Consider the following 50,467-nt stretch of genomic DNA (forward strand, 5'->3'; position numbering starts at 1 on the left):
TTGGGTGTGGCGGAGGGCTTCTTCGGTGGGTTTTGGGTGTGGCGGAGGGCTTCTTCGGTGGGTTCGGTGCCGTCGGTGTCGAGGGTGTCGGCCCAGCGGCGGGCAACGCGGGCGAGGAAGTCGGGGTCGGCGGTCGCGGCGGTGCGGGTGAGGTCGTGTTCGATCCGGTTCAGGGTCTCGGGTGTGGTGTGGTGTTTGAGGCGGTCCAGGGTGGCGGTGATGATGGTCCCGGCCCGGGAGGAGAGCACCGGCCCGGAACCGGCCGGGAACGCAGGTTCCGTTGTCTCCTCGGTGCGGGGGTCCTCGGTGCCGGGGTCTGCGGTGGCGGGGGTGAAGGCTGCGGCGAGGTGTTCGCGGGCCGGGGGGATCTGGTCTCCGGTGAGGGTGGTTTCGGGCAGGATGGCGTGGGCGAGGTGGAGGCGGCGTTTGGCTTCGCCGAGCCCGATCCGCAGCCGCAGGCGGAGGAACTCCGCGGTGGTTTTGCAGCCGTCGTCCGCCGGGGAGCATGGAACAGCCCTCGCGTCCCCAGCGGCCCGGGGAGTAACGGCGATTCCGGCAATGTCGGTGGTGGTGCCGGCAGGCCAGGCCGCGTCGGTTTCGTTCAGGGTTTCGATGCCGTTGTCCCAGCCGGTGGTCCACGTCCTGGTGCTCCGGCTGGCCGCGGCGTTGGTGATGGCCTGGGTTCGGGTGCGGTCCACGGCCCCTGCGGAGAGGATCTGGGCGTAGTCCACGGAGCGGGAGAGCTCCTCGACGTGGGCCGCGAACTCGGCGGCCTCGACGTAGCCGGCCAGGGCCAGGTGGTCTGGAGCGGCAGCGACTGAGGCGCGGACCGCCGCGATCGCCGTAGCCAGGCTCACCGGCGCGGGCACGACGGAATCGCCGCCGTTCCCCGCGAACCGCTCCGTCAAAGCCTCCATGTGACCACTCTGCCGTGGGGGTCTGACATTATTGCCGGCGTTGGACTGTCCGCGCCTGGAACCCCCGCCGATGCCAGGCTCGCAGGCCCAGGCACGGCGGAACTACGGCCGTTCCCCGTAAGCCGCCCCGTCAAAGCCTCCATAGGAATACTCTGCCGCGAGGGTAGGCCAATTTAGGAGTCGGGCGGGTTGCTCAGAATAAACTGACCGCTATTAGGGTCACTGTGGTGGTCTCCACGAGCAACGTGCCCGGACCATCGGTCACTGTGTGAATCAGCTTTCCCACATTTCGCGCAGTGGCGGTAGAACGTGCCGTCAGGGTTGGACTCCGCGAGCCAGTGATGTCCGACATGTAACTTACAGAGCAGGTTATCGAGCATGGTGCGCTCCATTTTCCGAAAGCCCGTGCGGGACTCGAACCGGGTTCGCTCCGAGGCACTTAAATTCTACCGAAGCAGGATTTTGCAATCCAGACCGTCTGGAACTATCGGGGTGCGATACGCGGCAAACGTCGGATACCCGCCCGCCCAAACACCTGCTCAGGCGGGAATGGTCGCGATCATGGACGACATCAGCGCGGACATTTTGATGTTTGTCACCACGATGTTGAGGACGACAATGCCGATTAGTACCCAAATGGGCACAAGCCCCCGGCCTCGGGCTACCTTGGCCATGATCACTGATCGCCCGATGACGTAAACGGCGCCGCCAAGAAAGCTCCAAGCCCAATGGAACGGCCGGACGACGCCGTCACGCTTAAGCCGTTGGGAGTCGAAGTAGGCAAGTAGTACGGAAACCGCGTAGGTGAGGAAGCCCGAGAATAGCAGCAGGAAGTAGGCGGGAGTGAAGAGCGACCACGGGTCCAAAGTCTGCCGCCGGCCCACGGAAATGAATCTGAATTCCGGGTTCCAGAGCAGGACAAGAACCGTGGATAGCAGCGGAAGCAGGGTGATGACCCAAATCAGCGGGTTGTAGACAGTGGCGTCGCGCCTCAGGAGGGGACGCTCATACGCGACGGGTACGTTCGCATAATGACCCGCCGGGTAGCCGCCCGCGGCGTAGGGACTGGCTCCCGGGTAAGGGCTGGTGGCGGCAGGCCAGCCATAGGGGCCTTGCTGGGAGGGGGTGCTGAACTGGTCGGTCCAGACGGAGCCGTCCCACCAGCGGAGCCGTCCTGTGCCGGCAGGATCGGGGTACCACCCCGAGGGTGCGGCTGGGATGTTGCCTGAAGTGCTCATGTGTACCCCCGAATATCCGGCCGGCCACTTAGGACCCGTTGGTTGCCATCACCTGAGACGCCACCGGCCGCCGCGTCCCCCAAGGATCGCGACGGCCAGCAAGGTCAATCAGTTCTAGCACAGTTCCAGCAGGGCTTGGTGTCACGCAGCAACGCTGGCCGTCACGCCCCCGTGAGGAACCGGGGCGATCACTCTCGCCTGGGATCCACGTTTGTGGCTGCCCCGGCGGGCGTAGCCCCACCCTCGTCGGACCAGTCTTGGCCGTGGTTATCGTTGAGCGCAGGATCGGATTCAACATCCGGGGTCCCGAGGTTCACCGTTTCCGGGTGGGTGCTGTCGGCGGGGACGTGGTTCCCGGCGGTGCCCGACGCACTTGGCAAGGCGCCGGCGTCGGAAGTTTTTGCTTTACCATTGCTGGACGCGTCGTGGTGGGCGGCCGACCCGATCACGGTCCCTGCCCTGCGCGCGGCCTCGCCAAGCTGATCCGCGACCCCGGGAGCCTTTTCCTTGATGGCTTGTGTGGCAGCACTGACCTTGTCCTGGACGGGCTTACTGTCCCAGATGCCCGTTGCCCTGGACTTCAGCTTGTCGTACGCTGCCCGGCCGGACCGAGACCCTAAAACGTAGCCTGCAGCGATGCCAATACCCAAAAGAAGTTTCGATTTCATCATGAACTCCTGCCCGTTGAGAAGGTGTAAGTCTCCGGCGCGATTGGCCGGAAGGATAGAAAACCGGCCCAGGGAAGTGTCCCGGGGCCGGTTTTCAGGCCGCTGATGAAGTTAGCTGCGGACGCTGCGCTTCGTGACCATGCCGTAGATTAGCAGCACGATGATGGAGCCCACGATCGCCAGCAGCCAGGTCTGGATCGAGAAGAAATCCTGCAACGGCGCGTTGAACAGCAGGCCACCAAGCCAGCCGCCGAGGAACGCTCCGACGACACCGAGGAGCAACGTGATGAAAATTCCGCCACCCTGCCGGCCGGGAAGGATCGCCTTGGCGATAGCACCGGCAATAAGGCCAAGAATCAGAAATCCAAAGAAGCCCATTTTTGTCGTTCCTTCTTCCTAAGTCAGGGAGGTGCCCGGATCCCGGGTACGCTTCATCCCTCTGCCTCAATACTAATCATGCTTAGTTTCTTTTCGCCACTCCTGATCACCAGAAAAGGCCGATCAAGGGGCGACTTAGTGCCCTGTCCTGTCGGAATCGTTTCCGGCTCCGGGGCCCTCGTCCAGAACCGCAAGTTCCGCTAGATCCTGCGGTTCCAGGGCGAAATCGAAGACTTCCAGGTTCTGCCGCATCCGCTCCGGATTTCCCGATTTTGGAATGACCACAAGTCCCTGCTCAATATGCCAGCGCAACACCACCTGGGCAGGTGTTTTGCCGTACTTTTCACCCAGTTGCGCCAGGATGGGGGCCTGTAACAGGCTCGCTCCGGACCCTCCCAGTGGGCTGTAGGACTCCGTCACGATTCCGTGCTTAGCGTTAAAATCACGATCAGTCGCGCGGGTGATGGCCGGGCTCAGCTGGATCTGGTTAACGGCCGGTACCACGTCAGTCGCGGCCAGCAGCCGCTCCAGATGTGCCGGCTTGAAGTTGGAGACGCCGATCGACCGAACTTTCCCCTCGGCCTGCAGCCGTTCGAACGACTTCCACGTGGAGACAAACTCGTCGCGCGCAGGGAGCGGCCAGTGGATCAGCAGGAGGTCCACATAGTCCAACCCCATGCGGGTCAGTGACCCTTCCAGCCCCGCCACGGCCCGGTCCTCGCCCTGGAACTGGCCATCCAGTTTGGTGGTAACAAACAGTTCACCGCGGTCCACGCCACTGCTGCGGATGCCGTTCCCCACACCCTCCTCGTTGCCATATTTCACGGCGGTGTCGATGTGCCGGTACCCGGCTTCCAGGGCGCGTACGACGGCGGTCGCCACCTGGTCGTCGTCCAGCGGCCAGGTGCCGAGCCCCAGTTGTGGGATGGTGTGGCCGTCGTTGAGCGTGATGAGCGGTGAGAGTGTCATTTCACCAGTCTGCCCCGAATCAGGCAGCGGCGTATTCCGGCTCCTCCGGACAAAGTATCGGGCCGCATGGGAAGTTTCACGAGAGACTCCCGGCGTCACCGTGGCACAGCACGGGCTCCGGGAGGACAATTCAAGTGTTGGCGGTCCGCTGAAATCATCAGGAAATCAGGTCAAAAATGGGTGAATCAAACGCTAATGAAAACGTGGTCAGCCGGTTGATCGCGTGCATCAACGAGCGCCATATAGAGGTCATGGACGAGCTGTTCCACGACGACGCGGTGATGCACTGGCCGCAGTCCGGGGAAGTTGTGCGCGGCGCAGAAAATCGGCGGGGAATCTACAACGCCTTCCCTCAGTTGCCCACCATCACACCGCGCAGGATGGTGAGCGGCGGAAACCTTGTGGTGGCCGAAGCCCTGCTGGACTACAACGGCCCGAAATACGAAACGGTGTTCATCTTCGAGTTCCGGGACGGCAGGATCGCCAAGGAAACGGCCTATTGGAGCGAGGCCTTCGACGCGCCTGAATGGCGGGCGCAGTGGGTTGAAAGAGGATCCGTGGGTTGAAAAAGAACCGGCGGGTTGAAGGCGGATTAAGAGGCCCTAGCCCGCGCTCCGGGCCCACCGAATCAGCCGATCGCTCAGCGCCATGAACTTGTGGTCGACCACCTGCAGTTCAGGGTGGCTGTCGAACCAGTTGACGATCTCCCGGGTTCCGTCCGCGAAGGGAATGGTGGCCGTGAAACCAGGCACCAGGGCTTTGATCTTACTGTTGTCGAACACTACTGAATGGGCCCTGTCGCCGAGCAGGCTGGGCCCGAGGTGTGGACTGTAGCCGGTGCTCTGGGTGGCTATGGTTTCCGAGGCGATATGGACCAGTTCGGGCTCGGGAACCCCGGCCGCCCGCGCAAACAGGCCGTAGATCTGGTTCCAGGGCAGGTATTCGTCGGAGGTGATGGTGTAGCTTTCGCCCACTGCCTGCGGCCTGCCCAGCAGCCCAACGAACGCCTTGGCGAAGTCGCGCGCGTGCGTCATCGTCCAGAGCGAGGTGCCGTCGCCGTGCACCATGACCGGCTGGCCGGTGCGCATGCGGTGGATGTCTGTCCAGCCGCCCACCAGGCCGACTCTCGTGTGGTCGTAGGTGTGGGACGGGCGCACCACAGTGACCGGAAAGTCATCCGACCGATAGGCCGCGAACAGCACGTCCTCGCAGGCGATCTTGTCCCGCGAATACTGCCAGAACGGGTTTTTCAACGGCGTGGATTCCAGGATCGGCAACCGGGTCGGAGGCTTTTGGTATGCCGACGCCGTACTGATGAAGACGTACTGGCCGGTACGGCCCCGGAACTGTTCCATGTTGGCCCGCGCCTGATCCGGGGTGAAGGTAATGAAGTCCGCGACGGCGTCGAACTCCCTGCCCGCCAATACGTCCCGCACGGCCGCCGCGTCACGGATGTCCGCGTACAGTACCTCGGCGCCGTCCGGCACGGCCCTGGCGGATTGCCCCCTGTTGAGGATGGTTACCCGGTGGCCGAGGACGACGGCGCGTTGTGCCGCTGCCGCGCTGATCACGCCGGTGCCGCCCAGGAAGAGGAGGTTCCGTGGTGCCACAGTGTCGGCTTCGGGACCCAAGAGGTTCACCAGGCGTAGTCTTCCGGTGCCGGCCGGTGCCCAGGGAAGATCTCATCGAGTTTCCTGAGCGCTGCCTCATCGAGCGTGACATCCAAAGCCCGGATGGCGGCGTCGAGCTGTTCCTGCGTGCGCGGTCCCACAATCGGTGCGGTGACTGCCGGCTGGTGCAGCAGCCAGGCAAGTCCGATGTCGCCAGGTTCGTGGCCCAGTTCGTCCGCGAGGTCCTCGAACTGCTGAATCTGTTCGCGGTGGCTCTTGAGCGTCTCCACCGCCCGTCCCTCTGCTCGCCGGACGCCCGCGCGCTCCTTCTTCAGCACCCCGCCGAGGAGCCCGCCTTGGAGCGGGGACCAGGGGATCAGCCCCAGCCCGTACTGCTGGGCGGCGGGAATGACCTCAAGTTCAACGTCGCGGCGGAGCAGGTTGTAGATGGACTGCTCGCTGACCAGCCCGTTGTAGTTCCGGCGGCGGGCGGCTTCCTGCGCTTGGGCGATGTGCCAGCCGGCGAAGTTGCTGCTGCCTGAGTAGAGAATTTTGCCCTGCTGGACGGCAACCTCGATGGCCTGCCAAATTTCGTCCCACGGGGTATCCCGGTCGATGTGGTGGAACTGGTAGACGTCGATGTAGTCCGTCTGCAGGCGCTTGAGGCTGGCATCCAGGGCGCGGCGGATGTTGAGCGCCGAAAGCCTGGACTCGTTGGGGCGATTCGTCATGGTGCCGTACAGCTTGGTAGCCAGGACGGTTTTTTCCCGACGCTCGCCACCTCCGGCGAACCAGCGCCCGATGATCTCCTCCGTCCAGCCGCGTTGCCCGGCCCCGCCGTAAACGTTGGCCGTATCAAAGAAGTTAATGCCGGCGTCGAGTGCGGAATCCATGATCTTGTGTGCGTCGGGTTCGTCGGTATGCGGGCCGAAATTCATGGTGCCCAGGCAGAGCCGGGACACTTTGAGGCCTGATCGTCCAAGATGCGTGTACTTCACGGGGAATCCTCACTGCTCGGAACTGGTTTGGACAGGTTCGGCCACCGGGGCCTGCCGGGGGTTGCCGGCAGGCCCGATCAGCGATTCTAGAACTGCGTGAAAGCGGCGACGGCGGGATCCGCACCGATGCGCGCGCCCCGCTCAAGGGCGGTGATCGAGGCGAGTTCGTCGTCGGTCAGCCCAAGGGACGTGGCAGCGAAGTTCTCGCGCATGCGTGCCGAGTCAGCTGACTTGGGGATAACGATGGTGCCGGCGGCGAGGTGCCAGGCCAGAACCACCTGGGCGGTGGTGGCGTGGTGGGCCTGCGCGACGGCGGTGACAGCGTTTCCGTTCAGGTCGCCACCCTGACCCAGGGGGCTGTAGGCCTCCACTGCGATGCCGAGCGCCCGGCTCTTTGCGGCAAGCTCCGCCTGCTGGTAGCTGGGGTGAAGCTCGATCTGGTTCACAGCCGGAACAACCTCGCTGGATTCGAGCAGCGTGTCCAGATGATCGGAGAGGAAGTTGGACACCCCGATCGCGCGGAGCTGCTCGCCTGCGTACAGGTGTTCCATTTCCTTCCATGCCTGGACAAATAGCCCCTGCGACGGAACAGGCCAGTGGATGAGGTAGAGGTCCAGGAATTCAAGGCCCAGCGCCTTGAGGCTGTCCTGGAACGCCTCCCGGGCCCGGCCCTGGTCACCATTGCGGAGCTTGGTAGTGATGAAGAGTTCTTCGCGCGCAATTCCGGACGCTGCGATGGCCGCACCCACGCCGGCCTCGTTGCGGTACGCGGCCGCCGTATCGATGTGGCGGTAGCCGGCTGCGAGGGCGTCCTCGACGATCCGCTGCGTGTCTTCCGGCGGCACCTGGAAAACGCCGAAGCCGAGCTGGGGGATGGTGACGCCGTTGTTCAGCGAGATGTCAGTCATAGGTGCTCCTTTGTTGGTGCAAGGGATGGTTCCGGGGGCCAAGCCGCACCGGAAACCGTTTTCGGAAATGCTCCAGGTATGAGCCTATGCATTTTTCCGGTTCGCGTCAGCCACCTGGCTGCCGGCAGCCAGCGCCACCCGCCAACTGCGCCGCCCGGCCGGTCAAACACCGTTGGCCGCGCCTGGGGCGCGGCCAACGGTTATGCCATCGGTAGTGAACAGGCTGGATCAGCCTTCGTGGCGGAAACCCAGTTTGACCCGCACCTGCCAGTCGGCGACGTTGCCATCCTTGAGATGGCCGCGAATTTCCTTCACCTCAAACCAGTCAAGATTGCGGAGCGTTTTGCTGGCTTCGGCGATGCCGTTGCGGACTGCTGCGTCAACGCCTTCTTCGGAGGTGCCGACAATTTCAGTAATGCTGTACGTGTGATTGGACAACTTCGCTCCTCGTGATCGCCTTCGATTCCCGGTTGCGGGCCGTCCTTGAACCCTAGTGGCGATTTCCGGGCGTGGCCAGAGCCAGGAACTCCGGGGCGGGGGGAGCTAGGGTGCCTCGAGAACCAGGTTCTTGAGATCGTCCAAAGTTTGCTGCATGTGTGAATCCATGGCTTCACGGGCCCTGGCGGGATCGCGTGATTCCAAGGCCTCGGCAATGTGCTGGTGGTGGCCGATGGCGTGTTCCTGGATAGTGCGCACCGCTGACGTTTCCGCACGGCGTTTTTCCAGCACGCGCTGCAGGGGCTCGAAGAGGACGGCGACAAAAACGTTCTCCGAAGCGCGCAGGATCAGGTCGTGGAAGGCGAGGTCGGCCGCGACAAACGCAGCTACGTCGTTGACTTCATGAGCCACCCGCATGGCCGCGACATTGCCGAACAACACCTCAATGTCCCTGCTGCTGATCCGGGAGGCGGCCAGTTCACAGGCCCCGGTTTCCAGCATCCTTCGGAGCTCAATGAGTTGCACAGAGGCCACAGCCTCGTTCTGCCCCTCCGAGGCGGCGCGCAGCACAGCTTCCAGCGAGGCCCAGCGGTTCAGCGGGTTCACAAAGGTGCCGCGTCCGCGTTCGACGCTGAGGATCCGCTGCGCCTCAAGGGTCTTCATGGCTTCGCGAACGGTCATGCGGCTGACCTCGTGCTTGGCGCTGAGCTCAAGTTCGCCGGGCACGCTGGACCCGGGCGGGAAATCTCCGGCAATGATCCGGTCCAGTAGTTCGTCAGCCACAACGCCCACCAGTGATTTCCGTGCCATTTGTCCCCCTTGCCGCCGTCGCCAGATGTCTGACAAGTCTACTTGCGCGTTTGTATGTCCTATGCCACACTATTTCAAATGTTAGATGTCAGACATCTTACAGTTACTTATTGAGACGACAGATACCCACACAACGGAGTGCACAGTGACGCTTGAAGCAGACCTCCTGGCCGCCTTCCCGGCCGAAGTCCGGATTCCCGCCAGCCTTGTTGCCGACGCCGTGGCCGCCTCCAATGCGGAGACCGCCCGCATGCTGGTAGTGCTCGACGACGACCCCACCGGTACGCAGTCCGTTGCGGATCTGCCGGTGCTCACCCGCTGGGACGTCGAGGATTTCATTTGGGCTTTTGGCCAGGCCAAGCCCGCCGTCTACGTGCTGACGAACACCCGCAGCCTGGACCCCGCAGAAGCTGCCGTCCGGAACGAGGAAGTGGTCCGCAACGCCCTGGCCGCCGCCGGGTCAGCAGACGCCGGGTCCGCAAACGCAGGGTCTGGTTCCGGCCTGCGGCTCGGCTTCGTGAGCCGAAGCGACTCCACCCTCCGCGGCCACTACCCGCTTGAGCCCGACGTCATCGCAGCCACTGTGGCCGAAGTCAGCGGCGAAGCGACCGACGGCGTGGTCCTGGTTCCGGCGTTCCCCGACGCCGGCCGCGTGACCATCGGCGGCGTGCACTACACCCGCGGCACGGGCAGCGACGCCGGCAAGCTCACCCCTGCGGCTGAAACCGAATTCGCCAAGGACGCCAGCTTTGGCTACGCCAACTCCGAGCTGGCCAAGTACGTTGAAGAAAAGTCGAAGGGCCGTTTCGCCGCGGAGTCGGTGATCGTCCTGGACCTGAACATCATCCGCGCCGGTGCCGCCAGCAAAGGCACCGCAGAAAACCCCGACGGCGACGCCTCCATCAGCGCGGCCATCAGCGCCGACGCCATCGCCGATGCCATCGCCCCCGCCACCAACTCCACGCCGATCGTGGCGGACATCGTCACCGAAAATGACCTCCGCGTCCTGTCCCTGGGCCTGGAAGAGGCCGAACGGCGCGGCAAAAGGCTGCTTTACCGTGTGGGCCCGCCGTTTGGACGCGCCCGGATCGGCCAGGACATCCGCACCGAACTCAGTGGGGCCGAGGCCTACGCCGGCAACACCCCCTCGGAAGCGGGCGGCCTGATCGTCGTCGGCTCCCACGTGGGCGTCACCACCCGCCAGCTCAAGGCCCTCACCGAGCAACACAGCGCCGCACGGATTGTCGAAATCGACGTCGAGAAGCTCCTTGCCGCCGAAACCGAAACGGCCGCTGATGCCTATGTGGACCAGACCGTGGAAACGGTTGTGGAGGCCCTTCGCGGCGGCGACGTCATCGTCCACACCAGCCGCCTGCTCATCAAGACTGACGACCCCGCCGAAAGCCTGCGGATCGCACGCACTGTGTCCGCCGCCGTCGTCGCTGTCGTCAACCGGACCCTGAAGACCTTCCCGCCGCGGTTCGTCATCGCCAAGGGCGGCATCACGTCCTCCGACGTCGCCGCCCACGGACTGGAAATCCGCCACGCCATTGTCCGCGGCCCTATGCTGCCGGGCATCGTCTCGCTCTGGGAGCCGGTGGACGGCCCCGCCAAGGGCATTCCGTACATCGTGTTCGCAGGCAACGTGGGCGACGACCAGTCCCTCGCCGACGTCACGCGCAAGCTCAGCAACACTTTCTAGCCAGAATTCAAAGGAGAACACCATGACCAGCAATTACACCGTCACCGTCCTGGGGCTCGGCGCCATGGGGCTGCCCATGGCCACCCGGCTCGCCAGCGAACTCACCGTCCACGGCTTCGACATCGCCGAGCCGCGCCTGAAGCTCGCCGAAGAAGCCGGCATCGCCACCTTCGCCACCGCCCGCGAAGCCGCCAAGGGCGCCGACGCCCTGCTCCTCGCGGTCCGCAACGGCGAACAGCTCAACGATGTCCTCTTCGGTGAGAACGGCGTGGCCTCCGTACTGGAGCCTGGCGCCGTCGTGATCCTCGGCAGCACCGTGGGCACCGAAGCCATCCCCGCCACCGTGGCCAAGCTGGCCGAATACGGCGTCGAACTCGTGGACGCACCGCTCTCCGGCGGCCCCAAGCGTGCCGGCGAAGGCGACCTGCTGATCGTGGTCGGCGCGTCCCCCGAAGCCCGGGAAAAGGCCCGGCCGGCCCTGGAACTCCTCGCCTCCACCCTGACCGTGGTGGGCGATAAGCCCGGCGACGGCCAGGCCCTCAAGACCGTCAACCAGCTCCTCTGCGGCGTCCACATCGCCGCGGCCGCCGAGGCCATGGCCCTCGCCGACGCCCTCGGTCTGGACCAGGCCAAAACCCTCGCCGCCCTTGAAGCCGGCGCCGCCGGTTCGTTTATGCTCTCCAACCGCGGTCCCCGCATCCTCGAGGCCTACACCGAGGAAGGTGCAGAGGTCCTGTCCCGCCTGGACATCTTCGTCAAGGACATGGGCATCGTGGGCAAGGCCACCCGGGCCGCCGGCCTGGCAGCGCCTGTTGCCGCCGCGGCCGAGCAGCTCTACCTCCTGGGCCAGGCCCAGGGCCTCGCCGCGGCAGACGACTCAGCCGTCATCAAGGTGGTCGCCCCCACCAAGCGCACCCCCGCCTAACAACTGCCCAGCGCCATCTTGCCAGTGCTCTGGAAGACTGGCTTGTCAAAGGAGACACCCGAAATGAACCCCCTGATTAACTCGCTGATGGTGGGGGCGGCCGACGCCCCAGCCATCAAACCCGCAGTGGAGCTGGGTACTCCACTGCTCCTCACCATCGCCGCCGTGGGCGTTGCCCTCCTGCTGGTGATGATCATCCGCTTCAAGATCCAGGCCTTCGTGGCGCTGCTGACAGTCAGCATCCTGGTCGCTGTGGCAGCGACTATCCCGCTACAGGACGTCTTTACCGTGGTCTCCAGCGGGGTGGGAAGCACCATGGGCAAAGTGGCCATCCTCATTGCCCTCGGCGCTGTGCTGGGCCGGATGATTGAAGTCTCCGGTGGCGTCCAGTCCCTGGCTGACCACTTCACCAGCAAGCTGGGGGCCAAGCGCGTTGCGGTGGCACTCACCGCCGTCGGGTTCCTGGTGGCCATCCCGGTCTTCTTCGAGGTGGGCATTATCGTGCTGGTGCCCATCGTCTACGCCTTTGCCAAGATCGCCAAGGTCCATCCGGTCAAGTTCGGCCTGCCCATGGCCGGCATCATGCTCTCCATCCACGTCGCAGTCCCGCCGCACCCCGGAATCGTTGCCGGCGCAGGCGTTCTCGGCGCCGACATCGGACTGATCGCCCTGATCTCGCTGGTGATCTGCGTGCCGCTGGGCTTCCTGTCCTACTGGGTCGCCTCCATCATGAACCGCAAGGACTACGAACTGCTGCCTGCCGTGAAGGCCCAGGTGGAGGAATTCGGCACCAAGTCGCTGGTCAAGGTGGGCCACGACGGCCCCGGCGCCTCCGCCGTTGCCCCGCCCCGGCCGGGCCTGATCATCTTCCTCATCGCCGCCCCCATCGCGCAGATCCTGCTCGGAACCATGGGAACCCTCATCATCCCCAGGGACAACCCCTGGTACGGCGTGGCCTCCTTCGTCGGCAACCCCTTCCTCGCACTCCTGGTCGCCGTAGCACTGTCCTTCTTCCTGCTGGCGGTCCGCCGCAACTGGTCCTTGAAGGAAACCGGTGAAATCTTCGAGGGCGCACTTCCGCCCATCGCCTCCATCCTCATGGTCGTAGCCGCGGGCGGAGTCTTCGGCAACGTGCTGCAGGTCTCCGGTATCGGCGGCGCGCTGTCCAAGACCCTGGACACGCTCGGCGTGCCCCTGCTGCTGCTTGGTTTCATCATCTCGCTGGCACTGCGCGCCGCGCAGGGTTCGGCCACGGTTGCGATCGTCACCACGACGGGCCTGCTCAGCGCTGCGGTCAGCAGCGGAGGTTACACCCCGGCGCAGATCGCGGTCATCGTCATTGCCATCGGCTTCGGTGCCCTGGGCCTCTCCCACGTGACGGATGCCGGGTTCTGGGTGGTGGTCCGCTACTACGGCCTCACCGTCTCGGACGGCCTCAAGACCTGGACCGTCCTCACGACTATTCTTGGTTTGGCCGGCTTCGCCTTGACGTTCGTGGCCTGGATCCTGGTGGGAGGCCTGGGCGTCTGATGCGCACCCGACTCGACCACCTGGTCGCCACAGCCCTGCAGCAGGGCTCGGCCGTTCCCGCGTTCACCTGTTACGACTTCACCACAGCCCTTGCCGTGGTGGGTGCCGCCGAGGAGGCGGGCCGGGGCGTCATCCTCTTAGTTGCCCCCAAGACGGCCGCCACACCCAACGGCCTGCGGCTGATCGCCGCGCTCCGAGGCCTGGCGGACGCGGCGTCCGTTCCGGTGGCCGTCCAGCTGGACCACGCCTCGGACCTGAACGTGATGGCCGACGCCGTCGCCGCGGGGGCGGATTCGGTCCTCGCGGACGGTTCGTCCCTGCCGTTTGAGGACAACATTGCACTGGTCCGCGAGGCGCGCGCTTTGCTGGGCGCCGACGTCGTGCTTGAAGCAGAACTCGGCGGGCTGGCCGGCGACGAGGACCGCGCCTTCGGTGCGGACGCCGCGGGTGTGGCAGTTGCCGGCCTGACCGACTCCGCCCAGGTGGAGGACTTTGTGGCCCGGACCGGCGCCCAGCTGCTGGCCGTCGCCGTGGGGAACGTGCACGGCAAGTACAAGGGCGAGCCGCAGCTGCGCTGGGACGTCCTGCAGGACATCGCCGTGCGGACCCACATCCCGCTGGTGCTCCACGGCGCGTCCGGGATTCCCGCGGACGAGCTGGTGAAGGCTGCCGCCATGAACGTGGGCAAGGTCAACTTCAATACCGAACTGCGCACGGGCGTGCTCTCCACGCTCCAGGAACAGCTGCCCGTGCACCGGGCCGACGGCGAAAACCTCCAGGGCCTGCTGGGCCACTGGAACACCTCGGCCCGGGTATTTGCGGGGGCGGCATTGGGGATGCTCACCCGCTGAATTTTTTAGTGCGGGCCCAGCGGTTCGGCGCGGGGGAGGGAAGCTAGGATCAGCACATGATCCTGGCCTCCCTCCTTTTTGCTTTCCTTGCTGCGGCACTCCACGTCTATATCTTCACGATGGAATCAATCACCTGGACCAGCCCCGCAACCTGGAAACGTTTTGGCCTCACCTCCCAGGCCGACGCCGAAACCACCAAACCCCTCGCCTACAACCAGGGCTTCTACAACCTGTTCCTGGCCATCGGCGCCTTCATCGGAGTCGGCTGCGTTGCACTCGGGGCCAGCGGATCCCCGCAGCAGGTGGTGGGCTGGACCCTCATCTTCAGCTGCTGCGGTTCCATGCTCCTCGCCGCCGCCATACTTGCCCTCACAGGGCGGAAGTACCTCCGCGCCGCGGCGACGCAGGGCGCGACGCCGTTGCTCGCCGTCGTGCTCGGGTTGCTGGCAGTGATTCTAGGCTGAGGCGGTCCGCCGTTGGTTACCTGTTCTATCTGCCCTTCCGTCTGGCTGTGACCGCGCCCGGCGCGCACAATATAGAAAAGGGCAACGGCATTCAGCGCTTGTAGAGGATTGCACGTGAGCGATGTCAGGGAACCGGGGCCATCCCCGCAGCTGCACGGGCCGGCGCACGAGCGCGACCTGGGCATCGACCTCGCCCGGTTTGTCTGCCTCGCCCTGGTGGTTGTGGGCCATTGCATGATGGTCAGCCCTGTCCTGCATACGGACGGCACTGTGACCTCAGAAAACACGCTGGGGGACCAGCCTTGGTTCGTGCCGGTCATCTGGTTTTTTATGGTGATGCCGTTGTTTTTCGTCACCGGGGGTATCACCGGCCTGCAGTCCTGGCAGCGGCTCAAGGCCAACGGCGGCAGCGGTTTCGAGTTCGCCCAGGCGCGACTGCTGAGGCTGGTGCGGCCGGCTGCTACGCTCTTGGCGGTCATGTCTGTGGGGTTGTGGGCCGCGCTCTTGCTGGGTGTCGATCCGCAGGTGGTCCAGCTGCTAGTTACCGGCGCCGGGATGCCGCTGTGGTTCCTCGCGGCCTACCTCGCGGCCCAGCTGAACATCCCGTTGCTGGCCCGCTTCCACGCGCGTGCTCCGTGGCTGACCGTGGCCGTCCTGGCTGCCCTGGTTGTTGCTGTGGACTGCTTCCGCGGCGCTTTGCCCCTGTTCGCCTACGCTAACCTGGTTTTCCTTTGGTGCGCCGTGCAGCAGTTAGGCTTCCTGATGGCCGACGGTCAGCTGGCCCGGCTAACGCGTTCCCAGCTGGTGGCACTCATCGTGGCGGCGAACCTGCTGCTCGGAGTGGTCACCGGACTGGGCCTCTACACGGGCAACATGCTGGTCAACCTCAATCCGCCGAATCTCTGCCTGTTCCTGCTGGGCGTGTCCCAGGCCGCCGCACTGCAGCTCTTCCGGCCGGTGCTCGAGTGGGTTTCCGGGGTGCGTTGGGTCCGGGCGGTAGTCATGCTGGCCGGACGCCGCGCCATGACGGTGTACTTGTGGCATCTGCCGCTTCTCGCGGGCATGTCAGGGCTGCTGCTCCTCACCGACTTCCCCAAACCAGCGGCAGGCACCGCCGAATGGTGGTGGGCGAGGCCGCTGGTCCTCCTCGGCGTGATCACCCTGCTGCTTCCCGTGCTAGCCGTGTTCGGACGCCTTGAGGAACGTCCGACGGCGTTTGCCCACACCCGCAGCAGGCCCGCGCCCGCGGTGGTGACGGCCGCCGTCGTCGTCTTCATCCCGGTGGCGGACGCCGCGTTCAACGGACTGACGCTGGGACTGCTTGGAGGCGGCGCGGCTTGCTTTGCTCTGGCCGTCCTGCTGCTGGGCAGGATGGCGGAACGGGTCACCGGCGACGAGGCTGGAGAGCGTGCCGTCCGCGCTCACGGCGGGTAGTCGCGGCCATTGCCAGCAGGGCCAACTAGTGCCAATGTCGAACCATGACTGAGAACATGATTTCCACAGAAGATGAGTTCAGCCCCGCCGTTTCACTGGTCCGGGATGATGAGCATCACCGTTACGAGCTGAGGGTGGGCGGGAAGATCGCCGTCCAGTCCTTCTTCCAGGACCGGCCCGGACACGTGGATTTCAGCCACACCGAGACGGCCGAGGACTTCAAGGGCCAAGGCTTGGGCAAGGTCCTCGCCCACTTCGCCCTGGACGACGTTGTGGCGTCGGGGAAGCGGATCATCCCGCATTGCCCTTTCATCGCCGGTTACCTCCGCCAGCACGAGGGCTACGAGCAGCACATCGACTGGCCGGAAAACTAGCTCCCGCCGGGCGGCTCGGTCCGGCCCGGTGCGCCGCCGGCGAAGGCAGCTAGTCTGGGCGGATGACAACACCAGCCACAACGACAGCCCTCGTCACCGGGGCCAGCGCCGGACTCGGTGCCGAGTTCGCCCGGCAACTCGCCGCCCAGGGACACCACCTGGTGCTGGTGGCAAGGAACCGGGCCCGCCTGGAACAGGCGGCGGCGGACTTGGAACAGCGCTACGGAACCACGGCGGAGGTGCTGCCCGCAGACCTGACGGACGACGCCGGGGTGGCCGCCGTCGTCGGACGCCTCACGGACGCCACGCGGCCGGTGGGGATCCTAGTGAACAATGCGGGCAGTGGCCTGCTGCGCGACTTTGAACAGAACAGCATCGCGGACGAGAAGCAGCACCTGAAGCTGCATTGCGGGGCTGCGCTGGAACTGACCCACGCGGTGCTGCCCGCGATGCTTGAGCGGGGCAGCGGCAGGATCATCAACGTGTCGAGTGTTGCGGCCTTCCTGCCGCGGGGGACATATGCGGCGGCGAAGGCCTGGCTGCTCACCTTCAGCCGCTGGGCCAATCTGGCGTACTCAGCGCGCGGCGTAGCTGTGACAGCGGTATGCCCGGGCCTGACGCATACCGAGTTCCATGAGCGGATGGGTATGGACAAGGCCGTGGCACCGTCCTGGGCGTGGCTGACGGCGGAGCGTGTGGTGCGCGAAGGCCTGGCCGACAACCTCCGCGGAAAGGCTGTGTCCATCCCGTCGAAGCGCTACAAAGCCGTGGCGGTTGCGGCGCGGGTGCTGCCGGACCGGCTACTCACCGGTCCGGCGCGCAGGCCGAAGTAGCGGGAACCGAACCGCCCGTTGCTCCACCGCTCGCTGCCGGACGGCCACCGCCACCAGGATGCCCACCACCGCACCCACAAAGGTTTCCACGCCGCGTTCCAGGATCAGCACGGTCGGGTCGGTGGGCGCCGCGAGCTGGGTCATCAGCAGGATGACGGGTGTGAAGGACACCATGGCAAGCCCATAATGGCGGGTCATGAACAGCTCCGTGGTGAACTGGAAAATGATGACCAGGACGCCCAAGACCACCACCTGATGGGCGGCGAACAGGGGTGCGAGGGCCCACGGTTCGGGCACCAGAACGACGGCGGTGACCGCCAGCCCGAGGAAGGTCCCCACAATGCGGTGGATCCCTCGCCGCACCCGGCTGGGGAAGTCCGCTCCCGCCAGGGGCACGGCAGCAGCAGCCATGGCCCAGTGCGGATGGCCGCTGCCGCTGAGCACCCCGATGGAGCCGGCCAGGCCAACCGCTAACGTGTATCGGGCCGCGTGAACCGCGGCAGCCCGGCCGGCTGCGCCCCGCAGGACCACCACATCGCGGGCGGCTCCGCGCTGCCACGAACGGCCTCGGATCCAGCCGCCGAAGCCCACCGCCATGGAGAAAGCTGCGGCGCCTGCAGCGATGGCAAGGGCAACATACCAGGGGACGGCCAGGGGGACGGAGGCGCAGGCACCCAGGGCAAGGATGCCGAAGAACGGGCCGTTTGGTTTGAGTTTCACCCTGTCCGAATAGACCGAGCCGACGCCTGCCAGCACCGCCTCGACGGCCACCAGCCACCAGGAATGGAGGTGGTTGAAGGAGAGGAAGACGCCCACTGCCACCCCGCCGACCAGTACCAGGGCTGCCTGGGACTGGTGGCGGAGCCTCAACTGGTGCGGCTCGGACCGGCCATACATCCCGGTCAGTGCGCCGAACACCGCGTAGATGATCAGGTCGGCGCGGCCCAGGATCAAGAGGATGAGTGAGGGAATGGCCACGCTGGTGGCCACGCGAAGCGCTGCCAGGTGGTCGTTGTTCGCAGGTTCAAGCCGGTGCAGGGCGTGTACCTGCCGCATGACGGACTTCACGCGGGAACACCACCTGTCATTGGTCTGTGCCCCGGAGCCGGAGCCTCCACACGATTATCTCCCGGCGTCACCAACTCCCGGGAACGGCTAAGGCCCGCCCTGCGTGCTTCCCCCAAGGAAAGCACGCAGCACGGGCCTTTGAGCGCGGGCTACAAGCCGGCCGGAACAGGCCGGTCCGTTGTTCCAGGTGTTGCTTAGACTCCGGCCGGAAGCTTGGCGGCGGAATCTTTGCCGGCCGAAGCATCGGTGATGTCCTGGGTTTCGAACGGCATATCGTCCAGGTCAATCAGTGGGTTTTCGTCCTGGGTGGCCACGAGTTCACGCGCCTCCGCCTGCGTATCCACACTGGGCATGGATCCCGGGAGGGGGCGCTGGGCGGATTCCTTCAGGAAGTAGATGGCCACGGCCCCGACAGCCGACGTAGCCATGAGGTAGTAGGCCGGCATCATGTCGTTGCCGGTCGCGTTGATCAGCGCAGCCACGATGAACGGCGTGGTACCGCCGAAGATGGCAACCGCGAAGTTGTAGGCAATACCCATGGCGCCGTACCTGTTGGCTGTCGGGAACTGCGCGGGCAAAGCCGAAGCAAGGTTTGCCACATAGAAAGTTACCGGGAAGGCGATCAGGGTAAGGCCCGCCAGCGTGGACCAGACTTCACCGATGCCGATCAGAAGGAAGGCCGGGGTTGCCAGCACCACGGTGCTGATCGCGCCGATCCACAGCACGGGACGGCGGCCGATCCGATCAGACAGCTTCCCGGTCAGGGGAATGCAGAGGCTCATGATGACCAGCACCGGGATGGTCAGCAACGTCCCGTGGACAGGATCATAGCCCTTGGACTCAGTAAGATACGTCGGCATGTACGACGTCAAGGCGTAGCCGGCCGTATTGGCAGCGGCAACAAGGACCATGGCGACGATAAGTGAGCGCCAATAGGCCTTCACGATTCCCGCCGGGCTCTTGGCACTGTCCACGTCAGCTGCGGCGTTGGCCTGCCCAATGGTTTCCTGGGCATCGAGAGTGGCCTGGAACTGAGGGGATTCCTCGATCTTGTTCCGGAAGTAGATGGCGATGAGGCCCAGCGGACCTGCAACCAGGAAAGGAATGCGCCAGCCCCACTCCTCCATGACTGTCTGTCCAAGAGTCAACTGCAGGACAGAAACCAGCGCCGCACCCAAGGCAAAGCCAAGGTAGCTGCCCATATCCAGGAAGCTTGCAAAGAATCCACGGCGCTTGTCCGGCGCGTATTCGCTGACGAAGGTTGTAGCGCCGGCGTATTCCCCACCGGTGGAGAAGCCCTGAACGAGCTTTAGGAGTACCAGCAGCGCCGCGGCCCAGATGCCGATCTGCGCGTATCCCGGAAGCAGACCGACGGCGAACGTGCTCGCCGCCATAATCATCAGCGTTGCGGCGAGTACTTTCTGCCGCCCGATCTTGTCGCCGAGCCAGCCAAACACGACGCCGCCGAGTGGACGGGCGATGAAGGTGGCGGCGAACGTTCCCAGCAGGAACAGCGTCTGGACGGATTTGTCGGCCTCAGGAAGGAAAACGGGCCCCATGGTGGTAATCAGGTAGCCGAACACGCCGACGTCGAACCACTCCATGGTGTTACCCACGATGGTTCCGCCGAGTGCTTTTTTCAGCATGGGCTGGTTGACGACATTCACGTCGGACTCTTTGAGTCGGCGGCGTGCAAGGATCTTCGGTTTGCGTGGCCCGGAAGGACTCGCAGGTTGTGCGTTTGTTACTACTGCATTGTTGGTTCCGCCGGCGTTGTTTACGCCTGCTGAAGAGTCGGTCGTGCTTCGGTCTGTGGGCATTTGGGCAACTCCCGTGGAGGTCATTTGCTTGCGACTTGTAGCTGCCCCGCTCTGGGCAGGCCTTCAATTTTACGCGAATCTTGAGGCAATTGAGAGTTTCATGCCGTAGGATCGCTTGTTTCGGGGCGTTTGAGTCGGTGTTAGCAGATTTCTTTTCACCTGTTTGGCCGCGCCATCGTTGGGATCCCGGGCCGTGGGAATCATCGTTACCCAATCTTTTTCTTCCGCGGCCACTTTCCGTGGCGTTGAGAGCCTGATTCGGCGCGAAAGGTGACGACTGCCACGGCGGGCGGCGCCCTGTCCGGAGCTCGTCACCGGGCCAATACCGGGGGTTCACAACCACGGCTCGGACTGCCTATTGTTGTGCCATGGGAACACTGATTTTTGAGTAGGCGGACGCGTGCGGCCTGGTGCGCCCGGCCCCGTCCCCGCTGATCTCGTCAGAGACAAGCTGCTCCTCCTCAGAAAGGTTCCAATCAATGACTGAAAAAAATTCCTCCGACCAATCCCAAACCCCCGAGCAGTCCGAAGCCTCGCCTGAGAACTCCGATGCCAAGGGAATCCGGGCCGGGCTGACCGAGGCGCAACGGGCAATGCTCGCCAGCAAGTCCCGGGGCGGCGATTCCGGAATGCAGAGCGTCGGCAAGAACCACAAGCCCACGCACGCCAGCGGCAAGCAGGGTCCGGTCGAGAAGAAGGTCCGCTGGTAGCACTTCATGTCACTAGTCCTTCATCTGTGGAAAGGAAGAAAAATGGCTAAGCAAAATGCTGGACCAAGGATCGAACCTGAGGTGGCGGATCACCTCGCGGCAGCCATGGATGAGCAGGCCCTGCCTGGGCCCGCTATCATCGCTGTGACCACGGCGATGGCCGGCGAACAACACTGGCCCGACGGCAACGGCAAGAGCCGGCACCCCAAGGAACACGGTTCAGGCCACGGCCAGGTGGGCAACGAAGCTGCAGTCACCGCTGTGCACCGGACCGGCCGTCCGCAGATGCCGCACTCATCCTGAGGCGTGCCTGGCCTGGTGTCGCGCGTCTGATCTGGCGCTCGCAAGTCCACCAGCCGGCACGCCAACGGCCTGGGACACCCGAATACGGGAGTCCCAGGCCGTAGCCGTGTCCTCAAGGGATGTGAGTGTCACCGGACCATGTGTCACCGGGGTAGGCAGTCGCGCCTACGCCTCCGGCACCACGTCCCCGGGATTCTTGTCCAGCCGCCACCCGCGCCACACCGGATGCCTGAGCTTTCCGCTGCCCGTCCACTCGCCGAACGTCACTTCGCCGACCAGGCGCGGCGTCACCCAGCGGGCGTCCGAGGCATCCTCGCGGGGGACGTCGTCGAACGGTGACGTCTTGCGGGCCAGATTGTCTACTTTCTGCCGGAGTTCCTCCAGTTCGCGCGTGCTGAACCCGCTGCCTACCCGGCCCACGTAGCGCAGCTTGCCGCCGTCGGGGATGCCGACCAGCAGCGACCCCACCGAACTCTGCCGTCCGCCTTTGCCCGGCCGCCAGCCGCCCACCACCACTTCCTGGGTCTGCTCCAGCTTGATCTTGATCCAGGTCCGGGTCCGCTGCCCGCTGACGTACCTGCTATCGGTCCGCTTCGCCATGACGCCCTCAAGCCCCAGTTCCTGCGCACTTTCCAGAAGGTGCTCGATCTTTTCGTCCAGGACCGGAGACAGCTCCACAGGGCAGCCCGAAGGCCGGTGGAACTGCTCAAGACGCTGCCGCCGCATGTCGAACGGCAGGCGGCGAAGGTCCTCGCTGCCGAGGGCCAGCAGGTCAAAGAGCATAAGCCGGACCGGGATGGCTGCGCGTGCCTTGGCGACGTCGCCGGTCCGGGTCAGCTTCATGCGTCCCTGAAGTACGCCGAAGTCAGGCTTGCCGGAAGGCCCGACGGCGAAGATCTCACCATCCGCGACGAACGCTCCCTTCGGCCAGCAGGCCCGTTCCGTCAGTTCCGGGTAGGTTGCGGTGACATCGTTCCCGTTGCGGCTGATGATTCGGACCTTCTCGTCGTCAGCCACCATCAGGGCGCGGACGCCATCCCATTTCAGCTCGAACCGCCAGTCGCTGCCCTGCAGATCGGCGGCGGTCCCGGCCGTGGCCATCATGGGGCTGAAATCTGCGGCGCGGAGGGGAGCGGCCGGTTTTGTGCCTGCAGGATTCGTGCCCTCCGGTTGTTGCTGCTCCTTCCCTACCGGGCCGTCCTTGGCCGCGCCGTCGTCTGCCGCCTCAGCCGGATCAGGCGGGTCCTCGGCGGGAGCCTTCCGGGGATGAAACGTGTGGTGATCCTTGTCCATCAGGTGGATCAGCCATTGCCCTTCGGAGTCCTTGCCGCGGCCACGGCCGGTTTGGATCAGGGCGAACTTCTTCGTCCCGCCCAGGCCTCCGCCCTCCGACCCCGTCAGGGTCGCGATAACTTCCCTGCCGTTGATCCACTTTTCCAGCTCGTAGGTGCCGTGGTCCCAAATGGTCACTTCGCCGGCGCCGTACTGGCCCTTGGGGATGGTGCCCTCAAAGGAGGCATAGTCCAGGGGATGATCCTCGGTCTGGACCGCCAGATGGTTCTTGCCGCCGGAGTCCGGGACGCCTTTCGGCAGGGCCCACGAGACCAGCACGCCCCCGTGCTCCAGCCGAAAGTCGAAGTGGAGCCGGCTGGCGTGGTGCTCCTGGATCACAAAGGTGTCCCCATTTCCAGAGACTCCCGAGAACGGTTCGGGCGTTGCACCAGGATCACGCATCGAGCGGTACCGCGCCAAGCGCGGATGCGAGCCGCCGTCGTCGGGCGTTACCTGCCCAGGGTCCCCGGGGTGCCCCCCACCGTGCTCGACGGCGGCGAACGGGTCTTTGCCTTCCTTCACCCGGCGCATCACGGCTTGGTAGTCGAGCTGCTGGAGGCCGGGGGAGCTGATCTCCCGCCAGGTCCGCGGCGCCGCGACCATGGGAGTCGGCCTGCCACGCAGTGAGTAAGGAACGATGGTGGTTTTGGCTGCGCTGTTCTGGCTCCAGTCCACCAGGACCTTCCCCTCGCGCAGGGACTTCTTCATGTCGCTGACGGCGAGGTCCGGATGGTCAGACTCCAGGGCGCGGGCCAGTTCGTGGGCAAATGCGGAAATCTGGTCCGAGGTCTGGGTTCCGTCCAGGCCGGCATAGAGATGAATGCCTTTGCTGCCGCTGGTCACCGGGACGGGGTCCAGGCCCACATCCTGCAGGATGGTGCGCGCCAGGAGGGCCACTTCCACGCACTCGGCCAGGCCTGCGCCGTCGCCGGGGTCCAGGTCCAGCACCAGCCGGTCCGGATTCAGCTGGTTGCCGTGGGAATCCACCTGCCATTGCGGCACATGGATTTCCAGCGAGTTGATCTGGCCAAACCACGTCAGCGTGGCGGGATCGTTGACCAGCGGGTAGTAGATGGTCCGTTCCTTATGGGTGATGGCGGCGCGCGGGAGCCAGCCCGGCGCTGAGTCCTCCAGGTTCTTCTGGAAGAACACCTCGCCCGGCTTCGCCGCGGTGCCCACGCCGTTGACCCAGCGTTTGCGGGTCGCGGGCCGGTTCGCTGCAGCGGGGATCAGGACATGGGCCACTGCGGCGTAGTAGGCCAAGACGTCGGCCTTGGTAGTGCCGGTCTCCGGGTAGATGATTTTGTCCAGGTTGGTGAGGGTCAGCTCCCGCCCTGCAACCCGGACACGTTCCTTAGCGGCGGCCATGGGTCTTCACCTCCGGCCTGCGGTGATGTTCACTTGAGGGATGAGAGCCATCTGGAAAGGTGCCATCGCGTTCGGCCTGGTCAACGTGCCCGTGAAGGTCTACAGCGCCACTGAGGACCACGACATCAGCCTTCACCAGGTCCACAACGCCGACGGCGGCCGGATCCGCTATCAGCGCCGGTGCGAGGTCTGCAGCAAGGTCATCGACTACTCGGACATTGAGAAGGCGTATGAGGACGACGGCCGCACCGTGGTCCTGTCCAAGGAGGAGCTCAAATCCATCCCGGCGGAGAACAGCCACGAGATCGAGGTGGTCCAGTTTGTCCCCTCGGAACAGCTGGAACCCATGATGTTCGAGAAGAGCTATTACCTGGAGCCGGATTCCAAATCGCCCAAGGCCTACGTCCTGCTGCGCCGGGCGCTGGAGGACACAGACCGGGTGGCCATCGTCCAGTTTGCACTGCGCGAGAAGACCCGCCTGGGGGCACTGCGTATTAAGGACGACGTGCTGGTGCTCCAGTCCCTGCTGTGGCCCGACGAGGTCCGTGAAGCCAGCTTCCCTGCCTTGGACGAGTCCGTCCGGATCTCCGCCCAGGAACGTGAGATGTCCGCCGCGCTGGTGGAGTCTATGGCCGCTGACTTCGAACCGGAGCACTTCACCGACGACTACCAGGTGCAGCTCCGGAAGCTCATCGACGCCAAGCTGGAGCAGGGCGATTCGCTCAACACCGACGAGACGTTCGGCGCAGAAGCGGGCGAAGGTGGCAAGGGGGAAGTCATCGACCTGATGGAGGCGCTGAAGCGAAGCCTGGACCGGAAGCGCGGCCGTGGAGCCGCGGCAGATGAGGATGAGTCCGAAAGCCACGAAGCGGACGACGGCGGCACCAAGGAAGGTGCCGGCAGCTCGCGGGGGAAGGCTCCCGCGAAACCTGCAGCTAAGTCCGCCTCCACGCGGACCGCCGCCAAATCCACCGCCACGTCCACAACAGCCAAGTCCACAACACCGAAATCCACTGCTGCGAAGCCTGCGGCGAAGGCGACCACGTCCCGGGCGAGAAAGGGTGCCTGAGGCGATGCCTGAGCCGGCGGTCGGTGTAGCCCCGGGTGGCGGGCGTTCTACAGTTAAGCTGATGGCCGCCGCCTAGGAGTTCCGCAGGGCGGAGATGAGTTCGCTCTTCTTTTTGGCCGAGTATCCCGTGAGGCGAAGTTCCTTGGCCTTGGCCCTGAGTTGCGGCACGGTCCAGTCCTCGTAGTCGCCCGACTTGCCGCCTTTGCGGCCCACGGCTGAGCGGCCCTTGTTCGCCGCAGCGTTGGAGATGCGCGCCGCCTTTTGCTTGGACGCGCCGTCCTCGCGCAGTTCCTCGTAAAGTTCCGGATCTTTCAGGCTGGGGTTCTTCTTGGCTGGCATGTCATCCTCCTTCGAGGGGTGCGGGTTGCAGCAGGCTTCCACGCTAATTCCGGGGCTGTGCAAAAACAAGGAAGCGCTAAGTTTGCTTGCTTTCACGATTTGCTGCCGCCACAATGAGTCGCATCGCAGCCCTGTGCCAACAGCGTGCTGTCACTCAAAACCTGTCAACGATGATGGAGGAGGGACGCCGAAATGAACGACAAAACGGACGTGGCCGAGGAAGACCGGGCGCTGAAGCAAAAGCACCGGGCCATGTGGGCATCGGGGGACTACCCGGCGCTGGCCAGCGAACTGGTCCAGGACCTTGGGGCAATCCTCGTGGACGCTTGCAAGGTTAGACCCAAGCAGCGGGTCCTGGACGTGGCCGCAGGGGCAGGGAACGCAGCCATCCCGGCGGCCATGATGGGTGCCGCGGTGATTGCCAGCGACCTCACCCCGGAGATGTTCGACGCCGGGCGGCACCAGGCCGCCGATCGTGGCGTTGAGCTGGAATGGGTGGAAGCAGATGCCGAGGCCCTGCCTTTTGAGGACGACGGATTTGATGTGGTGACGTCCTGCCTCGGCGTGATGTTTGCCCCGCACCATCAAGCGGGGGCAGACCAAATCGTGCGTGTCTGCAAACCTGGCGGAACCATCGGCCTGCTCAGCTGGACACCCGAGGGGTTCATCGGAAAGATGTTCGCCGCCATGAAGCCGTTCGCTCCGCCGCCTCCGCCCGGCGCTCAGCCGCCGCCGCTGTGGGGCAGCGAAGACCACGTGCGCGAACTCTTCGGCGATCGGATCACGGACGTCCACGCGGAAAAGCGCAGGCTGGTCGTCCACAGCTTCCACCAGCCGGCGGACTTCCTGCGCTACTTCAAGTCGCACTACGGCCCCACGATCTCGGTTTACAAGTTCCTCGGCGAGGACCAGGAGAAAGCCAAAGCCCTGGACACAGCACTCACTGAGCTTGCCGACTCATTCGGTGACGCTCATGGCGATGCGGCGTGGCAGATGGAGTGGGAATATCTGATCTTTACCGCCAAGAAGGCCCGGGCATGACAGCGAACCACGTGGCAACATCCGCCGCCACCATTGACGCTCCTGCCGGCCGCGTCTGGGACGTCATCACCGACCCAGCCGCCGTAAAAGAGTTCATGTTCGGGGCCGACCTGGTGACCGACTGGACCGTTGGCGGGCCCATCCTTTGGCGTGGCGAGTGGGAGGGCAAGCTCTACGAGGACAAAGGGACCATCCTGGAAGTGGAACCCGGCAAGAGGCTGGTTCACACGCATTTCAGCCCTCTGGGTGGCGAGGAGGACCAACCCGAGAACTACCACACCCTGACCTGGACCCTCGAAGACCGGGATGGCGTAACCAGGCTCACCCTCGCGCAGGACAACAACGCCAGCCAAGACGCGGCCGAGCACTCCAAAGGCATGTGGGACATGCTCGTGGCGGACGTCAAAAAGATCGCCGAGCGCGCCTGACCCGCCCAACTAGGTAGCAGCAGATGTCGTAATGAGCCTCCATAACGACATGTGCTGCTACCTAGTTGGGCGGGGGACGCTTAGAGCCAGCGGCCGCCGTCGTACTGTCCCCAACGCGGGAGAGAAGTACGACGGCGGCCGCTGGCACGCGCTGTTATCGAACCAGGTGCCGCTACTCGGCGTCGTGATCCGTTTCCAGGATCTGGACCAGACGCTCCAGGGCGTCGTCCGCGCCGGTACCTTCGGCGCGCAGCACCACAACGTCGCCGTGGGATGCGCCCAGGCTCATGAGGGACAGGATGCTGGCAGCATCCATCGCCTCGTCAACGGGCTCGCCTTCACGGGCGATGGTGATGTCCAGGTCGAACTCGCCGGCGGCTTCGGCAAAGATGGCGGCGGGGCGGGCGTGCAGGCCAACGCGGCTGGCGACGGTTGCGGTGCGTTCTGACATTGTTGCTCCTTTATCTTTCGGCGCTTAGTGCTTGAAACGCCGTGCATGGTTGGTTTGGTGAGGCTGGTCAGACCGTTGCGGGAACTGACTCCACGGTAGCAGCGGGCTCCGGCTGACGGACGGCCCAACGCTTGAGGGCGATGACGGCCAGCGCAGTTATGACGGTTCCAACGAGGATCGCGACGACGAACATCAGGAAGTTGTCGATGGCGAAGAAGACGAAGAGGCCGCCGTGCGGTGCTTTCGAACCTACACCGGCAGCCATCGAGATGGCCCCGGTGACCGCGCCGCCCAGCATGCTGGCCGGAATGACACGGAGCGGGTCGGCAGCGGCGAACGGGATGGCCCCTTCGGAGATGAAGGATGCGCCCAGCAGCCACGCCGCCTTGCCGTTTTCACGCTCGGCCAGGCTGAAGCGCTTCTTGTCGAGGACCGTGGATGCCAGGGCCATGGCCAGGGGCGGCACCATGCCGGAGGCCATAACGGCTGCCATGATCTGCCAAGGTGCCTGGTTGTCCAGCGACGCGGCACCCAGACCTGCGACGGCGAAAGCGTAGGCGACCTTGTTGACCGGACCGCCGAGGTCGAAGCACATCATGAGGCCAAGGATGACGCCGAGCGCGATTGCGCTGGCGCCGGTCAGGCCGGAGAGGAAGGAGTTCAGTCCAACCGTGATGGCGACGATCGGAGCGCCCAGGATCAAGAACATCAGGCCCGACGCCACGATGGAAGCCACCAGCGGGATGATCACCACGGGCATCAGGCCGCGAAGCCAACGCGCCACCTGAAGCTGGCCGATGACGTGCGCGATGTAACCGGCGAGGAGACCACCGACGATGCCGCCCAGGAAGCCCGCGCCCATAAAGCCGGCGACGGCGCCCGCAACGAAGCCCGGTGCGATGCCCGGACGGTCAGCTATGGCGTAGGCAATGTAGCCGGCAAGCGCCGGGACCAGGAAGCCCAGCGACAACCCGCCGATTTTGAAGAGGACCGCGCCAATGTAGGCGCCCAAGGGGCCCCAGGCGTTGTCCGGAAACTCGGTGGGGAGGTTGAAAAGGCTGTTCTGCACAACGATGTTGTCCGCGTACTTGGTGATGAGGTAGCCGCCCATCAGGAAGCCCAATGCAATCAGGAGGCCGCCGCCGGCAACGAACGGAATCATGTAGCTGACGCCGGTGAGGAGTGCCCGCTTCAGCTTCTGGCCGATGTGCTCGCCCTTTTCAGCTGCAGCCTGCTCGGCCTGCTCTTCGGCGCCGAAGTGCGGTACGCGCCGGGCGTGCGGATCTGTGGCCGCGGCGAGTGCTTCCTGGACCATCTTGGCCGGCTCGTCGATGCCGCGCTTGACCGGGGCGTTAATGACGGGCTTGCCGGCGAACCGTTCCTTGCCACGGACGTCCACATCCACCGCGAAGATCACGGCTTCGGCGGCGGCAATGACAGCGGGGTCCAGCGGCTTGGCGCCGGACGAACCCTGGGTCTCCACCTGAAGGTCCACGCCCATTTCCTGGGCGGCGGCCACCAGCGAGTCGGCGGCCATGTAGGTGTGGGCGATACCGGTGGGGCACGCCGTGACAGCTACCAAGCGCCTCGGACCGGATGTAGTGGCGGTGGTGGAGCCTGCTGAAGCGGCAGCAGCACCTGCGGCGGCGCCGGAAGCGCCCCCGGCAGCACCGGCCATGGCATCGACAGGAACAGGCGCAGCGTGGGCGGCCGGCTTGTCGGCCAGTGCGCCGTCCACGAGTGCCACGATGTCCTCACGGCTGGATGCCGCACGCAGCGCTGCCGTGAAGTCCTTTTTGATCAGCGACCGGGCCAGCTTGGACAGGAGTTTGAGGTGTTCCTGGTCCGCACCATCCGGGGCGGCGATGAAGAAGATCAGGTCGGCGGGGCCGTCCTTGGCGCCGAAGTCCACCTTGGGGTTCAGGCGGGCCATGGCCAGCGTGGGTTCGATGACCGCGGCAGACCGGCAGTGCGGGATAGCGATGCCGCCAGGGATACCGGTGGCGGTCTTCTGCTCACGGGCGAAGGCGTCGGCGAAGAGGCCTTCAACTTCTGAGGCGCGGCCGGTGGCAGCAACTTTGCTGGCCAGGTGCCGGATCACATCCTCGGGCGAGGTGCCCAGGTTCTGGTCGAGCTCGACCAGTTCGGTGGTGATGAGCTGAGTCACTGTCAATCCTTTCGAAGGGCCGTGATGGTTACGGCATCCGGGGTGGTTTGGTGGACTGCCGGGACAGTGGAACCCGGCAGGGAGGCGGCGGCGGCACCATGGGCCACCGCCTGACGGAGGCAATCGGCCGGGGCGGCGCCCCGGCCGTGGGCGAGCAGATAGCCAGCCAGCGATGAATCGCCCGCGCCGACCGTACTGACCGCGGCGACCGGCGGATGCGTGGCGAGCCACGCGCCGTCGGCCGTTACCAGGACAGCTCCCTTGGATCCGAGAGTTGCCAGTACAGCACCCACACCGGAACGCACGACGGCGGCGGCGGCCGCTGCGGCGGCCTCCGGATCCGCTTCAAGTTCCTCTGCGGTTAACGCCGTGGCGTGGCCGGCTGCTGCAGCCAGTTCCGCCAGTTCCTCGGCGTTGGGTTTCAAGAGGTCCGGTTTCCCGGACACGGTGGCTGCCGACGCATCAGCGACGGCAGCGGCGAGCGGAGCGCCGGAAGAGTCGACGGCGATCAGCGGGGCGGCGCCGTCGGCAGTGGAACGCAACCGGTGCGTCACGGTGGCGTAGAAGTCGGCCGGGAAGCCGGGCGGCAGGGAACCGGCCAGGACCACCCAGCTGGCACCGCGGGCTTGTTCCAGGAGCAGGCTGATCAGTGCTTCCTGCTCGTCCGCGCTCAGCACCGGCCCGGGTTCGTTGATCTTGGTGGTCACGCCGCCAGGTTCGGTGAGCGCAACGTTGGTGCGCAGCGGCTCGTCGATGGCGAGGGCAGCGAACGGTACCTTGTCGTGGCGAAGCCCCGCAAGGACGGGATCGCTGTCCGCCCCCGGAAGAACAGCCACTGTCTCAACGCCCGAGGCGCACAGCGCCCGGGACACGTTAACGCCTTTGCCGCCGGATTCCTGGCTGACCGAAACCGCGCGCTGGACTTCGCCGCGTTCCAACGGGCCGGGGAGGGCCACCGTACGGTCCAGGCTGGGGTTGGCCGTGAAGGTGACGATCATGCGATCACCACGTCAACGCCGGCGTCGGTCAGGGCGGCTGTGAGTTCCGGGCCGGGCTCGCTGTCTGTAATCAAAGTGTCCAGATCTTTCAGGGAGGCGAACTGGACCAGGGTTTCCGCGTCCAGTTTGGAGGAGTCGGCCAGCACCACGATGCGGCGCGCCGAGTGTACGAAGGCTGCCTTGACGGCGGCTTCTTCAGGATCGGGGGTGCTGAGGCCAAAGCTTGCGTGGATGCCGTTGGTGCCGATGAATGCGATGTCCGGGCGCAGCCGCTGGGCGGAGTCCACGGTGGCCTGCCCCACGGCTGCCTGGGTGAGGCCGCGCACCCGGCCGCCCAGCAGTTGCAGTGCGATTCCGGGTGCGCTGGCCAACCTGGCGGCGATCGGGACTGCGTGGGTAATGACGACGAGTTCGGGCGTTGACGCGGAGTTGGCATGCGGCGCGCCGGCAGCCGGACTGGTAGCCGCGCCGGAAGCCGTTGCGCCGGAAAGAACGACGGCGGGGCGCCGAGAGAGCAGGTCGGCGAGCGCCTCGGTGGTGGAACCGGCGTCGAGCAGGATGCTTCCCGACTTTCCCTGAGGGATCAGGGCCAGTGCCGCCTGGGCGATGCGCAGCTTCTGGTCCGGGCGCTGGATGGTCCGTTCATTGATGCTTTCCTCGGAGGTACTGAAACGGTCCGCGGCCACGGCGCCGCCATGGACACGGCGGACGGTGCCGGCTGTTTCGAGGGTGGCGAGGTCGCGGCGGATGGTTTCGGTGGTGATGCGGAAGCGCTCGGCCAGCATGGTCACGCTGACCCGGCCGGTGCCGGTAACAAGCTCGGCAATCTTCTGCTGGCGCTCCTCGGCGAACACGTACCCTCCGTTGCGTAAAGTGCTGAAATTCCTGTGATTGGCATCACGTGATGTTGAATTACTTGACTTTATCTTTGTCTGTGTTGGTTTGTCAACGAAAGCCAAGAAAACACAGAAAAGCGGAAAGCGCGAGAGCCGGACCGGACCCTTGCGGGGTCGGGCCCGGCTCGCGGGGCTCCTGGCCGGTCATTGCTGTCCGGGCGGCTGGATTTGGGTTCGGGCTTCCGTCCGGGACTTACAGTCCGCCGTCGCGGCTTTCGTTGCGAGTGATGCGCTCGCCGGTGTTGGGATCAACCACTGAGCGGGTTTCGCTGACGCGGCGGCTACGTCCCGGCGAGGCCAGGACGAGCGAGGCGATCAGTCCGATGACACCCACGGCCATCAGGATGTACCCAATCAAAACCTGGTCCACGAAGGGGATCAGGCCTGGAGCGACGGCCCACGCCAGGATGGCGCCGAGGGCAATAAGGAAGATGGCGGAACCGATTCTCATGGCTTGCTCCTTGTTGTTGGAGTACTCGTGGTGCCGAACTGACGTGGTGAACTGATAAGCATGCTGTGCACTCACGCTACAGCCCGGCCCTGCACGATTCAATGACCGCCAGCCTGCGCCGCGGCACTGCGGTGGTGGTGTCATGGCTGTTCAGCGGCCTGCGTGCAGCTATTCGGCGTGACGGATGGCTAGGCTGGTCCGATGGAGACAGTTGTTTGGTCCAAGCCGGAAGCTGAACGGGACGGCACGCCGCTGCTGGTCCTGATGCACGGCTACGGTACGGATGAGTCCCGGATGGTGCGGCTGTTCGAATACCTGCCGTCCGAATTCACGTGTGCGGCACTTCGGGCCCCCATGGTGATCGGCGACCACTACGGCTGGTTCCTGCTGGATTACTTCCTGTCGAACGATTTCGCCGACGTCATCAGCGCCACCAACGCCGTCCACGCCTGGATCAGCTCGGTCAAGGGCCGCCACAGCAGCGTGACCCTGATGGGCTACTCGCAGGGCATGGCCATGGCCAGTACCCTCCTGCGCCTGCACCCCGCCGACTACAAGGCGACAGTGGGGCTTTCCGGGTTTGTGCTGGACAACGAACTCCTTGCACTCACCGACTCCTTTGAGTCCCCGCCACCCTTTTTCTGGGGACGGGACAAGGCCGACCTGGTGATCAACGAGGAAGCCACGGAATACGCAGCCGGGTGGCTGGACAAGAACACTCAGTTGACCGCACGGACGTATCCCGGCATGGGCCATGCGATGAGCAAGACCGAGATGGTGGACGTCAGCGCCTTCCTCCGCCACTACGTGCTGAGCCTAGTAAAATAGTTGCGGGACAAATTTGTAAGCGCTTACACTCGACGTTGGCCCGAGTGCTTGCGGCCGCAGACCCAGCAGGAATAGGACGCCGGACCGATGCACAAGTGCCAGGCCCCTGCACGGGTTGTACCGCCCCTCCCGTTCTCTCAGTTTGGCAGGCCGCACCAAGGCACTCATCATGGAAGAAGACGATTAGCAGCAGCCCACCGGCCCGCCGAGGTTCCAGCCCTGGCCCTTAGCCGCCCCTGCTGATCCAGCGGACGCCGTTGCCCGCGGTTTCCACGCCCTGCACCCGCACTCCGCTGCCTGGTGAGATCCCGAATCTTGAGCCTCGACATTGAGGTCCCGCTCGCTTAAATCCGCCCATTTTCGTTACGCACTAAGGCTCCCCGCCGTCTGGAAGGACACCGCATGACTGACGTTCTGACAACCCAAAGCCCCGGCTGGACCACAGCCTCAGCCATCCTGTTCGACCTTGACGGAGTGTTGACACCCACCGCCACCGTCCACGAACAGGCGTGGAAGGAACTCTTCGAAGGCTACCTCGCGTCCAGGCCCGACGTGGCCGGGTACCGCGAGGAAGACTACTTCGACCATATCGACGGCAAACCCCGGTTCGACGGCGTCCGGGACTTCCTGGCGTCCCGCGGCATTGTGCTCCCGGAAGGCGAGGAAAACTCTTCACCTGAGGACCCCGCCCGCGCCACGGTGCAGGGACTCGGCAACCGCAAGAACCAGGTATTCAATGACATCGTCAGCGCCGGTGTCGAGCCTTTTGCGGGTTCGGTGCGTTTCCTGGAAGCCGCAGTGGCCCGCGGACTGAAGGTCGCCGTCGTCTCCTCATCCCGGAACGCCCCTGCCGTCCTGAAGGCCGCGGGCCTGAACGGGCATTTCGAGATAGTGGTTGACGGGGTGGTGGCCGCGGCCGAGGGCCTTCCGGGCAAGCCGAGCCCGGCCACTTACACCTACGCAGCGCAGCTGCTCGGCCTGCCCAGCGAAGAATGCGTGGTGGTGGAGGACGCGGTCTCCGGCGTCCAGGCCGGACACGCCGGCACCTTCCATTCCGTAATCGGCGTGGACAGGGGTGCCGGCCGGCAGACCCTGCTCGACGCCGGAGCCACCCGGGTGGTCAACGACCTCCAGGAACTCCTCTAGCCAGGCTCCCCGGCCGGCAGAAAAGCCAGCGCGCACTACCAGACCAGCACCACGCCAAAAGGATCGCAACACCATGGCTCTCATCACCGCTGACCGTGAACGGTTCCCTGACACTCCCTGGCAGCTCGTGGAAACACGCCACGAACCAGGCAACACGGGCACCTTGGAAACGCTCTTTGCCATTGGCAACGGGCACCTTGGCATCCGCGGTGCCCACTGGGCGGCGGCGGATGCCGAACTCCCGGGCAGCTTCATCAACGGCCTGCATGAGATCTGGGACATCAAGCATGCGGAGAACGCGTTCGGCTTCGCCCGGACCGGGCAGCGGATCATCTACATCCCGGATGCGAACAACTTCACGGTGATCATCGACGGCGAAACCCTGTCGCTCGCGGAATCGGACGTGCTGGATTACCGCCGGGCAGTTGACTTCGCCACCGGCATCTACGAGTGCCGGGTGACCTGGCGCTGCCGCTCCGGTGCCACCGTGACCACCACGGAGCGCCGCGCGGTTGGCTTCGTCTCGCGCGGCAGCCTGGGCATTTCGCTGGAGGTCGCCTCGGACCGTGAAGTTTCCGCTGACGTCACGTCGTTCGTCATCAACCGCCAGGACCAGCCTGTGGAGGACCACTCGGCGCATGACCCGCGCCGGGCCGGCCGGCACGCGGGCCGGGTCCTGCTCCCGGTCCGGATTGACGGCGGCGACGGCTCGCTCCGCCTGTCCTGGAAGGCGGCTGAGTCCGGGCAGCGCGTGGGAATGGCCGTGGATCACTGGACCTCCACCGGCCAACAGTGCTTTGAGACGGTCGCCGGCGAGGATGACAGCAGCGTCCGCTATGTCCTGGCTGTCCAGGCCGACCAGCCATTCCAGCTCGAGAAGAGCGTCAGCTACGCCGCCGGCCCCGGCGTCCAGGACTCTGAGCGGGACGCCGCGGAAACCGCCGAAGCCGGGCTCCGGGCTGTGGCGGACATCTTCGGCGAGAGCCGGGAACACTACCGCGAATACTGGGCCACGTCCGACATCGTGGTGGGCGGCCAGCCCCAACTCCAGCAGGCCATCCGCTGGAACCTGTTCCAGCTGGCACAGGCTACGGCGCGGGCCGACGTCGCGGGCATCCCTGCGAAGGGCGTGACCGGCTCGGGCTACGAGGGGCATTACTTCTGGGACCAGGAGGTCTACCTCCTGCCCTACCTCACCTACAGCAACCCCGACGCCGCCCGCCAGGTCCTGGAATTCCGGCACCAGATGCTTCCGGTCGCCAAAATCCGGGCCAAGGAGCTCAGCGTGGACGGCGCCCTGTTCCCGTGGCGGACCATTAACGGACTCGAAGCCAGCGCCTATTACGCTGCCGGCACGGCGCAATTCCACATCGCAGCCGCCATTGCTTTTGCCACCAGCCGCTATATGTGGGCCAGCGGCGACGAGGCGTTCCGCGAAGGCATGGGTGCCGACCTGCTGATCGAAACGGCCCGCATGTGGGTCTCGCTGGGCTTCTTCGGCAAGGACGGGCTCTTCCACATCCACGGCGTCACGGGCCCGGACGAATACACGGCAGTTGTCAACGACAACCTGTACACCAACGTCATGGCCCGCTTTAACCTCAGCGCCGCCGCTGCCGTGGAACACCCGGCCATCGACGAGGCGGAACGCCAGCTATGGGTGCAGGCCGCCAACCGGATGCAACTGCCGTTCGATGAAGACCTGCAGGTTTACTCGCAGGATAACGACTTCATGACGCTGGAGCCCTGGGACTGGACCACGCCCCGGTCAAAATACCCGCTGCTGCTGCACTTCCACCCGCTGGTGATCTACCGGCACCAGGTGCTGAAGCAGGCAGACACTGTGCTGGCAATGTTCCTGCAGTGGCAGGACTTCACCGCCGTGGAAAAGCGCCGCGCCTTCGACTTCTACGACCCCATCACCACCGGAGATTCCACTCTCTCCGCGTGTGTGCAGGGGATCATGGCCGCCGAAGTGGGGCATCCTGAAGCGGCGCTGGAGCACTTCACCAACGCGGCTTTCATCGACCTGGATGACACCCACGGCAACACCATCGACGGTGTGCACATTGCGTCCACCGGAGGCGTGTGGAGTTCGCTGGTGTGCGGCTTCGCCGGGCTTCGGGATCAGGGCCACATGCCGTTCTTTGATCCGCGCCTGCCGGCTGAATGGGATGCGCTGACGTTCCACCTGAAGATCCGCGGGCGCCTGCTGCTGGTGGAGCTCGACGCCGGCGCGCTCACCCTCACCGTCCAAACCGGCGGGCAGTTGGACGTGGATGTCCGCGGCCGGGTTCTCCGCGTCGGTCCCGAACCGCTCCGCGTGGCACTTGCACCCTCTGAGTGCCCCGAACCCACTGTCTTCCCCAGCGGACCGCCGACGGCGAGCATTCCCGTTATCCACGCGCTCGGCTGAGGCGTCTCGCGGCAACGCTTCTCCGCCCGAACCTCCGGCATGAACGGCACATAGTGCGAAGCACCCTTAGTGTTAAGGCAGTGCCGCAGCCAACCCGCCGGCGGACAGACGTACGACAGAAGCAGAGGTGACCATGGCCAAGCGCAGCAATCCCGCGGTACGAATCGCTCAGGAAACCGCCCACAACGCGGTGTTCGACGCCGACGGCAAGCCGAAACCCGGCGTCCACAACATGCTCTTGAAGGCGGTCGAAATCCAACGGCCCTTGGTGCTCGCCTACGTCCGGCGGCTCCAGCGCAAACATTCCCGTGCCAGCGCGGCAAGGCTCGCGGAAATCCTGGAGCGGGACTACCTGCGGGCTGTAACCGGCGGCGGTGCGATCGTCGGGGCAACGGCCGTGGTGCCCGGCGTCGGTACGGTGGCCTCTTTGGGGCTCTCGGCCGCGGCCACCGTGGGTTTCCTCGAGGCCACGGCGCTCTATGCCACTTCGCTGGCGGAACTCCACGGAATCCGCCTGACCAACCCCGAGAAGGCCAGCACCATGGTGATGGCCATCATGCTGGGCGAAGAGGGGACTGCCCTGCTCGGAACGCTCAGCGGACAGGCGATGGGCAAGGGAACCAGCGCAACCAAGGCATGGGGAAACGCGCTGTCCAAGTCAATGCCCACGGGTTTCGGTGCCATTCGGAATAAGATCCAGAAGGCCTTCCTCAAGAACCTGCTCAAGCGTCAGGGGACGGCATTCATTGGCCGGGCGCTGCCGTTCGGCATCGGCGCGGTGGTGGGCGGTGCAGGAAACCTCATCATGGGCCGGGCCGTCGTGTCGAACGCGAAGGAAGCTTTCGGCCCGATGCCGGATACGATTCCGGGGGAGCTCAAAGCCTCAACCGCGGCCGCGGACAACAACATCTTGGAGGGCAACAACCTTGGATCTCAACGCTGACCTCGGCGAATCGTTCGGCTCGTGGAACATGGGCGACGACGCCGCGATGTTCCCCCTGGTGACCAGTGCCAACGTAGCCTGCGGCTTCCACGCCGGGGATCCCGTCACCATGCTCGACAGCTGCCGCGCCGCCTTTGAGCTCGATGTGACCGTGGGCGCGCACGTAGGCTACCGGGACCTCGCCGGCTTCGGGCGCCGGTCCCTGGACATGTCCTTCGATGAGCTGTTCGGTGATGTGCTGTACCAGCTGGGCGCGCTCGACGGCGTGGCACACGCGGTAGGCGCCTCAGTGGACTACGTCAAGCCGCACGGCGCCCTCTACAACCGCCTGGTGCACGACGAAGAGCAGGCTTCCGCTGTGGTCGCAGCCATCCAGGCCTACGATCCCGGCCTGCCGATTCTCGGCCTGCCGGGTTCACAGCTCCTGATCCAGGCCAAAGAAGCCGGACATCCCGTTTTTGTGGAGGCGTTTGTGGACCGCGCCTACCAAGGGGACGGCACGCTGGTGCCGCGCTCTCACGAGGGTGCAGTCCTGCACGACGTCGGCTCGATCGTGGAGCGCGCTGTGCGCCTCGCGACTCAGGGGGAGGTGGTGGCCGTGGACGGAACCGTGGTCCAGGTCAGGCCTGATTCCCTGTGCATCCACGGCGATACCCCCGGAGCCGTCGAGATGGCCGCCGCGGTCCGGGCCGGGCTTGAAGCTGCCGGCGTGGAGCTGGAGTCCTTCGCCTAATCCCGCGTTGCTTTAAGAAGGGGAGCGTCAGCCGAAGATCAGGTGCGCCGCGCTGAAGATGGCAAGCCCGGCAAGGGAACCCACCACGGTGCCGTTGATCCGGATGAACTGCAGGTCCTTGCCCACCTGGAGTTCGATCTTCTGAGAGGTTTCCTCGGCGTCCCACCGCGCCACGGTATCGGTGATGACGCCGGCGATGTCCGAGCGGTACGTCCGCACCAGGTAGCCGGCGGCGTCGCCGATCCAAGCGTTTACCTTGCCGGCCAGTTCGGGATCAACCACCAGGCGGGTGCCGAAGTCGTGCACCGCGGCCTTGAACTTGATGGTCAGTTCGCTGTGCGGATCGTCGACGGCGCTGAGCAGTGCAGCCTTGATGGTGCCCCACGTGCGGGACGCCAGCTCCCGCACCTCGGGGTCGCCCAGCACCTGGGCCTTGACGCCTTCGGCGCGGGCGATCATGACGGGATCGTGCTGCAGGTCCTGCGCCAGGGACGTGAGATAGGTGTCGATGGACTGCCGGACCTGGTGCTGCGGATCGGCCTGCACGGCCTTGGTGAACTTGAGGATCTCCAGGTACACCTTGTCTCCCACGAGCCCGTCGACGAACTGCGGGACCCACTGCGGGGACCGGTCCGAGACCAGCCGGCTGACGGTTTCATGGTTGTCCCGGACCCAGTCCACGGTCCGGTCCACCAGCAGGTCCACCAGGGTGTGATGGTGGCCGTCGGCGAAGATCCGCGCAGCCAGACGTCCCACGGGAGGCCCCCACGGCGGAGCCAGCAGGTGCTTGCGGACCATTGACTCGATCACTGCCTGGACGTCGTCGTCGTTCAATACCTTGAACGCGCCGCGGATGATGGCGGCACCCTCCTTGGCCACGCGCTCGGCGCCGCCGGGACCGGACAGCCACGCACCGGCCTTTCCCGCGACGTTCACCGACGCGAGCTTCTCTTGGACCACCTGCTCGGACAGGAAGTTGGTCTCCACAAACTCGCCCAGCGACGCCCCGATCTGGTCCTTGCGGCGCGGGATAATGGCGGTGTGCGGGATCTTGATGCCCATGGGGTATTTGAACAGCGCGGTCACGGCGAACCAGTCGGCCAGTGCGCCCACCATGCCGCCCTCCGCCGCGGCCCGGACGTACTGCAGCCACGGATACTCCTTCTGCAGGGCGAACGCGAAGACAAAAATGATGGCCATCGCAATGAGGAGACCCAGAGCCAAAAGCTTCATCTTCCGCAGCGCTGCCGCCTTTTCGGCGTCACCGGCGCTCAACTGCTGACTGACGACGGCGGCCCCGTTCTTCGCCCCCAGCGGATCCGTGCCTGGGGGGTGGGGTGGGGACTGCCGGGTAATTGGCTCAGAGTTCACCTGCATGTGCCCAGCCTAGTCCCGCGGGCCCGGGCCCGGTCCGCTAGCGTGTCCTCATGATATTTGACGAGTCTGTGCCGGACCGCCCGCTGGTTTATGCCCACCGGGGCGCCAGCGCCGCGTTTGCCGAACACACCCGCGCCGCTTACCTCCAGGCCATTGCCGACGGCGCCGACGGAGTGGAGTGCGACGTCCACCTCACCCGCGACCAGCACGCCGTACTGCTGCATGACGCCAATCTGGACCGGACATCTGACGGGACCGGCCCCGTGGCGGACCGCACGCTGGCAGAGTTGCGGCAGCTGGACTTTTCGTCGTGGAAGGGTGTCCGGATCCCGGAAAAATACGGTGCCCGCTCAGAGCAGTTCCTGACCCTGCCGGAACTCCTGGACATCCTCCGCGGCGCCGGCCGGCCCATTGGACTGGCCATAGAACTCAAGCACCCCAGCCCGTACCAGCTGAAATTGGAAGACCGCGTGCTCGAGGTGCTCCAGGGTGAAGGGTGGGACGCCGCGACCTCCACCTTGGACAACATCAGTGTCTCGTTTATGAGCTTCAGCCCGGACTCTGTGAAACACCTGCTCAAGAAGGTCCCGGCCGAGCACATCTGCCAGCTGGTTGATGACATCGACGTCGACGAAGTCCGGGACGAACTGAGCCTGGGGACCCTGGCGGGCACCGCCGTCGCCAACGTGATGAAGGCGGCGCAGTTGGAAGGCGAGCGGATCCTGGACGAGTGCGAGGTAGGGCTCGCGGGTCCGGGAATCATGTACATCCGCGAACACGCCCGGACCGTCCAGCGCTGGCTGGAATCCGGCCGCCGCTTCCGCGTCTGGACTGTGGACACCGAACGCGATGTGGCACTCTGCCAAGGGCTGGGCATTCACGAGATCACCACCAACAAACCGGCCAGGGTGCTGGCGCAGCTCCAGCCGAGCGGCCAACAGGCTACGCTGCCCTCCTGACGCCTGACGCCGCCGACCCTGGTTTAGCCGCGGAGGTGCCGCTGTGATTGAGTGGAGCCATGCCATTTCGCTGGTCCGGCCGGGCCGTTCAAACTCTCTCAGCAGCAGCCATGAGCGCGCTGCTGCTGACCAGCGCCATGAAGCATTTTCGCGAGCCGCGCTTTTTCGCGTACGTGGTCCCGGACTACCTCTGCCGCGACGCTCCGGACGCTGACCGCAAGGCGCCGGAAGCTGGCCGGGAGGCTGGCCCGGACGCGGGCGTGGCGGCGGGCCGGGAATACGTGGGTGCCGTGAACATCACGCACGACGCCGGCGGGCGGCCTTTGGCGGTGATGACCCGGGAGGAATGGATTGCGGTGAGCGGTCTGCTCGAGGCGGGTGCCGCCGTCGTACTCCTGATACCGGCCACCCGGCGGGTGGCGGCCACTGCCCTGACCGGGATGTTCACTGTGTTCCTCGCCGGACACGTGGACGCGCTCCGGCGCGCCTACGGCCCCATGGGCTCGCCGGCGCAGCGCACGGCGCATACTGTCAGGCTTCCCCTTCAGCTCCCGCTCATCCTGTGGGCCTGGAGCCTGCGGGATGCCCCGGCGCGGCCGCAGCAGTGAAGATGCTCGCATCACCTGCCGTCCGGGTGGGCATCTCCATCAGCATCGCCACCGGCCTCTACGGTATTTCCTTCGGCGCACTGTCCGTCACGTCGGGCCTCGATTTCTGGCAGACCATGGCGCTCAGCCTTCTGCTGTTCAGCGGGGGTTCCCAGTTCGCGTTTATTGGCGTGGTGGCCGGCGGCGGGTCCGGCATAGCGGCGATGAGTGCAGCTACCCTCCTCGGCATGCGAAACGGGATCTACGGGATGCAACTGAATGCGCTCCTGCAGCCGAGGGGATGGCGGCGATATGTAGCCGCGCAGGTCACCATCGACGAGTCGACGGCCACCAGCACAGGGCAGACCGATCCCGCTGAGCAGAGGCGCGGGTTCTGGACCGCGGGTCTTGGCATCTACGTGCTGTGGAACCTTTTTACTGCCGTCGGGGCCCTCGCCGGCAGCGGCCTGGGCGACCCGAAGCAGTGGGGCCTTGACGGTGCAGCAGTTGCCGCGTTCCTCGCCCTGTTGTGGCCCCGGCTCAAGGGATTCGAACCGGCCGCGATCGCCGTCGCATGTGCGTTGGCCACGGTCCTCGCCGTGCCCTTTGTTCCTGCCGGCCTGCCCATCCTGATCGCAGCGCTGGTGGCTGCGGTGATCGGCTGGTTCAGCCACGGCCGCAGGGATGAAGGCCTCGAACCGGATGTGGATCCCTACCAGGAGCACCACGGCCACGGCGGGACCCGGGAGGCAGGCTCATGAATCTCTGGTTCTGGTTGCTCTTGGCTTGCGTCCTGGCCTACGGGTGGAAGGTGATGGGCTACCTGGTCCCTGCGAAGCTCCTGGAGGACCCGCGGATGTCCCGGGTGGCAGGGACCATGACCATCGGCCTGCTGGCGTCCCTCACGATCGTCAATACAGTGGCCTCCGGACAGTCGCTGGCTGCCGACGCACGGTTGGGGGCCCTTGCCGCCGCCGCCGTTGCACTGGCGTTCCGGGCACCGTTCCTGCTGGTGGTGATCGTCGGCGCTGGCGCCGCCGCCCTCCTCCGGTTAATTGGCTGGAACTGAGCGCAAAACCTAGTGATGCGGGGCACAACCGCTGTAGCATGATTTTGGCTATGCAGTTGGCCATGGATTCCTCGTGAGAGCGCCCACCATGGAAATAAACCTGCACGTAGCCCGCACCAGACCCGGCAAGCCCCGTCACCCCACGGCCGCTGGATGGCGCGCCGGCCTGCCGGTCAAGCGCTTCTTCACCCGGTTCAGGTCCATCGCCGACTTGCCGCCTGCGGACCTTGACATCCTCTCTGAACGCATCAGACTGGCCTTGGATGTCACTCAGGAGCCCGGCATGGCCGCCCTGCACGCTGCGGTCCGGGCCGAGCTTAACCATCGGGAATCGTCGACGAACGGCTGATGCCCGACGAAGTTCGGCTGTGACTTGGCAGTCGCGGCCGGAGAGGAGCCAGACTAATGAACGAACAGGCGGAGCACCAGGGACCGGATCCCGAAGGCGGGGACGGTCACAGAGGTTCAGAAACGAAGTCCCGGTCCATCTACGTCAATAGCGCGTCCGAATCCACCAGGGAGTTGCGCGATACCTCCCGGCGCCGCCGGGACGCCGAGGAGAAGCTGCAGCAGCACCTACGGGAAGCCAGGGAGCACACCCCTCATGACCACGCCCGTAACGTGCCTCATGAAGTGTCTCAGGCGGGCGAGGACCCCAAGGCGGACGAGGTTGACGAGGCCGGTAGGGCGCGTCCCGACATGGCACTGGAAGGGTAGCGCCAAAAAAGACCCGGAGGACGACGCCGGGCCGAACGTGATTCGTCACGTTCGGTAAGGCGGCGGGCCTTCCGGGTCCAAGTCAGGCGGGGTCCAGCTTAGGCGTGGATCAAGTCAAAGCCGCTTACGCAGACTGCTCATCCTCGGGAGATGCTGTGCGGCGGGAGATTTCTTCGACGGCCAGCTCGTACCACACCTGTGCGCCGAGGTCAGGGGCCGGTGTGTCGAGGTTCTGGTACAGGGCATCCAGCAGATTCGCGAGATCTTCAGCGGCCAACGCGGGGAGGACTTCCTCCGGACCGCGCGGATCGTTGATGATCTGGGAAAGCTTCGAGTGGTTCATCTAAAGCTCGCGATGACCGGTCGGGTGCCAAGAACGTGGTGCATTTTTTGTCTCCTCTGATGGATCAGAGGCTGGCTGCGTAACCCATCTAGAGTCTAGGCCAACGGCTCTGGACTCACAATGGCGAAAGCCAGAGGCAGGACGCGAGCCGGGGGCGGGAGCGGAGACGGCGGCCTCTCAGCCGAACTGCGGCCCTTGGAGCTGCGAAGCGGGCAGCGGGACGAAGGCAGGCAGGGAGCGCCCGGTCCGTTCAGTGCGGATGGCGTCCTCGATAAGCGCCACCGGGCGGCGCCAAGCATCGGAACCGGGCTCCATGGTATCCACCACGCCGATCAGCATGGCGAGCAAACGGAACATGTCCGTCAGGGAAATGTCCGGACGGAGGGTGCCTTGTCCCTGGCCGCGGACCAGGAGGACGCCGATGGATTCCATCAGGGATCCAGTGATTCCCGTGAGAAGTTCGCGGCGCCCCGCCACGGCGCCCAGCAGGTTTGCGTCGGCGCTGGCGGCGGCCATGATCGCTTCGATGACGCGGAGCAGCCCGGCCGCTGCGTCCATGCCCGCGACGGCCTCCACAATGACGGGGTCCACGGTCTCCCGGAGTTGCCGGTTGAGGGCGGCCAGGACCAGCTCCTCTTTATCGGCGAAGTTCCTGAACAGCGTGGCAGGCCCCACCCCCGCCGTCGCAGCAATAGTCTGGAGCGGCACGTCCGGGCCGTGCTCACGGAAGCACTGGCGCGCGGCCAGGATGATCTTGTCCACGTTCCGCGCAGCGTCTGCACGTAGTGGCTTGCGGACGACGGCGATGCTCATTCGATCAGGTTAGCAACGTGGCAGGCCGCGAACATGGTTACCGGAGGGTAGCCGGTTATGTGACGTCCACCGGGCCTTGCCGCCGATTTCCCGTGTCCGGCCGCATGGCAGACTTGGCCTATGTTGCTTGCATTTTCAGTTGCCCCGGCCGGTACGCCCGCCGGGGGAGCCCGCCCCAACGACGCATCAGTCCACGACGCCGTCGCGGCCGCTGTGAAAATCGTCAGGGAGTCGGGCTTGCCGCATCAGACCGACTCGATGTTCACCACCATCGAGGGCAACTGGGACGAAGTGTTCGATGTCGTCAAGCGCGCCACCGAGGCCGTGGGGCAGTTCGGCAGCCGGGTCTCGCTCGTCATCAAGGCCGACATCCGTCCGGGTTACACGGGTGAGCTTAAGGCCAAGGTGGAACGCCTCGAGAAGGCCCTTTCGGACGGTTCCTCAACCGCTTCCTAGACCGCTGTTTGACCGCATGCCAGACTGTGGCCATGTTTGAGCACAAGACCCAGCCGGGCTGGGCGGCGGTGGAGGATTTCCTCACGGCAACTGTGGTGCATCCCGACAATGCGTTGCGGCGGGCCGTAAGCTCCGCCGTCGACGCCGGAATGCCGCCCATCGAGGTGACCCCCAACGCCGGAAAGTTCCTCCAGCTCCTGATCCAGATTTCCGGCGCCAGGCGGGTGCTGGAGATCGGGACGCTCGCCGGTTTCAGCAGCATCTGGATGGCCCGGGGACTTCCCGACGGCGGCAGGCTGGTGACGTGCGAATACCTCACCAAACACGCTGACATCGCCAGGGCCAACGTGGAGGCGGCCGGGCTGGGTAGCAAAGTTGAAATCCGGGTCGGTGCTGCCCTTGACACGTTGGCAGCACTGCAGGCCGAAGGCCAGGAGCCCTTCGATTTTGTGTTCATCGACGCGGACAAGGAACACGACAGCGACTACCTCGATTGGGCTGTGCGCCTTGGCCGGCCCGGAACCGTTGTTGTGCTCGATAACGCGGTGTGGGAGGGGGCCATCCTGGATCCGTCCATCGACGACGTCAACGCGCCGGGGATCATCAGCGCACTGGATCTGCTGGGGAAACACGCGCAGCTTGATGCCACCGTGATCCAAACCGTGGGTTCCAAAGGCTGGGATGGGTTCGCTTTGGCAAGAGTCCGCTGAGAACCCATTCCTAAGTATGCTTAGAATTACTCGCCGGCCGAAGTCCGGTCCGGAATGGACGTCCGACCTGGAGGAATTCGATGAAAGCGTCACCTACCCTCGCCAGCAATCTCCAGATGGTCCTGACGGACCTGGTGGAGCTCCACGTGCAGGGCAAGCAGGCCCACTGGAACATCGTCGGCACCAACTTCCGCGACCTCCACCTGCAACTCGACGAGATCATCGCCAGTGCCCGCCTCTTCGCTGACCAGACGGCGGAGCGGATGCGGGCTTTGCATTCCCTTCCTGACGGCCGAAGCCAGACGATAGCTGCTAACACCCGACTCGACCAGCTGCCGGGCGGCCTGCTTTCAACGAAGGACGCAGTTAAGCTCGTGACCGCCAGGTTGGAACGGACTGCGAAGACCATGCGGGACGTCCATGATGAGGTGGACGACGAAGACCCCACCAGCGCGGACCTGCTCCACGCGGCCATCGAACGGCTGGAACAGCTGGCCTGGATGGTCAACGCCGAAACCATGACACCTTCGGCGGCCGTCACCGAACCGGCGGAGAAATAGTCCTGGGCGGCCAGGCCCGGGCAGTGACTGAGCAGCGCACCTATCCCAGACCCGTCCGACTGGTTTCAGCTGAAACCGACCCCGCCCGGTATGGCGCCCTGCTCCACGCCGTATCTTCCGCGGCCGGGGATGTGCCGGCGCTGCTGGCCCTGGCCGGAGACGCCGGAAACAGCTGGCCGAAACCGGGGAACGGCCAGACGGGCCTTCTGTGGGAGTTGCTGGCTTCGGTGGCCAGCGTGGATGTGGCCGCGGGGCGGATTTTCGAGCCCCATCTGGATGCGCAAGCCATCCTCGCGCAGGCCGGCCATCCGCCAAACGGGCGCGGCGGCCGGTGGGGAGTTTTCGCCGCCGAAGGGCCCGGGATGCGCCTGGAAGCAAAGGCCGACGGCGGCGGCATCCTGCTAAGCGGCGCCAAACCGTGGTGCTCACTGGCGCCGCTTCTGGACCGTGCCATCGTCACCGCTTACACCGAAACCGGGAGACGGGCCGCCTTTGCCGTGGATCTCCGGCACTCCGGGGTGACGTGCGAGGTGCCCGTGTGGGTGGCACGCGGCCTGCGGGAGATCCCGAGTGGCACGGTCCACTTCAGCGGGGTGCCGGCAGCTCCCGTAGGTGGGGATGACTGGTACTTCAACCGCCCCGGTTTTGCGTGGGGCGGCATGGGAGTGGCCGCCTGCTGGCTGGGCGGTGCGGTGGCCGTGGCCAGGGACTACCGGGAATCCTTGCGTGCCGCTGCCGGAAAGGGACGGGAACCTGACCAGATCGCGCTGGCTGCGATGGGGGAGACGGACCGCATCCTTACCTCCACCCTCCAGTTCCTGGGGCGCGTGGCTGAACTGATCGACAGGGGTGCCCTGTCCAACGACGGCGATGCCCCGCCGGCCTCCGGCGCCGCGGTCAACGGCGCTGACCCGGACGACACCCCGGAGGCCCGCCGCGGTGCGTGGAGCGAAGCGTTGCGCGTGCGCGGGACGGTAGCCGCCGCCGTCGAGCGTGTAATCTCTTTGGTCAGCAGGAACCGGGGGCCGGGGCCGCTGGCGTTCGACGAAACCTATGCCAAACGCATGGCTGACCTGGCGCTGTACGTGCGCCAGCACCATGCCATGCGGGACGACGCACAGTTGGGCAAACTGACTCTCACTGGAGAGCCCCCGTGGTGACCTTCTCGCACACGGACCCGGGCACGGAGGAAAAGGACTGGGCTGCAAGCGGGCTGGCGGCTTTGGCTGAGCTTCCACTTGGGCCGCAGGAGTTCGGTGCCATGCGGTTTGTTGTGCTGGCGGCCCACCCGGATGACGAAAGCCTCGGCGCAGGCGGCCTGCTGTCGCTGCTGCACACCTGGGGCGCCGACGTCGACGTGCTGCTTTGCACAGCAGGCGAGGGCTCGCATCCTGACTCCACCACTATGACGCCCGAACAGCTGGCAGCCGTGCGGATTAAGGAATTCGGCGCAGCGATGGAGGTGCTGGGGCTGGCCGGGTGCTGGCGTTTCCTGGGGTTGCCCGATGGCGGCCTGAACGAGCGGGAACCCGAGATCTCCGCGCAGCTCAGGGAAACCATCAACCGGTACGCCGGGCACCCCGGGCATCAAGGGCAGCCGCAGCAACTGGCGATCGTGGCTCCGTATCGCGCGGACGGCCACGCCGACCACAACGCTGCCGGCAACGCGGCCGCGCAGGTCGCCCTCGAGGATGGGCACGCCCTGCTGGAATATCCCATCTGGTACTGGCTGTGGGCCTCTCCGGAAGACCMGGCCTGGCGCTCTTGGGTGCGGGTTCACCTCGACACTGAACAACAGGCAAGCAAGACAGCTGCCATGGGCGCCCACACCAGCCAGACGCGTCCATTGTCTGCTTTGGCAGGCGACGAGGCTCTCCTCGGAGAGGGGTTCCTGAAACATTTCCAGCGCCCTTTTGAAACGTTTGCCTGGAACCGTGCAGTCCCGGCACGCACGGGCGGCAGGGAGTCTGCGCCGTCCTGTGCGCCGCACACGAGCGTGGACGCGCAACGGATTTTCGATGAGGTGCACTCGGAATCCGGGGACCCGTGGCACTACGCCACCCGTTGGTACGAGCGCCGGAAGCGCAGCCTGACGCTCGCCGCCCTGCCCCGGGAAAGCTACGAGTCGGGCCTGGAGATTGGGTGCTCGATCGGCACCCTAACCGCCGAGCTGGCCGGCAGATGCACCAGCCTTCTGGCCGTTGACGCCAGCAGCACCGCCCTGAAGCTTGCCGCCGAGCGCCTCGCGCCCTTTCCCGGCGTCACCACCCGGCAGCTGACCTTGCCGGCTGAGTGGCCCGATGGCCGCTACGACCTGATAGTGGTCTCCGAGGTGGGGTACTACCTTGCGCCGCCGGAGCTGGATCAGCTGCTGGAGCGGATTCAGTCGTCACTGACCCCGGGCGGCACGCTACTGCTGTGCCATTGGCGGCACCCGATTTCGGGCTGGGAGCTCGACGGCGACTCGGTCCACGCGGCGGCCCGGAACCGGCTGCGCTGGCGCACCGCAGGGCTGTACCAGGAACGCGATTTTGTGCTGGAAACGCTGTTGTCTCCTGCCGATCCCGAAAATGCGGGGGCCTGAGGTGGAACGCATCAGGCAGGTAGCCGTGGTGATTCCGGTCCACAACGAGGAACAGCTCCTGCCAGGGGGCCTCGCTGCCGTGCGTACTGCGGCCGACGCTCTGCAGGCGCATCGGCCGGGCACCGCCGTGTCCATCCTGGTGGCGCTGGATAGCTGTACCGATGGTTCCGCGGCAGTTGCAGCGCAGCTGGCCGCGGTAGACCGACGCATCAGTACGTTGCAGGTATCGTTCCGCAGCGTCGGCGGAAGCCGACGCGCAGGCAACCGCGCCGCCCTGCTTGCAAGCAACAAATGGGGCCTGCCGTTCGCTTCACCGGGACTCTGGCTGGCCAACACAGACGCCGATTCCTGCGTTCCCGTGAACTGGCTGCTGCGCCAGGTGGAACTGGCCGGCCTCGGGGCGGATGCTGTCCTGGGGACAGTGGAGCCTGACCCGGAAGGCATGGAAAGCGAGCTCCTGAGGCGCTGGCACGCCCGGCACCAGCTGGGGGAAAACCATGCACACGTGCATGGCGCCAACCTGGGGGTGCGGGCTTCCGCCTACGTGCTGGCAGGCGGGTTTCCCGGTCTCCGCTCGCACGAGGACCGGGCCTTGGTGGATCGGCTTCGCAAGAACGGTGCGGTGGTGTGGTCCACGGACACCATCCGGGTCCGGACTTCAGGACGGACCGAGGGCCGGGCGCCGCAGGGATTCGGCGCCTATCTGCTGTCACTCGGGCGGGAAACCGCGGCGGCGCTGAACGGCTGATCAGTTGGAAAAGGTTCATGAGGGTTCTGGGCGCAATGCACCGAAAAATTCGGGGGGCCGACGACGACTGGGGGGACTGGCCTCGGTCTCAGAAGAGGCCACCTCGCCGCCGACCCCGCTTGACCCCGGACGGCTGACAGCCCGGGAAACTCCACAGGATCTACAACACAAGTTTCTCCCATCTTGAGGGTCCTGCCTAGTCCCGGCTTTTCACGGCACGATCCGCGTCCTGTCCAGTCTCGGCACTGTATTTCTGGCGCAGTTCGCGGCCGTGCCGGATGTCCTCTTCCTCCTGCTTCTGCAGCTTCTCGCTCTTCTTGGTACCCCGCGGCGGCAGCTGGATGGTCTCCTCAGCCTCAATACCGGCCTGGAGCTGCCGTCCCCGCTCCATCTCGGCGTCGAATTCGGCTCCAAAAAGCAGGGACATGTTGAGGATCCACAGCCAGAGCAGCGCGACGATCACACCGCCGATTGCGCCGTAGGTCTTGTTGTAGCTGTTGGAGTACGCCACGTAGAAGCCGAAGGCCAGCGAGGCCAGCAGGAACACCACCAGGGCGATGGCCGAGCCCATGCTCATCCAACGGAATTTCGGCTGCTTCACGTTCGGCGTGGCGTAGTAGAGGATGGCGATCGCCACGATGATCAGCACCAGCATCACTGGCCACTTGGCGATGTTCCAGACGGTCAGGAAGGCGCCGCCGAGCCCGATCAGGTTTCCGACGGATTCTGCCACAGGGCCGCTCAGCACGAGCATCGCCGCGATGACAACGACGATCAGCAAATTGACGACGGTGACGCCGAGCATGGTGCCCCGCAGCTTCACGAACGGCCGACCCTCATCGATCTCGTAGACCCTGTTCATCGCGCGGCCAAAGGCCCCGACGTAGCCGGAGGCGGACCAGAGGGCGGTGAGGAGGCCAAAGACTAGTGTGAGCCCGGCGGCCGAGGAGCTGGCGAGGTCCTGGACCACCGGGCGGATCGTGTCGACGGTCTGGCCGGGGGCGAAACCCTGGACGATGTCGAGCAGGGCTGAGGTGGTTTTTTGCGGGTCCCCGAAGATCCCGAGGAGGGACACCAGCGCCAACAGTGCCGGGAAGATCGAAAGCACTGAATAGTAGGTCAGTGACGCGGCTAGGTCGGGGCACTGGTCCTTCGAGAACTCCCTGAGGGTCTTCTTGGCGATGTACTTCCAGGAGGGCTTTGTAACATCCGTAGGGCTGTCTGGTTTGCGGGAATCATCGGGTGCTGGAGCCTGGCCAGCTTTGGCAGTGCTGGTTTCGGAGGCGTCGTGAGTGGCCATGGGGTGTCCTCTCGATAGGGGTCGACAAGGAACGGGCCGGTCCCGCCGGGGAGGCGGAACCGGCCTGTCTTTGTCGCTGATTGAAGCGGGAAACCGGCGGGAGCCGGTTGTCCGGATCAGGTGTTTTGGATGTTGTCCTTGGCGTCGGTGGCGCGGTCTTTGACGTCGGCTGCTGCTACCTGACCTTCGGCTTTGACGTTTTGGGCGGCGTCGGTGGCGGCTGCTTGGACGTTGTCCATGGCTTCGCGGGCTGGTTCCTTAAGGCCTTGGGCCATGTCCTTGGCGGCCTCGGTCAGCTCGGTGGTCATGGGCTCGGCCGCGGTCTTGAGGGCGTCGGCTGCTTCGCGTTCCTTTTCGCTGGCGGGGATCAGGGCGGAGAGCAGCATTCCGGCGCCGAACGCGATCAGGCCTGCGGCCAGGGGGCTGCCCTGGGTTTTGGTTTTGACCTGGTGCGGGGCGTCGCCGATCGCGGCGCCGGCGTCGTGCAGGGCGTTCCCGGCGTTGCCGTTGTGGTCGGTGCGGGTGTGCACGCCGGTGGTGAGGTCATCTGTTGTGCCCATGACTTTCTCCTTTACTCCGAACACCGCATCCCGGACTTTGTCGGTTTGGCGGTGGACGATGTTGGACGGGGTGACTTTGTCTGCCACGGCGTCAACGTTGGTGCCCAGGCGGGCGCGGGTTGCTTCAATG

At 65.3% G+C, this 50,467-nt stretch carries 55 protein-coding genes; 31 read left to right on the plus strand and 24 right to left on the minus strand.

Features of this window, described 5'->3' with window-relative positions:
* From AC1DIM_RS16830 to AC1DIM_RS16850, 5 genes are all read right to left on the minus strand, one after another.
* Positions 1-917, minus strand: a 917-nt coding sequence (locus AC1DIM_RS16830; RefSeq protein ID WP_477711644.1) for a DUF222 domain-containing protein, incomplete at its 3' end; no start/stop codon positions are given.
* Between the two features lie 539 nt (positions 918-1,456).
* Positions 1,457-2,155, minus strand: coding sequence for a DUF2510 domain-containing protein (locus tag AC1DIM_RS16835; RefSeq protein ID WP_477711645.1), 699 nt, complete (start codon positions 2,153-2,155; stop codon positions 1,457-1,459).
* A 188-nt stretch (positions 2,156-2,343) separates the two neighbouring features.
* Positions 2,344-2,823: a hypothetical protein gene (locus tag AC1DIM_RS16840; RefSeq protein WP_477711646.1), complete on the minus strand. Its 480-nt coding sequence runs from the start codon at positions 2,821-2,823 to the stop codon at positions 2,344-2,346.
* 111 nt (positions 2,824-2,934) lie between these two features.
* Positions 2,935-3,201 (minus strand): GlsB/YeaQ/YmgE family stress response membrane protein, encoded by a 267-nt coding sequence (locus AC1DIM_RS16845; RefSeq protein ID WP_477711647.1) that lies wholly within the window; start codon positions 3,199-3,201, stop codon positions 2,935-2,937.
* 135 nt (positions 3,202-3,336) lie between these two features.
* Positions 3,337-4,170 carry an aldo/keto reductase gene (locus tag AC1DIM_RS16850; protein WP_477711648.1) on the minus strand — a complete coding sequence of 278 codons (834 nt, stop codon included), beginning with the start codon at positions 4,168-4,170 and terminating at the stop codon, positions 3,337-3,339.
* A gap of 176 nt (positions 4,171-4,346) precedes the next feature.
* Here AC1DIM_RS16850 and AC1DIM_RS16855 point away from each other — a divergent pair, with 176 nt between their 5' ends.
* The gene (locus AC1DIM_RS16855; protein ID WP_477711649.1) at positions 4,347-4,736 is read left to right on the plus strand and encodes a nuclear transport factor 2 family protein; all 390 of its coding nucleotides are present in this window, start codon (positions 4,347-4,349) and stop codon (positions 4,734-4,736) included.
* A gap of 36 nt (positions 4,737-4,772) precedes the next feature.
* On the opposite strand, the gene AC1DIM_RS16860 is transcribed toward AC1DIM_RS16855, so the two are convergent.
* The 5 genes from AC1DIM_RS16860 to AC1DIM_RS16880 all read right to left on the minus strand — a co-directional run bounded on the left by AC1DIM_RS16860 (position 4,773) and on the right by AC1DIM_RS16880 (position 8,934).
* Positions 4,773-5,810 carry an NAD-dependent epimerase/dehydratase family protein gene (locus AC1DIM_RS16860; protein WP_477711650.1) on the minus strand — a complete coding sequence of 346 codons (1,038 nt, stop codon included), beginning with the start codon at positions 5,808-5,810 and terminating at the stop codon, positions 4,773-4,775.
* A complete protein-coding gene (locus tag AC1DIM_RS16865) occupies positions 5,807-6,778 on the minus strand; it encodes an aldo/keto reductase (RefSeq protein ID WP_477711651.1) in 972 nt (323 codons plus the stop codon). Before AC1DIM_RS16865 ends, AC1DIM_RS16860 begins: the two co-directional genes overlap by 4 nt.
* 86 nt (positions 6,779-6,864) lie before the next feature.
* Positions 6,865-7,686 (minus strand): aldo/keto reductase, encoded by an 822-nt coding sequence (locus tag AC1DIM_RS16870; RefSeq protein WP_477711652.1) that lies wholly within the window; start codon positions 7,684-7,686, stop codon positions 6,865-6,867.
* A 228-nt stretch (positions 7,687-7,914) separates the two neighbouring features.
* Complete coding sequence (locus tag AC1DIM_RS16875) at positions 7,915-8,124, minus strand: dodecin (protein ID WP_477711653.1); 210 nt, start codon at positions 8,122-8,124, stop codon at positions 7,915-7,917.
* Positions 8,125-8,229: 105 nt separating this feature from the next.
* Positions 8,230-8,934, minus strand: coding sequence for a FadR/GntR family transcriptional regulator (locus AC1DIM_RS16880; RefSeq protein WP_477711654.1), 705 nt, complete (start codon positions 8,932-8,934; stop codon positions 8,230-8,232).
* 145 nt (positions 8,935-9,079) lie between these two features.
* On the opposite strand from AC1DIM_RS16880, the gene AC1DIM_RS16885 reads away from it, so the two are divergent.
* From AC1DIM_RS16885 to AC1DIM_RS16920, 8 genes are all read left to right on the plus strand, one after another.
* A complete protein-coding gene (locus tag AC1DIM_RS16885) occupies positions 9,080-10,636 on the plus strand; it encodes a four-carbon acid sugar kinase family protein (protein ID WP_477711655.1) in 1,557 nt (518 codons plus the stop codon).
* A gap of 22 nt (positions 10,637-10,658) precedes the next feature.
* Positions 10,659-11,561, plus strand: a complete 903-nt coding sequence (locus AC1DIM_RS16890; RefSeq protein WP_477711656.1) for an NAD(P)-dependent oxidoreductase — start codon at positions 10,659-10,661, stop codon at positions 11,559-11,561.
* A 63-nt stretch (positions 11,562-11,624) separates the two neighbouring features.
* Positions 11,625-13,091 (plus strand): GntP family transporter, encoded by a 1,467-nt coding sequence (locus AC1DIM_RS16895; RefSeq protein WP_477711657.1) that lies wholly within the window; start codon positions 11,625-11,627, stop codon positions 13,089-13,091.
* Positions 13,091-13,942, plus strand: coding sequence for a class II fructose-bisphosphate aldolase (locus AC1DIM_RS16900; protein WP_477711658.1), 852 nt, complete (start codon positions 13,091-13,093; stop codon positions 13,940-13,942). The genes AC1DIM_RS16895 and AC1DIM_RS16900 overlap by 1 nt, the downstream gene beginning before the upstream one ends.
* A 56-nt stretch (positions 13,943-13,998) precedes the next feature.
* On the plus strand, positions 13,999-14,406 hold the full coding sequence (locus AC1DIM_RS16905) for a DUF1304 domain-containing protein (protein WP_477711659.1): 408 nt from the start codon (positions 13,999-14,001) through the stop codon (positions 14,404-14,406).
* A 114-nt stretch (positions 14,407-14,520) separates the two neighbouring features.
* Positions 14,521-15,840 (plus strand): acyltransferase family protein, encoded by a 1,320-nt coding sequence (locus tag AC1DIM_RS16910; RefSeq protein WP_477711660.1) that lies wholly within the window; start codon positions 14,521-14,523, stop codon positions 15,838-15,840.
* Positions 15,841-15,884: 44 nt separating this feature from the next.
* The gene (locus tag AC1DIM_RS16915) at positions 15,885-16,214 is read left to right on the plus strand and encodes a GNAT family N-acetyltransferase (protein ID WP_477711661.1); all 330 of its coding nucleotides are present in this window, start codon (positions 15,885-15,887) and stop codon (positions 16,212-16,214) included.
* A 62-nt stretch (positions 16,215-16,276) separates the two neighbouring features.
* On the plus strand, positions 16,277-17,047 hold the full coding sequence (locus AC1DIM_RS16920; protein ID WP_477711662.1) for an SDR family NAD(P)-dependent oxidoreductase: 771 nt from the start codon (positions 16,277-16,279) through the stop codon (positions 17,045-17,047).
* Here the strand turns inward: AC1DIM_RS16920 and AC1DIM_RS16925 are convergent.
* A complete protein-coding gene (locus AC1DIM_RS16925; RefSeq protein WP_477711663.1) occupies positions 17,015-18,115 on the minus strand; it encodes an FUSC family protein in 1,101 nt (366 codons plus the stop codon). The genes AC1DIM_RS16920 and AC1DIM_RS16925 overlap by 33 nt on opposite strands.
* Before the next feature lie 194 nt (positions 18,116-18,309).
* Positions 18,310-19,935, minus strand: coding sequence for an MFS transporter (locus tag AC1DIM_RS16930; protein ID WP_477711664.1), 1,626 nt, complete (start codon positions 19,933-19,935; stop codon positions 18,310-18,312).
* Between the two features lie 479 nt (positions 19,936-20,414).
* Between AC1DIM_RS16930 and AC1DIM_RS16935 the strand changes: the two genes are divergently transcribed.
* Entirely contained in the window at positions 20,415-20,645 is a 231-nt protein-coding gene (locus AC1DIM_RS16935; protein ID WP_477711665.1) for a hypothetical protein, read from the plus strand.
* A 42-nt stretch (positions 20,646-20,687) separates the two neighbouring features.
* Complete coding sequence (locus AC1DIM_RS16940; RefSeq protein ID WP_477711666.1) at positions 20,688-20,948, plus strand: hypothetical protein; 261 nt, start codon at positions 20,688-20,690, stop codon at positions 20,946-20,948.
* Positions 20,949-21,113: 165 nt separating this feature from the next.
* Here the strand turns inward: AC1DIM_RS16940 and AC1DIM_RS16945 are convergent, their stop codons facing one another.
* On the minus strand, positions 21,114-23,648 hold the full coding sequence (locus tag AC1DIM_RS16945; RefSeq protein ID WP_477711667.1) for an ATP-dependent DNA ligase: 2,535 nt from the start codon (positions 23,646-23,648) through the stop codon (positions 21,114-21,116).
* Positions 23,649-23,688: 40 nt separating this feature from the next.
* Between AC1DIM_RS16945 and ku the strand changes: the two genes are divergently transcribed.
* Positions 23,689-24,717 carry a non-homologous end joining protein Ku gene (ku, locus tag AC1DIM_RS16950; protein WP_477711668.1) on the plus strand — a complete coding sequence of 343 codons (1,029 nt, stop codon included), beginning with the start codon at positions 23,689-23,691 and terminating at the stop codon, positions 24,715-24,717.
* A gap of 72 nt (positions 24,718-24,789) precedes the next feature.
* Here ku and AC1DIM_RS16955 read toward each other — a convergent pair whose 3' ends face one another.
* A complete protein-coding gene (locus AC1DIM_RS16955; RefSeq protein ID WP_477711669.1) occupies positions 24,790-25,056 on the minus strand; it encodes a DUF7218 family protein in 267 nt (88 codons plus the stop codon).
* A gap of 192 nt (positions 25,057-25,248) precedes the next feature.
* Between AC1DIM_RS16955 and AC1DIM_RS16960 the strand changes: the two genes are divergently transcribed.
* Together AC1DIM_RS16960 and AC1DIM_RS16965 are read left to right on the plus strand one after the other, a co-directional pair.
* Positions 25,249-26,097, plus strand: a complete 849-nt coding sequence (locus AC1DIM_RS16960; RefSeq protein WP_477711670.1) for a class I SAM-dependent methyltransferase — start codon at positions 25,249-25,251, stop codon at positions 26,095-26,097.
* A complete protein-coding gene (locus tag AC1DIM_RS16965; protein ID WP_477711671.1) occupies positions 26,094-26,525 on the plus strand; it encodes an SRPBCC domain-containing protein in 432 nt (143 codons plus the stop codon). Before AC1DIM_RS16960 ends, AC1DIM_RS16965 begins: the two co-directional genes overlap by 4 nt.
* A gap of 172 nt (positions 26,526-26,697) precedes the next feature.
* Here AC1DIM_RS16965 and AC1DIM_RS16970 read toward each other — a convergent pair whose 3' ends face one another.
* From AC1DIM_RS16970 to AC1DIM_RS16990, 5 genes are all read right to left on the minus strand, one after another.
* A complete protein-coding gene (locus AC1DIM_RS16970) occupies positions 26,698-26,976 on the minus strand; it encodes an HPr family phosphocarrier protein (RefSeq protein WP_164202827.1) in 279 nt (92 codons plus the stop codon).
* A gap of 67 nt (positions 26,977-27,043) precedes the next feature.
* On the minus strand, positions 27,044-29,143 hold the full coding sequence (locus tag AC1DIM_RS16975; protein WP_477711672.1) for a PTS fructose transporter subunit IIABC: 2,100 nt from the start codon (positions 29,141-29,143) through the stop codon (positions 27,044-27,046).
* Between the two features lie 2 nt (positions 29,144-29,145).
* On the minus strand, positions 29,146-30,141 hold the full coding sequence (locus AC1DIM_RS16980) for a 1-phosphofructokinase family hexose kinase (protein ID WP_477711673.1): 996 nt from the start codon (positions 30,139-30,141) through the stop codon (positions 29,146-29,148).
* The gene (locus AC1DIM_RS16985) at positions 30,138-30,995 is read right to left on the minus strand and encodes a DeoR/GlpR family DNA-binding transcription regulator (protein ID WP_477711674.1); all 858 of its coding nucleotides are present in this window, start codon (positions 30,993-30,995) and stop codon (positions 30,138-30,140) included. The genes AC1DIM_RS16980 and AC1DIM_RS16985 overlap by 4 nt, the downstream gene beginning before the upstream one ends.
* A gap of 235 nt (positions 30,996-31,230) precedes the next feature.
* Positions 31,231-31,488 (minus strand): DUF6458 family protein, encoded by a 258-nt coding sequence (locus AC1DIM_RS16990; RefSeq protein ID WP_164202818.1) that lies wholly within the window; start codon positions 31,486-31,488, stop codon positions 31,231-31,233.
* Positions 31,489-31,689: 201 nt separating this feature from the next.
* On the opposite strand from AC1DIM_RS16990, the gene AC1DIM_RS16995 reads away from it, so the two are divergent.
* The 5 genes from AC1DIM_RS16995 to AC1DIM_RS17015 all read left to right on the plus strand — a co-directional run bounded on the left by AC1DIM_RS16995 (position 31,690) and on the right by AC1DIM_RS17015 (position 37,554).
* Complete coding sequence (locus AC1DIM_RS16995; protein ID WP_477711675.1) at positions 31,690-32,316, plus strand: alpha/beta hydrolase; 627 nt, start codon at positions 31,690-31,692, stop codon at positions 32,314-32,316.
* Positions 32,317-32,718: 402 nt separating this feature from the next.
* The gene (locus AC1DIM_RS17000) at positions 32,719-33,462 is read left to right on the plus strand and encodes an HAD family hydrolase (protein ID WP_477711676.1); all 744 of its coding nucleotides are present in this window, start codon (positions 32,719-32,721) and stop codon (positions 33,460-33,462) included.
* A gap of 73 nt (positions 33,463-33,535) precedes the next feature.
* Positions 33,536-35,878 (plus strand): glycoside hydrolase family 65 protein, encoded by a 2,343-nt coding sequence (locus AC1DIM_RS17005; RefSeq protein ID WP_477711677.1) that lies wholly within the window; start codon positions 33,536-33,538, stop codon positions 35,876-35,878.
* Positions 35,879-36,011: 133 nt separating this feature from the next.
* On the plus strand, positions 36,012-36,821 hold the full coding sequence (locus AC1DIM_RS17010; protein WP_477711678.1) for a hypothetical protein: 810 nt from the start codon (positions 36,012-36,014) through the stop codon (positions 36,819-36,821).
* A complete protein-coding gene (locus tag AC1DIM_RS17015) occupies positions 36,805-37,554 on the plus strand; it encodes a LamB/YcsF family protein (RefSeq protein ID WP_477711679.1) in 750 nt (249 codons plus the stop codon). Before AC1DIM_RS17010 ends, AC1DIM_RS17015 begins: the two co-directional genes overlap by 17 nt.
* 27 nt (positions 37,555-37,581) lie before the next feature.
* On the opposite strand, the gene AC1DIM_RS17020 is transcribed toward AC1DIM_RS17015, so the two are convergent.
* Positions 37,582-38,931, minus strand: a complete 1,350-nt coding sequence (locus AC1DIM_RS17020; RefSeq protein WP_477711680.1) for a DUF445 domain-containing protein — start codon at positions 38,929-38,931, stop codon at positions 37,582-37,584.
* Between the two features lie 50 nt (positions 38,932-38,981).
* Here AC1DIM_RS17020 and AC1DIM_RS17025 point away from each other — a divergent pair, with 50 nt between their 5' ends.
* The 6 genes from AC1DIM_RS17025 to AC1DIM_RS17050 all read left to right on the plus strand — a co-directional run bounded on the left by AC1DIM_RS17025 (position 38,982) and on the right by AC1DIM_RS17050 (position 42,263).
* Positions 38,982-39,890, plus strand: a complete 909-nt coding sequence (locus AC1DIM_RS17025; RefSeq protein ID WP_477711681.1) for a glycerophosphodiester phosphodiesterase — start codon at positions 38,982-38,984, stop codon at positions 39,888-39,890.
* Positions 39,891-39,949: 59 nt separating this feature from the next.
* Positions 39,950-40,498, plus strand: a complete 549-nt coding sequence (locus AC1DIM_RS17030) for a DoxX family protein (RefSeq protein WP_477711682.1) — start codon at positions 39,950-39,952, stop codon at positions 40,496-40,498.
* A gap of 2 nt (positions 40,499-40,500) precedes the next feature.
* Entirely contained in the window at positions 40,501-41,238 is a 738-nt protein-coding gene (locus tag AC1DIM_RS17035) for an AzlC family ABC transporter permease (RefSeq protein WP_477711683.1), read from the plus strand.
* On the plus strand, positions 41,235-41,546 hold the full coding sequence (locus AC1DIM_RS17040; protein ID WP_477711684.1) for an AzlD domain-containing protein: 312 nt from the start codon (positions 41,235-41,237) through the stop codon (positions 41,544-41,546). The genes AC1DIM_RS17035 and AC1DIM_RS17040 overlap by 4 nt, the downstream gene beginning before the upstream one ends.
* Before the next feature lie 73 nt (positions 41,547-41,619).
* On the plus strand, positions 41,620-41,895 hold the full coding sequence (locus tag AC1DIM_RS17045; RefSeq protein ID WP_477711685.1) for a hypothetical protein: 276 nt from the start codon (positions 41,620-41,622) through the stop codon (positions 41,893-41,895).
* 56 nt (positions 41,896-41,951) lie between these two features.
* Entirely contained in the window at positions 41,952-42,263 is a 312-nt protein-coding gene (locus tag AC1DIM_RS17050; RefSeq protein ID WP_477711686.1) for a hypothetical protein, read from the plus strand.
* 124 nt (positions 42,264-42,387) lie between these two features.
* On the opposite strand, the gene AC1DIM_RS17055 is transcribed toward AC1DIM_RS17050, so the two are convergent.
* Together AC1DIM_RS17055 and AC1DIM_RS17060 are read right to left on the minus strand one after the other, a co-directional pair.
* The gene (locus tag AC1DIM_RS17055) at positions 42,388-42,606 is read right to left on the minus strand and encodes a hypothetical protein (protein WP_477711687.1); all 219 of its coding nucleotides are present in this window, start codon (positions 42,604-42,606) and stop codon (positions 42,388-42,390) included.
* Positions 42,607-42,783: 177 nt separating this feature from the next.
* Positions 42,784-43,419 carry a TetR/AcrR family transcriptional regulator gene (locus tag AC1DIM_RS17060; protein WP_477711688.1) on the minus strand — a complete coding sequence of 212 codons (636 nt, stop codon included), beginning with the start codon at positions 43,417-43,419 and terminating at the stop codon, positions 42,784-42,786.
* 120 nt (positions 43,420-43,539) lie between these two features.
* On the opposite strand from AC1DIM_RS17060, the gene AC1DIM_RS17065 reads away from it, so the two are divergent.
* The 6 genes from AC1DIM_RS17065 to AC1DIM_RS17090 all read left to right on the plus strand — a co-directional run bounded on the left by AC1DIM_RS17065 (position 43,540) and on the right by AC1DIM_RS17090 (position 48,477).
* A complete protein-coding gene (locus AC1DIM_RS17065; RefSeq protein ID WP_477711689.1) occupies positions 43,540-43,875 on the plus strand; it encodes a thiamine-binding protein in 336 nt (111 codons plus the stop codon).
* Between the two features lie 32 nt (positions 43,876-43,907).
* The gene (locus AC1DIM_RS17070; RefSeq protein ID WP_477711690.1) at positions 43,908-44,585 is read left to right on the plus strand and encodes an O-methyltransferase; all 678 of its coding nucleotides are present in this window, start codon (positions 43,908-43,910) and stop codon (positions 44,583-44,585) included.
* Between the two features lie 80 nt (positions 44,586-44,665).
* On the plus strand, positions 44,666-45,145 hold the full coding sequence (locus AC1DIM_RS17075; RefSeq protein ID WP_477711691.1) for a Dps family protein: 480 nt from the start codon (positions 44,666-44,668) through the stop codon (positions 45,143-45,145).
* Positions 45,146-45,168: 23 nt separating this feature from the next.
* Positions 45,169-46,305, plus strand: a complete 1,137-nt coding sequence (locus AC1DIM_RS17080) for a hypothetical protein (RefSeq protein WP_477711692.1) — start codon at positions 45,169-45,171, stop codon at positions 46,303-46,305.
* Positions 46,299-47,729 carry a PIG-L family deacetylase gene (locus AC1DIM_RS17085; protein WP_477711693.1) on the plus strand — a complete coding sequence of 477 codons (1,431 nt, stop codon included), beginning with the start codon at positions 46,299-46,301 and terminating at the stop codon, positions 47,727-47,729. Before AC1DIM_RS17080 ends, AC1DIM_RS17085 begins: the two co-directional genes overlap by 7 nt.
* 1 nt (position 47,730) lies before the next feature.
* A complete protein-coding gene (locus tag AC1DIM_RS17090) occupies positions 47,731-48,477 on the plus strand; it encodes a glycosyltransferase family 2 protein (RefSeq protein ID WP_477711694.1) in 747 nt (248 codons plus the stop codon).
* A gap of 196 nt (positions 48,478-48,673) precedes the next feature.
* On the opposite strand, the gene AC1DIM_RS17095 is transcribed toward AC1DIM_RS17090, so the two are convergent.
* Together AC1DIM_RS17095 and AC1DIM_RS17100 are read right to left on the minus strand one after the other, a co-directional pair.
* Entirely contained in the window at positions 48,674-49,777 is a 1,104-nt protein-coding gene (locus AC1DIM_RS17095) for a YihY/virulence factor BrkB family protein (protein WP_477711695.1), read from the minus strand.
* 116 nt (positions 49,778-49,893) lie between these two features.
* Positions 49,894-50,466, minus strand: coding sequence for a DUF3618 domain-containing protein (locus tag AC1DIM_RS17100; RefSeq protein WP_477711696.1), 573 nt, complete (start codon positions 50,464-50,466; stop codon positions 49,894-49,896).
* Between the last annotated feature and the right edge of the window lies 1 nt (position 50,467).

This window comes from Pseudarthrobacter sp. 01T43, from assembly GCF_056398665.1.

Bases quoted from the DNA above. Each gene is read 5' to 3' on its own strand.
- AC1DIM_RS16835 (WP_477711645.1), bottom strand. From the start codon at position 2,155: ATGAGCACTTCAGGCAACATCCCAGCCGCACCCTCGGGGTGGTACCCC.
- AC1DIM_RS16840 (WP_477711646.1), bottom strand. From the start codon at position 2,823: ATGAAATCGAAACTTCTTTTGGGTATTGGCATCGCTGCAGGCTACGTT.
- AC1DIM_RS16845 (WP_477711647.1), bottom strand. From the start codon at position 3,201: ATGGGCTTCTTTGGATTTCTGATTCTTGGCCTTATTGCCGGTGCTATC.
- AC1DIM_RS16850 (WP_477711648.1), bottom strand. From the start codon at position 4,170: ATGACACTCTCACCGCTCATCACGCTCAACGACGGCCACACCATCCCA.
- AC1DIM_RS16855 (WP_477711649.1), top strand. From the start codon at position 4,347: ATGGGTGAATCAAACGCTAATGAAAACGTGGTCAGCCGGTTGATCGCG.
- AC1DIM_RS16870 (WP_477711652.1), bottom strand. From the start codon at position 7,686: ATGACTGACATCTCGCTGAACAACGGCGTCACCATCCCCCAGCTCGGC.
- AC1DIM_RS16880 (WP_477711654.1), bottom strand. From the start codon at position 8,934: ATGGCACGGAAATCACTGGTGGGCGTTGTGGCTGACGAACTACTGGAC.
- AC1DIM_RS16890 (WP_477711656.1), top strand. From the start codon at position 10,659: ATGACCAGCAATTACACCGTCACCGTCCTGGGGCTCGGCGCCATGGGG.
- AC1DIM_RS16895 (WP_477711657.1), top strand. From the start codon at position 11,625: ATGAACCCCCTGATTAACTCGCTGATGGTGGGGGCGGCCGACGCCCCA.
- AC1DIM_RS16900 (WP_477711658.1), top strand. From the start codon at position 13,091: ATGCGCACCCGACTCGACCACCTGGTCGCCACAGCCCTGCAGCAGGGC.
- AC1DIM_RS16905 (WP_477711659.1), top strand. From the start codon at position 13,999: ATGATCCTGGCCTCCCTCCTTTTTGCTTTCCTTGCTGCGGCACTCCAC.
- AC1DIM_RS16915 (WP_477711661.1), top strand. From the start codon at position 15,885: ATGACTGAGAACATGATTTCCACAGAAGATGAGTTCAGCCCCGCCGTT.
- AC1DIM_RS16920 (WP_477711662.1), top strand. From the start codon at position 16,277: ATGACAACACCAGCCACAACGACAGCCCTCGTCACCGGGGCCAGCGCC.
- AC1DIM_RS16930 (WP_477711664.1), bottom strand. From the start codon at position 19,935: ATGCCCACAGACCGAAGCACGACCGACTCTTCAGCAGGCGTAAACAAC.
- AC1DIM_RS16935 (WP_477711665.1), top strand. From the start codon at position 20,415: ATGACTGAAAAAAATTCCTCCGACCAATCCCAAACCCCCGAGCAGTCC.
- AC1DIM_RS16940 (WP_477711666.1), top strand. From the start codon at position 20,688: ATGGCTAAGCAAAATGCTGGACCAAGGATCGAACCTGAGGTGGCGGAT.
- AC1DIM_RS16945 (WP_477711667.1), bottom strand. From the start codon at position 23,648: ATGGCCGCCGCTAAGGAACGTGTCCGGGTTGCAGGGCGGGAGCTGACC.
- ku (WP_477711668.1), top strand. From the start codon at position 23,689: ATGAGAGCCATCTGGAAAGGTGCCATCGCGTTCGGCCTGGTCAACGTG.
- AC1DIM_RS16955 (WP_477711669.1), bottom strand. From the start codon at position 25,056: ATGCCAGCCAAGAAGAACCCCAGCCTGAAAGATCCGGAACTTTACGAG.
- AC1DIM_RS16960 (WP_477711670.1), top strand. From the start codon at position 25,249: ATGAACGACAAAACGGACGTGGCCGAGGAAGACCGGGCGCTGAAGCAA.
- AC1DIM_RS16965 (WP_477711671.1), top strand. From the start codon at position 26,094: ATGACAGCGAACCACGTGGCAACATCCGCCGCCACCATTGACGCTCCT.
- AC1DIM_RS16970 (WP_164202827.1), bottom strand. From the start codon at position 26,976: ATGTCAGAACGCACCGCAACCGTCGCCAGCCGCGTTGGCCTGCACGCC.
- AC1DIM_RS16980 (WP_477711673.1), bottom strand. From the start codon at position 30,141: ATGATCGTCACCTTCACGGCCAACCCCAGCCTGGACCGTACGGTGGCC.
- AC1DIM_RS16990 (WP_164202818.1), bottom strand. From the start codon at position 31,488: ATGAGAATCGGTTCCGCCATCTTCCTTATTGCCCTCGGCGCCATCCTG.
- AC1DIM_RS16995 (WP_477711675.1), top strand. From the start codon at position 31,690: ATGGAGACAGTTGTTTGGTCCAAGCCGGAAGCTGAACGGGACGGCACG.
- AC1DIM_RS17000 (WP_477711676.1), top strand. From the start codon at position 32,719: ATGACTGACGTTCTGACAACCCAAAGCCCCGGCTGGACCACAGCCTCA.
- AC1DIM_RS17005 (WP_477711677.1), top strand. From the start codon at position 33,536: ATGGCTCTCATCACCGCTGACCGTGAACGGTTCCCTGACACTCCCTGG.
- AC1DIM_RS17010 (WP_477711678.1), top strand. From the start codon at position 36,012: ATGGCCAAGCGCAGCAATCCCGCGGTACGAATCGCTCAGGAAACCGCC.
- AC1DIM_RS17020 (WP_477711680.1), bottom strand. From the start codon at position 38,931: ATGCAGGTGAACTCTGAGCCAATTACCCGGCAGTCCCCACCCCACCCC.
- AC1DIM_RS17025 (WP_477711681.1), top strand. From the start codon at position 38,982: ATGATATTTGACGAGTCTGTGCCGGACCGCCCGCTGGTTTATGCCCAC.
- AC1DIM_RS17030 (WP_477711682.1), top strand. From the start codon at position 39,950: ATGCCATTTCGCTGGTCCGGCCGGGCCGTTCAAACTCTCTCAGCAGCA.
- AC1DIM_RS17035 (WP_477711683.1), top strand. From the start codon at position 40,501: ATGCTCGCATCACCTGCCGTCCGGGTGGGCATCTCCATCAGCATCGCC.
- AC1DIM_RS17040 (WP_477711684.1), top strand. From the start codon at position 41,235: ATGAATCTCTGGTTCTGGTTGCTCTTGGCTTGCGTCCTGGCCTACGGG.
- AC1DIM_RS17050 (WP_477711686.1), top strand. From the start codon at position 41,952: ATGAACGAACAGGCGGAGCACCAGGGACCGGATCCCGAAGGCGGGGAC.
- AC1DIM_RS17055 (WP_477711687.1), bottom strand. From the start codon at position 42,606: ATGAACCACTCGAAGCTTTCCCAGATCATCAACGATCCGCGCGGTCCG.
- AC1DIM_RS17060 (WP_477711688.1), bottom strand. From the start codon at position 43,419: ATGAGCATCGCCGTCGTCCGCAAGCCACTACGTGCAGACGCTGCGCGG.
- AC1DIM_RS17065 (WP_477711689.1), top strand. From the start codon at position 43,540: ATGTTGCTTGCATTTTCAGTTGCCCCGGCCGGTACGCCCGCCGGGGGA.
- AC1DIM_RS17070 (WP_477711690.1), top strand. From the start codon at position 43,908: ATGTTTGAGCACAAGACCCAGCCGGGCTGGGCGGCGGTGGAGGATTTC.
- AC1DIM_RS17075 (WP_477711691.1), top strand. From the start codon at position 44,666: ATGAAAGCGTCACCTACCCTCGCCAGCAATCTCCAGATGGTCCTGACG.
- AC1DIM_RS17095 (WP_477711695.1), bottom strand. From the start codon at position 49,777: ATGGCCACTCACGACGCCTCCGAAACCAGCACTGCCAAAGCTGGCCAG.